This window comes from Herbidospora sakaeratensis (assembly GCF_001570525.1).
In the GTDB taxonomy this organism is placed as follows: domain Bacteria; phylum Actinomycetota; class Actinomycetes; order Streptosporangiales; family Streptosporangiaceae; genus Herbidospora; species Herbidospora sakaeratensis.
On record NZ_BBXC01000023.1, the window covers coordinates 80,703 to 138,373 of the forward strand.

Genomic DNA, 57,671 nt, shown 5'->3' on the forward strand with positions numbered 1-57,671 from the left:
CTCCGACAAGCTCCTCGGGGTGGCGCGGCTGTTCGCCGACGGGCACGCGCTGTTCGTCGGCGACCCGGGGCAGCTCGACCCGTTCAGCGTGGTCGACAGCGAGCGGTGGACCGGCCTGAAGTGGGATCCGCTGCAGAGCGCCGTCGCGGTGACCCAGCGGCTCAACGGGCTGCGCACCCACCGGCTGCCGGTGTCGTGGCGGCTGCCCGCCAGCGCCGCGCCGATGGTGGCCGAGGCGTTCTACCCGGCGGGCGGCTTCACGGCCGGCACCGAGGAGGGCGTCCGCCGGCTGGAGCTGACCGTGCCGGGCATGCGCTCGTCGTTCGACCGGACGGTCGAGATGGCCGCCGCCACCGGGTGGGCGCTGTACGAGCTGCCGAACCGGCACACCGTGCGCACCGACCCGGAGGCCGCGCAGGCGTGCGCCGAGATCGCCCGGCGGATGGTCCAGCGCGGCGCGGTCGCCCACGACGAGCACGGCTCCCACCCGGTGACCCCCGACCGGATCGCGATCGGCTGCGCCCACAACGACCAGGTCGCCGCGGTGAAGCTGGCCGGGCCGCCCGAGGGCGTCACCGTCGACACGGCCAACCGGCTCCAGGGCCGCGAGTACGACGTCACGATCGTGCTCCACCCGCTGTCGGGCCGACGCGACGCGACCGCGTTCCACCTGGAGTCGGGGCGGCTCTGCGTGCTGACCTCGCGGCACCGGCACGCCTGCGTCGTGGTGGCCCGCGCGGGCATCGCCGACCTGCTCGACCACCATCCGATGAGCCCCCGGGTGCAGCTCAACGTGCCGATCAAGTTCCCCGACGGGTGGGCCGCGAACCACGCGGTCCTGGCCCACCTGGAGAACTACCGGGCCTGAGCCAGCACGTCGCCGACCAGGGTCTCGGTCAGTCTGATCTTGTACGCCGTCTCGGCGAACGCCGGCGTCCAGTCGAGGCGGGCCGCCCGCGCGAACAGCTCCTCCGACGGCGCGTGGCCGGTGAGGGCCGCCTCGACCTCGGGCAGCCGCAGCGGCACCGCCGCCACTCCCCCGACCGCCACCCCGGCCCGCACGACGACGCCGTCGCGCACGGTCAGGTGGGCGACCGCCTCGGCCAGCGGCCACTCGGCCGAGGCGCGGCCGATGGCGCGCTTGTACCCGGCCCGCTCGCCCTCGGCCGGCGGCGGCAGGGTGACCGCGGTGAGCAGGTCGGACGGGTCGAGCAGGTGGTCGCGGGCCCCGTCGCCGTAGAGGTCGGCCACCGGCTTGGACGGCCGGTCTTCGATCTCGGCGACGGCGTCGTAGGTGAGCAGCGCCATCGCCACCGACGACGGGTGGGGCGCGACGCACGGCCCGAGGTCGAGCACTACGGCGCGCTCCCCCGGGTTGCCGCGCGCCGGGCAACCCTCGCCGCCGGTCTTCAGGCACTCGTAGTGCTCGTTGCGGTAGTAGCGGCAGCGGGTGCGCTGGAGCAGCACCCCGCCGAGCGTGGCGGCCCGCCTGATCTGCGGTGTCGCCAGCGCCCCGGCGGTGAGCGCGAGGGCGGGGTAGGCGGCGGTGAGGGCGGGGTCGGTCGCCAGGGTGTCGACGGTGACCATCGCGCCGATGCGGAAGCCGCCGTCGCCGGTGGTCTCGATCGACCGGAGGCCCCGGTCGTACAGGTCGATGATCGGGCCGGTCGAGCGGCCCGACAGGCGGCGTTCCATCAGGTCGGTGCCGCCCGCCAGATATTCGGTCATCGGGGCATCCCTTCGAGCAGCCGGTCGGGGCGGATGGGCAGGTCGAGCGGGCGGAATCCGGTCGCGTTGAAGACCGCGTTGCCCACCGAGGCGGCGACCGAGACGGTGCACACCTCGCCGAGCCCGATGCCGCCGCCCGGGACGTGGTCCCAGCCGTCCTCGTGGAAGTGGATGGTCATCTCGGGGGTGTCCTTGACGCCCGGCAGGCGGTAGTCCTCCAGGTTCGCCGACAGGACCACGCCCGTGCGCGGGTCGGTGACCCGCTCCTCGTAGAGGGCGTAGCCGATGCCCTGCACGATGCCGCCCTCGCACTGGTTGCGCGCGGCGGCCCGGTTGTAGATCGCGCCGACGGCGACGCCGCCCCACACCCGGGTGACCCGCGTGTGGCCGAGCAGGGTGTCGACCTCGACTTCGGTGACGTGGACGGCTCCCGCCAGCCCCCGGCCGATGCGCAGGTGGTCCATCGACACCGGGACCGCCGAACCGCGCCGGTCCTTGGGCCGTTCGCCCAGGATGGTCACGCCCTCGGCCTCGGCGACCGGCTTGCCGCCCAGGCGCGCGGCGAGTTTCCCGGCCGCGTCGCGGGCGGCCGGGCCGACCGAGGCGGTCGACCGGCTGCCGCCCGCCACCGGGCCGTGGGGCGCGTCGGAGTGGCCGAGCTCGACGACGATGTCGGCGTCGGGGAAGACCTCCCTGACGGCGTTGCGGATGACGGTCCGGACGCCGGTGCCGATGTCCTGGGTGGCGGTGCGGGCGACGATCCGGCCGTCGCGCACGGTGAGCTCGACCTTGGTGTCGAGGTCGGCGGTGTAGATCCAGTTGGCCGCCGCCGCCCCGACCCCGCGCCGGTAGCGGCCGGTCTGGGGCGCGGCGGGCCGGTCGCGCCACAGCGGGAGCTCGCCGGCGATCTCGTAGAGGGCGCGGCGGCGGCGGTTGCCGTCCCAGGTGCGCCGGAGCTTGAGCGGGTCGGCGCCCAGGCGGTGGGCGATCGCGTCGACGCCCTGCTCGACCGCCCACGCGAACGGCGGCCCGCCCGGCCCCCGGAACGGGCTGGCCGGGGGCGCGTTGCCGATCACGTCGCGGTCGCGGACGTGGCGGGGGCCGAAGCCGTACATGAGCAGGCCCAGGGTGGCGACCATGGAGCCGGTCGAGACCCCGCCGTGGCCCGAGACGTCGAGCGAGATCGCGGCCAGCCCGCCGGTCGGGGTGCCGAGCATGCGCAGCTCCGACCGGGTGCCGGGCCGGTAGCCGGTGTCGGTGAGCTCCTCGGCGCGCGACATCGCGACCCTGACAGGGCGGCCCAGCTTCCTCGACAGCTCGACGGCGGCGACCACGTCGGTGCTGAGACCGAGCTTCGAGCCGAACCCGCCGCCGACGTGATGGGCGACGACCTCGACCTTCGGCGGGTTCCAGCGTTTGGCGGCGGCGGCCTTGACGTGCGGGAGCGCCTGGGTGGAGACGTAGAGCGTCAGCCCGTCGGGCCGCCAGTCGGCGACCGAGGCGTGCGGTTCAAGCGCGGTGTGCGACTGGCCGGAGGTGGTGAACGTGGCGGCGAAGTAGCCGGGCGCGTTCCGCTCCTCGGCGGCGTCGAGCCGCCGCCGGGCGGCGCGTCCGCGCCAGGCGGAGGCGTAACCCGACCGGACGTTGCCCCGCCACCGGCCCGGGAACCCGGCGCCTTCGGCGCTGGAGGGCGCGTTCTTCTGGTCGGCGGCGTCAGCGAAGATCACTGGTGCGCCGTCACGCCGGGCCTCCTCGGGGTCGACGACGGAGGGCAGCGCCTCGTAGCCGACCGCGACCCGCTCGGCCAGCTCCCTGGCGAGGGCGGGCGTCTCTGCGGCCACGGCCGCGATCGGCTGACCGGTGTAGCGGACGACGTCGCCCCGCAGAAGGCGGACCGCGCCCTCGGGCAGGTCGACGGTGACCCGTGCGTGAGGAAGCCGCGAACGCACGATCGCCCCGTGGAGCATGCCCGGCAGGGTCACGTCGACCGTGTACTCGGCCGCGCCCGTCACCTTGGCGGGGGCCTCGACGCGGGCGGCCACCGGCTCGCGGTCGTCGAACGCGCCCGCGCAGGCCTTCTGGACGGCGGTGAGGATGTTCTCGTAGGCCCCGCACCGGCACAGGTGCCCGGTCAGCGCGTCGGCGACCTCCTCGCGGGAGGGCACTCCCTCGCGGTCCTTGCGCCACCGGTCGTGGAAGGCGACCGCCTCGGTCACGAAGCCCGGCGTGCAGAAGCCGCACTGGAGCGCGTCGCACTCGACGAAGGCCCGCTGGACGGGATGGTCACCACCCACCCCCTCGACGGTGGTGACCTCGGTCCCGTCGAGCCGGACGGCGGGCAGCAGGCAGGACACCCTCGGTTCGCCGTCGACGAGGATCGTGCAGGCCCCGCAGACCCCGGCGCCGCAGGAGACCTTGGTGCCGGTGGCCCCGAACACCGTCCGGATCACGTCGGCGGCGGTGTCGTCGGGGCCGGGGTCGTGCTCGCGGGGACTGCCGTTGAACGTCAGGCGCATCGGAGGATTCCCTTCGGCTCGCATCCGGAGTGAATGTTCACTCCGCTTAGGAGCGTATGTCAAGCAGCGCCCACGTGGCCGCCTCCGCCGCCGCCAGGTCGTCGTCGGTCAGCCGCAGCCCCGAGCGCCGCGCCTTCACCAGCCCGACCAGCGCGCCGTAGACGAGCGCGACCAGCATGTTCGGCTCGCCGGGCCGGATCTCCCCCGCCTTCTGCCCCTGGGAGACGAACTCCACCGCCATCCCGTCGACCGACGCCGAGGCGGTGCGGCTGTCGACGTTGAGGTAGCTCTCGTGCTGCTGGAGTTCGAGGAAGGCGAACGCCTCAGGATGGTCGGCGGCGAACCCGACGAACGCGTGGAAGATCGCCGCGAAGGTGGCCGCGTAGGAGGCGTCGGCCGGGCGCGCGGCCGCGATCCGCTCGGCCAGCCGCTCCTTCCAGAGCCGGTAGACGGCGTTCCCGAGCGCCTCTTTGCTCGGGAAGTACCGGTAGAGGGTGCCCACCGACACCCCCGCCCGGTCGGCCACCACGGCCACCGGGGTGTCGCCATAGGTACGCTCGTCGAACACCGCGAGCGCTGCGTCGAGCAGCGCCGCACGCGTACCTCCCGCTCGTGTCATTCCGGCAGTCTACGGTGGGCCTCGTGGGGATGACCTGGGACGAACCGGCCACAGTCGCCGAGGCGGAGGCGATCCAGACGCGGCTGCGCCCGCTGGCCGACCTGACCTCAGAAGGACCTGCCGAGATCGGCCTCACGGCCGGGCTCGACGTCGGCTACGCGGCCGACGGCACGGTCACCGGAGCCGTCGTGGTGCTCGACGCCGACCTGAACGTCGTCGACCAGGCGGTGGCCCGGGAGAAGGCCCGGTTCCCCTACGTGCCGGGGCTGTTCGCGTTCCGCGAGATCCCGCCCCTGCTGACGGCGCTGTCCCGGCTGTCGGTCACCCCCGGCCTGCTGGTCTGCGACGGCTACGGGGTGGCCCACCCGCGCCGGTTCGGGCTGGCCTGCCATCTGGGCGTGCTGACCGGCCTGCCCGCGATCGGGGTGGCGAAGACGGCGTTCGTCGGCACCCACGAGGTGCCCGCCGACGAGCGCGGGTCGTGGACGCCGATCGTCCTCGACGGCGAGACGGTCGGCCGGGCGCTGCGGACCCGGAGTGGGGTGAAGCCGGTCTACGTGTCGCAGGGGCATCGCATGAGCCTGGACAACGCGTGCGCCCAGGTGCTGCGGCTGGCCCCGGCGTTCCGGCTGCCCGAGCCGATCAGGCTGGCCGACCGGCTCTCTCGTACCTGACCGACAGGTCGGGCTTCCAGACGCCCTCCTCCTGCGCGAGCTCCCAGCCGCCCTCGATGACGTCGCCGTCGAGGGTGGCGGTGTAGCGCTGGGCGAACCCGGGCTGGTCGCGCCACATCCGCCAGACGCCGTCGTCGACGGTGCACTGGTAGACGCGGTGGACGCCCCGGCCGTCGGAGTAGAGCTGGGTGAACCTCCCGGTGTCGCCGTCGACGCCGTAGACGCAGACGGCGGGGAACAACTCGGGCATGCCCTGGTCGCCGGGGAAGACGTCGGTGTGCTGGACGACGAACCGGTCGTCGAGCCACGCGAACACCGACCTGACGCGGCCGAGCACCTGACCGCCGGGGAGCGCGGTCGTGACGGCCCACTCGCCGATGAGAGGCTTCAATCGCTGCATTCCGCATGCCTAGCAGAAGGCGGCGGGTGCGGGCACCGCCTTCTCGGCGGCGCGGCTGACCTCCTCCCAGGCCGCCCAGGTCTCCATCCGCGTGCGGGAGACGTCGAAGGCGAGGTCGTAGACGAGGCTGCCCAGCAGCAGCCGCAGCGGCGGGTCGTCGCTGTCGACGAGCGTCATGACGGCGTGGGCGGCGAGCTCCGGCAGGCTGTCGACCGACCCCTCGGCGAACCGTTTCTCCAGCTCGGCCCGGAGCGGCGCGTAGACGTCCAGGGGCTCGGTCGTGACCAGCCCGGTGGTGTAGAGGCCGGTCCAGTAGCCGCCGGGCTCGACGATGGTGACCTTGACGCCGAACGCCTCGGCCTCGGCCGCCAGCGCCTCGCTCATGCCTTCGAGGGCGAACTTGCTCGCGCTGTACATCCCCGTGAGGGGGAAGCCGCCCAGCGCGCCGATGCTGGAGATCTGCAGGATGTGGCCGCTCCCCTGGTCGCGCAGGTGCGGCAGCACGGCCTGGGCGACCCAGAGGGGGCCGAAGAAGTTCGTGTCCATCTGGGCACGGGCCTCGGCCTCGCCGAACTCCTCCAGCATGCCCATGGCGAGGTAGCCGGCGTTGTTGACGACGACGTCGAGGCGGCCCATCCGCCGCACCGCCTCGTCGACGGCGGCCCGGACGGCCGCGCGGTCGGTGACGTCCAGGGGAAGGGCGAGGAAGCGGTCGCCGTGTTCGGCGGCGAGCGCCTCCAGCGGGGCGATGCCGCGGGCCGCCCCGACGACGCGGTCGCCCGCGGCGAGCGCGGCCTTCGCGAAGGCCAGGCCGAGGCCCCGGCTCGCACCGGTGACGAACCACACACGATCAACGGTCATGTCAGATCTCCTGAGAGGTTTTGGCGAGACGAACCGTCTCGGCTCGCCATGACTGTAATACGAGACGGTCCGTCTCGTCTACACTTCTCCCATGACGACGCAGCGAAAGGCGCCCGACGCGGCCCGGCGCAACGAGGCCGCCCGCCGGGCGATCCTCACCGCCGCACTCGACCTGGCCGGCGAGGTCGGTTACGCCCGCCTGAGCATCGAGGCCATCGCCGCCCGCGCCGGGGCGGGCAAGCAGACGATCTACCGGTGGTGGCCGTCGAAGGGGGCGGTGCTGTTCGACGCGCTGCTCATGCTCGCCGAGGGCCCGCCGGACCAGCCCGCCGACCTGCCGGACACGGGTGACCTGGAAGCCGACCTGAAGATGGTGCTCCGCGCCACCGTCGCCGAGCTGACCGAGCCGCGCTACAGCGAGCCGATGCGCGCCCTGGCGATCGAGATCCTGCTCGACCCGGCCCTCGCCGCCGACTACGCCGAGCGCCTCGACGAACCGATGAGGGAGCTCAAGCGGCGCCGGCTCCGCAAGGCCCAGGAGGCCGGGCAACTCGGGCCCGGCGTCGACCTCGACGTGGCCGTCGACCTGCTCTGGGGCCCGCTGAAGAACCGCTGGCTGCACCGCGAGGGCCCGCTGACGGCCGAGTTCGCCGACGCCGTCGTGGAGACCGCGCTCAACGGGCTCCGGCAGGGCCGCTGAGTAGCCCCCTACTCTCCCCTGGACCGTTCCGGGCGGCCATGGTGGACTTCCGACATTCCTTCCGAAGGCCACCAGGAGCCAGATATGGACGCAAAGGCCGTCTTAACCGCCGCCGCCGCGGATCCGCAGCCCGAAGCCGCCGCTCCGCAGCCCGTCTGGACGATCGTCCCCGGCACCCTGGCCGACTTCCTGGCCACGGCCGGCACGCTCACCCTCGACCAGCGGCGGCTGATCGTCCGGCAGGCCCTCGTGGTGTTCGAGCAGAACTTCGCGCACCTGCCGCTCAAGGTCGCCATGCACGGCGTCAACCCGGTCCAGCGGCTCCGGCTGCTCCAGGCGCGGCTCAGCCGGCAGCAGACCCCCGACCCCGAATGGGCCTTCCACTTCGAGCTCCAGTCGATCTTCCACTCGGTGCGCGACCTGCACACCGGCTACCAGTTGCCCAGGCCGTTCGCCGACGCGGCGGCGTTCCTGCCGTTCCGCATCGAGCAGGCGGGCGACCGCTACGTCGTCACCCAGGTCAACGCCGGCCTGCTGCCCGTGGGCGGCGACCTCAAGGTCGGCGTCACCGTCACGCACTGGAACGGCATGCCCATCGGCCGGGCCGCCGACGTCAACGGCGAACGCTACGCGGGGAGCAACCTGGCCGCCCGGCACGCGCGCGGGCTGGAGTCGCTGACCCAGCGGTCACTCGCCGGTCACCTGCCGCCCGACGAGGAGTGGGTCGTCGTCTCGTACGTCGACCTCGACGGCAAGCCCCAGGAGCTGCGCCTGCCGTGGCTGGTGCTGCGCCGGACCGTGCCCCCGGCCCCGGTCGGCGGCGACGCGCCGCGCGGCGTGGACATCGAGGGCGAGCAGCTGGCCTCGATCAGGAGCTTCCTGTTCCAGGGCGCCGGCCCGTCGAACTACACCGCGACCGGCATCTTCCTCTGGCGGGCCGTCGAGACGACGTCCGGCACGTTCGGGCACGTCCGCATCACCGGCTTCAGCCTGGGCGAGTTCACCTCGCAGGAGCAGTTCGTGGCGGCGCTGCAGGCGCACGTCGAGGCGTTCGCGCAGATCGTCACGTCGTTGCCGGAGGACGGGCTGATCATCGACATCCGGAGCAACCCGGGCGGCCACATCCTGGCCGGGGAGATCCTGCTCCAGTTCCTCACCCACCGCCGCATCCAGCCCGAACCGGCCCAGATGGTGAGCTCGCCGCTGAACCTGCTGCTGGCCACGCACACCCGCGACTACGCGCGCTGGCGCCGGTCGCTGGAGTTGTCGGTCGAGACGGGCGCGGTCTACTCCGACGCCTTCCCGCTCAGCTCGGAGGAGATCGTCAACGCGTTCGGGCAGTTCTACCACGGCCCGGTCGTGCTGATCACCGACGCGCGCTGCTACTCGACGTCGGACATCTTCGCCGCCGGCTTCGCCGACCACACGATCGGCACGATCATCGGCGTCGACGACAACACCGGCGCGGGCGGCGCCAACGTGGTCGGCCAGGCCGACCTGCTCGACGACCTGCGCGACGTGCCCGGCAGCCCCTACGAGCCGCTGCCGGCGGGCGCCGCGATCAGCGTCGCGATCAGGCGCACCCTGCGGGTGGGCGACTCGGCCGGCACCCCGCTGGAGGACCTCGGCGTGGTCCCGCCGGTCCGCCACCGGCTCACCGTCGCCGACCTGCTGGAGGGCAACCCCGACCTGATGGAGACGGCCGGGCGCGAACTGACCCGGTTGCCGAAGCGGCGGCTCCGGCTGAGCGTGGTCCCGGGCGACGACGCGCTCGTCACCCACTTCGACACCCTCGGCCTCGACCGGGTCGACGTGTACGTCGACGGACGCCCCCGTGGCTCAGTCGACGTCGCCCCCGGGGCCGGCAGCCTCACCCTGCCGGGCACCGGTGAACAGGTCAGGGCCGAGGGATTCCTCGGCGGGGAACTCGTGGCGGTCGCCACGGCCTTCCCCGAGGCGGGTTAGCGGCGGGCCGCGGCCGACCGGCGGACCTTCTTGTCGAGCCAGGTCGGCCCGCTGGAGCGGATCGTGACCGGCGCGTCGAGCTCCTGGGCGACGAGCCCGGCCCACGACTCGGGCGCGGCCGACAGGATCGGGCGGGCGGTGAGCAGGCGCTCGGACTCCCGGGCGCGGTGCTCCAGCCCGCCGCCGGGCACCAGGGTCAGGCCGTCGGCGTACTCACGGCAGACCTTGAGCTCGGGGTGCTCCTCGGCCACGTCGAGGTGGGTCACCGCGATCTCGTCGACGCCGCCGCAGACGCGGGCGGCGTAGCGGAGCGCGACGAGGTCGAGGTGGCCGGTGCGGAACGGGCCCTGCCACTCGCCGGTCATGTTGTGGCGCTCGGGCAGGTGGAGGGTCGGGTCTTCGGTCACGAACGGGCCGTTGCCGTGCCGGGTCATGTACGTCCGGACCACGCCCAGCCGCTTCGCGTCGTCCATGCCGACCTCGCCGAGCAGCTCGAACGCGTTGGTGAACGTGGTGGTCGACCAGGTCGTGTAGGGGTGGAAGCCGTGCCACTCGTCGAGCAGCACGCCCTGCGCGCCCTCGAAGATCAGCGGCCCGCCCGAGGGCAGCCGGCCGGTGTGGACGGTCGCGCCGAACTGGCGGTAGGCCTCGGCGACGTCGTCGACCGACGGCATCCGGATCGGCTGCCCGATCTCGGCGGAGGCCCAGTCGCGCAGCCGCCGCAGCAGCGGACGCAGCGTGCGGGGGTTGCCGCAGTCGGCGACCCGGATGGCGGAGCCCGGGTTGTCGATCGCGTAGGACGCCGTCTCGCCGACGCCCATGCCGCACGAACCGTGGCGGCGCTCGCCCCGGGAACGTTCCCGGAACTGGTTGACACGCATGTGGAAGGGCGTGGTGACCAGCGCCTCGGGGTCGACGGTCAGCAGGTCGAACGGCCGGTGCACGCCCAGGGAGCGCAGGTGGTTGGCCTCGGCGGCCAGCCGCATCGGGTCGACCATCATGAACTTCGACAGGAAGGTCGGCACGCCCCAGAAGGTGCCCGCGCCGAACTGGGCGAAGGTGTGGTGGCGGCCGTCGGGGGTGACGACGTTGTGGCCGGCCTGGCCGCCGCCGTTGTAACGGACGACCGCTCTGACGTTGGCGTGCCGGGAGCACAGGTAGTCGACGATGGTGCCCTTGCCCGCGTCGCCGTATCCGAGGTCGGCGACGATCACGTGGTCTTCCATGGTGGCCTCCACTCTCGCTAGTGGGCCTTCTGGGACATGACGCGGTCGACCACGGTGAGCGCGATCGTGTCGCAGATCGACGAGATGTCGTCGAGCTCGATCACGCGGTCGCCGAGAAGCGTGCGCCACAGGCCGCTGACCTGCTGGTCGCCCGCGTGGGAGGTGCCGCCCGGGATGATCATGTTGATGTCCCAGAGGCGGGAAGCCTCCTTGATCACGGTCTCGGTGCGCACGTCCTTGACCATGGACTCGCCGAACAGCGCGGCCACCTCGTGGCCGGCCACCGTCGGATAGGGCATCTCGTCGCCGATGACGAAGGCGACCCCCTTCACGCCGCGCTTCTCGTGGCAGTCGAGCGCGGTGTGCCGGGCCAGGAAGTAGAGAGCCAGTTCGTAGCTCTCCCGCATGCCGCCGCCCCCGCCGCCCTCCAGGAGGATGCGGCGCAGGTCCTCGTCCATGCGGTTGTCGGACTCGAACTGGCCGATCTGGAGGGGCGCGCGGTCGGAGGTCGCGTCGCCGACGGCGCCGAAGAGGATCTGGGCGTCGGGGACGAGCGCGGTGACCGTGGAGAGCAGGTTCGGCAGGCGTTCCTGTAACTCCCGGGGGACCCGCTGCATCGAACCGGTGACGTCGAAGAAGACCGCGACGGCGACGCTCTCGGGGTGTTGCTGGGAGTCGCGCGCCTCCCGGACCCTCACGTTGTAGGGGTCGAGCGCCTGGTGCACCCGCCAGGTGTGGCGGGGCTGGTCGCGCATCGCCTCGGAGTGGCCGAAGGCGGCCAGGCCGCGCTGCTCGCGGTAGGTCCGCGCGGCCTGGAATTCATCGTCGGACCAGTGGCCCCATCCCATGTGCGGTGACTCCTCATCGGTGGCTTCGAGTGTTTCGGTGGCTTCAGGTTTCTGACGGACGCAGTAACGCCGGATGGAGCTGGGTCGCGCCGCCCCACCGGTAGAGCCGCGCACGGGGGCCCCCACGTTCTCCCCCGCGCTCGGTGGTGCGGCCGGTCTCCTCGACGTAGCCGTCGACCGACATCACCTTCCGGTGGAAGTTGCCCGGGTGGAGCTGCTCGCCCCAGACGACCTCGTAGACGTTGCGCAGCTCGGAGATGGTGAACTCGCGCCCCACGAACGACGTGGCGAGCGAGCTGTACTCCAGCTTGTTGCGGGCCCTTTCGACGCCCTCGGCCAGGATCGCGGCGTGGTCGAAGGCGAGCTTCATGTCCCTGGTGGCAGCCAGGGACATCCACGCGGCGTTCTTGGCGTCGGTGCCGGCGACGGGCTCGGGCACCTGGGGCGCGAAGGCCAGGTAGGCCACCGTGAACACGCGCAGGGGGCGCGGGTCGCGGCCGGGCTTGCCGAAGGTCTTCAGCTGGTCCAGGTAGACACGGTCGAGATCGGTCTGCTTGAGGCCGGTCTCCTCTCTCAGTTCACGGGCGGCGGCCTCGGGCAGGTCCTCGTCAGGCAGCACGAACCCGCCCGGGAGCGCCCACTCGCCCTTGAACGGCGGCTCGCCGCGTTCGATGAGCAGGACGTGGAGCTCCTTGTCGCGGATCGTCAGGATGACGAGGTCGACCGTCACACCCACAGGCGGGTAGGCATGCGGCTCATAGTTCTCCAGCCATTCCGCATCCGCCTCTTTCATCGCACCGTCTTTCTCATACTGAGTATTTCTGTGATTGAGCATAACCCCGTGCCGATGTGTGCACAAGGAGCCCTGTCTTTTCGGCAGATTCCGGACGCAAGCCACGGCCGGCCTTCGGCCGTCCGCGTCTCGCTTTGAACGTTTCACCACGCTCCGTACGCCGTCCCACGTCGGTTGACCTCGGGTGGTCACGTTGCCGAAACACCCTGTACGCCGAACGGAAACGCGCCCACATTGAGATCCGCCCACCCCCCCTGGAGATGACCTGCTATGAGACCCCCACCCAGACTCCGGCCTCGGTCGTGGCGTTTCCGCGCCACGGCCGTCTTCGCCGCGGTGGCGGCGGCCGTCGCGCTCGCCACCTTCCCGACCCTCCCCGCCAGCGCCGCCATCGCGTGCCAGGTGACCTACGCCAAGCAGTGGGACAACGGTTCCGGCTTCGGCGCCAACATCTCCATCCAGAACCTCGGCGACGCGGTCAGCCCCTGGCGGCTGACCTACACGTGGCCCGGCAACCAGACCGTGCAGCAGGGCTGGAACGGCACCTGGTCGCAGTCGGGCGCGAACGTGACGGTCGTCGCGCCGTCGTGGGCGCAGAACCTCGGCAGCGGCGCGAACGTCGGGATCGGCTTCAACGGCCAGTACAGCGGCACCAACACCAACCCGGCCTCGTTCTCGCTGAACGGCACGGTCTGCAACGGGCCGAACCCCTCGCCCTCCCCGTCTCCTTCGCCGACCCCGCAGGCGCTCGTCGTGACGCCGACGACGGTGAACGTGCCCGAGGGCGGCACCGCCACCTACTCGGTGCGACTCCAGGCGCAGCCCTCGTCGAACGTCACGGTGACCTCGACGGCCGGTTCGGGTGACACGAACCTGACCGTGAGCTCGGGAGCCAGCCTGACGTTCACGTCGTCGAACTGGGCCACCGCCCAGACCGTGACACTGGCCGCCGCGCAGGACTCCGACAGCACCAACGGCTCCCGCACGATCGCCGTCGCCTCCAGCGGCCTGACCAGCGTGAGCGTCACCGCGAACGAGGTCGACGACGACCCGGGCACCACCCAGTCGCTGGTCGTCTCGCCGACCGCGGTGACCGTCCCCGAGGGCAACACCGCCATCTTCGGCGTACGCCTGGCGATCGCGCCCACCTCGAACGTCACCGTGACCACCACGGCCGGCTCGGGCGACGCCGACCTGACCGCGACCGCCGGCACCTCGCTGACGTTCACGCCGTCGAACTACGCGACCGCGCAGAACGTGACGCTGAGCGCCGCGCAGGACAGCGACAGCACGAACGGCTCGCGCACCTTCACCGTGGCGTCCACCGGCCTGTCCTCGGTGGCCGTCACGGCGACGGAGGCCGACGACGAGAACACGAGCAACGCGTACATCACCGAGTTCCAGACGCAGTACAACAAGCTGAAGTCGAGCGCCTCGGGCTACCTGTCACCCGAGGGCATCCCCTACCACTCGGTGGAGACGCTGCTCGTCGAGGCGCCCGACCACGGGCACGAGACCACGTCGGAGGCGTTCTCCTACCTGATCTGGCTGGAGGCGCAGTACGGCCGCGTCACCCGCAACTGGGCGCCGTTCAACGCCTCGTGGGCGCTGATGGAGCAGTACATCATCCCGTCGACGGCGGGGCAGCCGGGCGGGCAGACGGCGTACAACCCCAGTGACCCGGCCGACTACGCGCCCGAGTTCAACCAGCCGAACCAGTACCCGTCGCCGCTCTCGACGAGCGTCGTCGCGGGTCAGGACCCGCTGGCCGCCGAGCTCCAGTCGACCTACGGCAACCGCACCATGTACGCCATGCACTGGCTGATCGACGTCGACGACGTCTACGGCTTCGGCACCGGCCGCGGCAGCAGCCTGAGCGAGTGCGGCGACAACACCAAGCGGGTCACCTACATCAACACCTACCAGCGCGGCCCGCAGGAGTCGGTCTTCGAGACCATCCCGCACCCGTCGTGCGAGACCCAGCGGTACGGCCAGACCGGCGGCGGCTTCCAGCCGCTGTTCATCCAGGGCACCGCGGCCCCGCAGTGGCGCTACACCAACGCCCCCGACGCCGACGCCCGCGCCGTCCAGGCCGCCTACTGGGCGCTGATCTGGGCGACCGAGCAGGGCAACCAGTCGCAGATCTCGGCCACCCTCACCAAGGCCGGCAAGCTCGGCGACTACCTGCGCTACGCGATGTACGACAAGTACTTCAAGAACCCCGGCTGCGCGTCGCCGACGTGCACCGCCGGTTCGGGCAAGAGCAGCTCGGCGTACCTGCTGAACTGGTACTTCGCCTGGGGCGGCGCCATGGACGGCACGTGGGCGTGGCGGATCGGCTCCAGCCACAACCACGGCGGATACCAGAACCCGCTCGCGGCCTGGGTGCTCAGCTCGAGCGGCCCGACCGCGCTGCGCCCGCAGTCGCCGACGGCCGCGACCGACTGGACCACCTCGCTCACCCGCCAGGTGCAGTTCTACAAGTGGCTCCAGTCCGCCGAGGGCGGCATCGCGGGCGGCGCGACCAACTCGTGGGACGGCGCCTACGCCTCCCGGCCGAGCAACCTGCCGCAGTTCTTCGGCCAGACCTACGACGTCGACCCCGTCTACCACGACCCGCCCTCCAACCAGTGGTTCGGCTTCCAGGCGTGGGGCATGCAGCGCCTCGCGGAGCTCTACTACGTGACCGGCAACACGATGGCCAAGTCGGTGCTCGACAAGTGGGTCCCGTGGGCCGTCGCGAACACCACCCTGGGCAGCGGCGCGACCTTCGCCATCCCGAACGAGATGGACTGGTCGGGCGCGCCGGTGGCCAACTTCAACTGCTCGACCTGCACCCCGGCCGACAACCCCGGCCTGCACGTGTCCATCCGCAACACCGGCACCGACGTCGGCGTCGCGGCCTCCCTGGCCCGGACGCTGATCTGGTACGCCGCCAAGGAGAACGGCTCGACCCTGGGCAACCAGGCGAAGGCCACGGCCAAGGGGCTGATCGACCGCCTGCTGCTGTCGAAGACCAGCAAGGGCATCGCGATCCCCGAGCCGCGCGCCGACTACCAGCGCTTCGACGACGTCTACAACGCGTCGACGGGCCAGGGGGTCTACATCCCCTCCGGCTACAGCGGCGTCATGCCCAACGGCGACACGATCGTCCCGGGCAAGTCGTTCCTCGGCATCCGGTCCTTCTACCTGCAGGACCCGGAATGGCCCAAGGTTCAGGCATACCTGAACGGCGGCGCCGTGCCGACGTTCACCTATCACCGGTTCTGGGCCCAGGCGGACATCGCCATGGCCCTGGCCGACTACGGCACGCTGTTCCCGGCGGGCTGACCATCCGACCGGCGCGGGCTCGCACGAGCCCGCGCCGGCTGTTCTGGAGTACGCAGTGAGAGCACAGTTCGCGGGGGGTCGCGAAGGGAAGGCCCGGCTGGCCTGGGGGCAGCGCGCCATCTGGGACGCCGTCCAGCAGGCCGGAGCGGCCAACGCCCACTTCTTCAACATCGGCCGGCTGATCCCCTTCGCCCGGGGCCGGGGCCCCTTCCCGCTCGACGACGTGGTCGCCGGGATCGCCGCGCTGACCCTCCGGCACGAGGCCCTCCGGGCCCGCACCCACGTCGACGCGGACGGCGAGCCCTTCCAGGTCGTCCACGGCGAGGGCGCGCTGCCGATCCGGCTGGCCGAGTGCGCCGACGAGGAGGCCGACGAGGTCGCCGAGGTGCTGCTGGCCGACCTCGGCCGCACGGCGTTCGCGCCCGGCGACGAGTGGCCGGCGCGGTTCGGCCTGGTCGTCGTCGACGGCATGGTCCGGCACGTGGTGTTCGTGCTGTGCCACCTGGCCGCCGACGACTACGCCGCCGACCTGGTCGCCCGCGAGCTGCGCAACCTGCTGCTGCGCGGCGGGTTCCCGGTGCCGCCGTCGCAGCAGTTGCTCGACCTGGTGACCGAGGAGGAGTCGGGCGTCGGCCGCTACCGCTCGGAGGCCGCGCTGGCCCACTGGGAGAAGGGCTACCGGCGCATCCCGCCCGCCATGTTCCCCGCCGTGGTCGGCCCGCCGGCCGAGCCGCGCTGGAGCCGGGGCGTGCTGACCTCGCACGCCCTGGAGGACGCGGTCGCGGTGGTGGCCACCCGCCATCACGTCAGCACCGCGACGGTGCTGATGACCGCGGTGTCGGTGCTGCTCGGCCCGCTGCTGGGGCACGACGTCTGCGCGATCACCCCGATCGTGCACAACCGCTACCGGCCGGCCACTCGCAACCTGGTGGCCACGCTCACCCAGCTCGGCCTGTTCACCCTGCGCCACGACCCCCAGGCCCCGCTGGCCAAGACCCTGGAGCAGTCCCACTCCGACGCCATGCGCTCCTACCGGCACGCCCAGTACGACCAGCGCGCCTGGGACGCGATGGTGGAGAAGGTGAGCGCCGACCGCGACGTGCGCGTCTACCCGTCGTGCTGCTTCAACGACGTCCGGCCGGTCGAGCAGCGGACGGCCGCCCAGGGGGTGCCGACCGACGGCCCGTGCCCGGCCGAGGTGGAGTGGCTGCCGGGCGTGGAGCACTTCAACTGCGACTTCTGCTTCGTGGTGACCCGGCAGGCCGGGACGCTGGCGATCGGGCTGACGGCCGACACGTGCCGGTTCCCGCGCGACCGGATGGTGACGCTGATGCGCGGGGTCGAGGAACTGGTCGTCGAGTCGGCGTACCGGGACACGCGGCCGGTGGACCTTCGGGCGTTGCGGTGACGTTACGGCGGACGGGCGGTGAACTGGGGCTTATGTCCGACTTGTCCCCAGCGCGTTCCCACGAAGACGGGGCGCCTCGGTAGTCAAAGCCTGATATTTCACGATTTTGTCAGCGATGTGAGAGTCCTCCTTGACAAGGTTCACAACCCCTCAAGGAGCTCCCGTGCGGCGTGCCCTGTCCTTAGGCGTGGCCTCGATCGCCACCCTCGCCCTGCTCGCCACCCCCGCCTCCGCCACCCCTCCCGGTGTGCCCTCCTACTCCACCGCCGTGAGCCAGCTCAACGCGCTGACCGTGGCGGCCGAGGCCAACGCCGGCTCCTACAACCGGGACCTGTTCCCGCACTGGAGCACCGTCTCCGGGGCGTGCAACACCCGGGAGCAGGTGCTCAAGCGCGACGGCAGCGGCGTCGTCGTGAACTCCTCCTGCGCCGCGACCTCCGGTAGCTGGTACTCCCCGTACGACGGCGCCACCTGGACCAACGCGGCCGACGTCGACATCGACCACATGGTGCCGCTGTCGGAGGCGTGGAAGTCGGGCGCGAACGCCTGGACCACCAGCCGCCGCGAGCAGTTCGCCAACGACCTGTCGAGCCCGCAGCTCTGGGCCGTGACCGACAACGTCAACCAGTCGAAGGGCGACAAGGACCCGGCGGCGTGGAAGCCGTCCAGGACCGCCTTCTACTGCACCTACGCCAAGTCGTGGATCGCCGTGAAGTACAAGTACTCCCTGAAGCTCCAGTCGTCGGAGAAGACGGCCCTGAACTCGATGCTCGGCTACTGCTGACCCCTGGCCGTCGCGAGGGGGCCGGTCCGTCCGGCCCCCTTCAGCATCTCCTGGCCGATGAGGTCGTCGGGGAGCGCGTCGGGGATCTGCTCGTCGAAGTGCCAGAGCACCTTGATGAACCGGCTCACCAGCACGGCCGTCGCCATGACGAGCGCGAACAGCACGTACATGAGCGCGATCCCGCGGCCGTCGCCGGTGCCGATGAGCACGCCGACCGACCCGGCCAGCAGGCCGCCCTCGGCCATCAGCGGTTCGAGCAGGGCGGTGCCGTAGGGCGCGACCAGGCCGTAACCGAGGGGCAGGGTGGAGAAGGCGACCAGCTGGTTGAGCGCGAACACCCGGCCGTGGAACCGCTGCGGGACCTTGACCTGGATGATCGTGTTGTAGATGCCGTTCAGCACGGTCAGCGAGAAGAACATGCCGAAGACCCCGGCGGCGATCACGACGAGGTTCTCCTGCGCGCCCACCACGACCGCGCCCGCCGACAACGCCACCGTCGACCAGAGCTGTCCCCGCAGGCGGCGCCGGCGCGGGCCGCCCCAGATCGTCATGAGCAGGCCGCCGACGAACACGCCCAGGCCGCCGGCGAAGGTGACCCGGCCGACGTCCTGGAGGTCGCCGAAGCTCAGCACCAGCGGCGAGACCAGCAGGAACAGCGGCGACATGAACAGGTTCACCACGGCGAAGAACAGCAGCATGCTGCGGATGCCGCGGTTGCCCCAGGTGAACTTCAGGCCGTTGACCAGCTCGGTGAGCAGCGGCTCGCGACGCCGCCAGCCCATCGTCTTCGGGAACCGGACCAGCAGCACGGTGACGATCGCGACGGTGTAGCTGACGACGTCGATGACGAGGATGCCGCCGAGCCCGACGACCGACATGAGCCCGGCCGCCGCCAGCGGCGGCACCAGGTTGGCCAGGCCGCCGACCATGCCCATGAGCCCGTTGGCGTGCCCGAGGAACCGTTTCGGCACGATCTGCGGGATCGCGGCGGCGTACGCGACCCGCTGGAAGGTGAGCGCCAGCGAGAGCAGCACCAGCAGCGGGTACACGTGCCAGACCATCAGGTTGCCGGTCCACACGAGCACGCCGAGGGCGAGCTGGGTGCCGCCCGCGGCGACGTCGCTGGCCAGGATGACCTTCCGCCGGTCGAACCGGTCGACGACGGCGCCCGCGAGCGGCGCGGCGAGCATGCCGGGCACCAGCGCCAGCACCGAGAACAGCGCGAAGTTCACCAGCGAGCCGGTGGTCATGTAGATCCACAGCGGCAGCGCGAACTCGGTCAGCGCCGACCCGGTGATGGAGACGAGCTGCCCGGCCGCCAGCGCGGTGAAGCGCCGCATGCTCGGCTTGGGGCCGACGTGGACGTCGGGGCGCGGCTCCCCGTCAGCGGTCGCGCCGGCCGTCGACAGGCCCTCCAGCCACCAGGTCTCCTCGCCCGTCCGCTTGGTGAGGGTGTCGGCCGCGCCGTCCTCGATGGCCCGGTGGGTGTGGGTGACGATCGTGGCCAGCTCTTCGTTGCGGTACTTCACGAAGTAGTGGGCCGCCTCGTCGAGCACGACGCAGGCGGTGGTCTCGGCCACGCAGTGCCATTCGCGGAACCGTTCCTGGTAGTACTCCATCGCGGGGTCGCGCTCCCCCACCACCGCGATGACCGGCGCCGACAGCGGCGGCAGCTCCTTCTCGAAGACCTCGGTGAAGTACTCCTCGGCCTCCCGCGTGCCCGACCGGCGGTTGGCCACGATGAGCTTGAGCTCCTCCTGGTCGAACTCCGCGACGTCGAGACCGGCGGCCGACAACGCGTTGATGCGGCCCTGGTCGCCGCCCAGTTCCTCCAGCCAGGTGCCGATCCGGGCGAACGGGCCCTTCGGGCGGGCGAAGGGGAAGGCGCCGCCCAGGTAGACGGCCTCGGGGGCGCGCCCGGCGGCCTCCAGGTGGCGGGCCGCCTCGATGCTGATCATGCCGCCGAGGCCGCAGTGGCCGTACAGCACGATCGGGCCGGTGACCTTGGCGAGGATCTCGTCGGCGTACTCCCTGGCGACCTCGTGCATCGGGCGCGGCTCTTCGCCGAGTTCGTTGCCCGGTACGGCCAGGGAGAACAGGGCCCAGTCGTCGGGCAGGGCGTCGGCCAGCGGTTTGTAGATGATCGCGCTGCCGCCGCCATAAGGGGCGCAGACGACCGTGGCGCGGGCCGGCCGCGACGGGGTCAGGCGGTGCAGCAGGCCGCCCGCCGCCTTCTCGGTCGACGGGTCGAGCAGCCGGGCCAGGTCGCGGACGGTCGGGTGCTTGAACAGGTCGAGCAGGGTCGCGACGTGCCCGGCCTTGCGCAGCCGGGCGACGACCTGCATGGCCAGCAGCGAGTGGCCGCCGAGGTCGAAGAAGTCGTCGGTGACGCTGACCCGTTCCAGGTTCAGCACGGCGGCCCAGATCCCGGCGACGAGCTCTTCGAGTGCGGTCTCCGGGTCGGTGAACTCGCCGGCCGGCTCGGCCACCGCCGCCGGGTCGGGCAGCGCGGCCCGGTCGACCTTGCCGTGCGACTTCAGCGGGAGGCGGTCGAGCCAGACGTACCGGGCCGGGACCATGTAGTCGGGCAGGCGGTCCTTCAGCCAGGCGCGCAGCGCGGCGGTGTCGCCGACCCCGGCCAGGTAGGCCACGAGGCGCTGGTCGCGGAGTTCGACCACCGCCTGGGCGACGCCCTCGTAGGCGCCGAGCAGGGTCTCGATCTCGCCGAGTTCGACGCGGTAGCCGCGCACCTTGACCTGGAGGTCGCGGCGGCCGAGGAACTGCAGCTCGCCCGACTCCAGCCACCTCCCCAGGTCGCCGGTCTTGTAGAGGCGGGCGCCGGGAGGGCCGTACGGATCGGGCGTGAACTTCTCGGCGGTCAGCGCGGGGCGCCCGAGGTAGCCCCGGGCCAGCCGCGCGCCGCCGAGGTGGATCTCCCCCGGCATGCCGATGGGCACCGGCCGGCCGTGGGCGTCGAGCAGCCGCACCGTCGCGCCCGGCAGCGGGCGGCCGATGGGCAGCAGCCCCTTCTCCGTGCCGACCTCGTGGGTGGTCACGCCGACCGTGGCCTCGGTGGGGCCGTAGTGGTTGACGACCCGGACATGCCGGGTCAGCCCGGCCGCCCATTCGGCCGGGGCCGCCTCGCCGCCCAGGACGAGCAGCTTTCGGGGCAGCAGCTCGGCCGGGTCGGCCTCGGCCAGCAGCGCGGCCAGGTGGGAGGGGGTGATCTTGAGGTAGTCGGGCGGATAGAGCCGGAAGTACGCGGCCAGGTCGGGCGCGGCGGTCTTCGGGGGCAGCAGGTGCAGGCAGCCGCCCGTCATCAGCGACAGGTAGAAGACGGTGATGCCGAAGTCGAAGGCGAGCGACTGGAGCAGCGCGAACTCCGAGCCGGGCTCGACCTCGAACCGCTCGTGCACCCCGGCCAGGTAGACCAGCACCTCCCGGTGCTGCACCGCCACGCCCTTGGGCCGCCCGGTCGTCCCGGACGTGTAGATGACGTAGGCCAGGTCGTCGGGCGTCACCGTGGTCGGCGGCGCGGCGTCGGCTCCCCCGCCGTCGAGGTAGATCCCGGCGACCCCGTCGGGCCGCAGCTCGGGGGTGGTCACCGCGAGGGCGATCCCGGCGTCCTCGATCATGTACGCCATCCGCGCGGCCGGCAGCTCGGGGTCGACCGGCACATAGGCCGCCCCCGACTTCAGCACGCCCAGGATCGCCACGGCGATCTCGGCCGACTGCTCCAGGCAGACCGCGACCCGGTCGCCGGGCCGCACCCCGTGCTCGACGAGCCGCCGGGCCAGGTGGTTGGCCTGCCGGTCGAGCTCCCGGTAGGTGAGCGTGTCGTCGCCGAACACCACGGCCGGGGCGTCGGAGATCCGCACCGTGTGGTGCAGCAGCGTGGCGTCGAGGGGCCGCGGCTCGGCCGACTCGCCGAACGCCAGGGTCGCCGACGCCTCGTGGGCGGGCAGCAGGTCGAGCGTGGAGATCGCGGCCGACGGGTCGGCCGCGATCGAGCGCAGCAGCGTCTCGAACGACTCGGCCAGCCTCCGCACCGTCGACGGCGTGAACAGGTCGGTGCAGTAGATGAACGAGGCGCCGGTGCCCTCCAGGCCCTCGTACAGGTAGAGCGCCAGGTCGAACCGGGCGGCGGTCACGTCGGCCGAGAAGCCGCTGACCCCGATGCCCTCCGCGCCGCCCGATCCGGTCTGGTAGTTCTGCAGCGCGAACAGCACCTGGAAGATGGGCGTGCGGCTGACGTCGCGTTCGACGTTGAGCTCGTTGACGAGCTGGTCGAACGGGAGCTCCTGGTGGGAGAAGGCGTCGAGCGCGCCGTCCTTCACCCGGTCGAGCAGGCCGGTGAAGGACGGGTCGCCGTCGAGGTCGGCCCGCATCGCCAGGGTGTTGACGAACATGCCGACCAGCCCGTCGAGCTCGGGCTGGCCGCGCCCGCTGACGGGGGTGCCGACGGCGAAGTCGTCCTGCCCCGACCAGCGGCCGAGGAGGACCTGCAGCGCCGCCAGGAAGGTCATGTACGGCGTCGCCCCGCGCGCGTTCCCCAGCTCGGTCAGCGCGGCCACGAGCTCCCCGTCGAGGTGGAACTGGTGCTCGGCCCCCTTGGCGCTCTGCTCCGGCGGCCGGGGCAGGTCGGCGGGCAGGTCGAGCGGCGGCAGGTGGGCCAGCCGGTCGCGCCAGTAGTCGACGTCCGACTGGAAGACCCGGCCGCGCTGCCAGAGGGCGTAGTCGCCGTACTGCACCGGCAGCGGCGGCAGTTCCTTGCCCGCGAGCAGGGTCAGGATGTCGCCCAGCAGCACGTCGCCCGACCAGCCGTCGGTGACGGCGTGGTGGGCGGCCAGCTGGAGCACGTGCTGGCGTTCGGAGATCCGGACCAGCGTGGCCCGCAGCAGCGGCCCGGCGGCCAGATCGAACGGCCGGGCCACCTCGGCCGAGATCAGCCGCCGGGCCTCGTCGGCGTCGGCGGCCTCGTACACGGTCAGGTCGACCGGGGTCGCGTCGTCGATGACGAGTTCCGGCAGGCCGTCGTCGGTGGTGGTGAACCGGGTGCGCAGCGTCTCGTGCCGGGCGGTCACCTGGGCCAGTGCGTCGCGCAGGGCGTCGGCGGACAGCTCGCCCTCCAGCCAGGCCGAGAACGGGACCGTGTAGGCGGTGGTGCCCGGACGGTACTGCTCCAGGAACCACAACCGTTCCTGCGCGTGCGACAGCGGCGGGACCACCCCCGGTTCGCGGGGGGCGATGACGGCCTTGGCCGTGCGGCGGCGCAGCCGCTGCTGGATGAGGGCCCGCTTGGCGGCGGAGAGGTCCTGGGTCATGACTCCTCCAGCAGGGCGAGCGCCTCTTCGTCGGACAGGTCGCCGAGTTCGGCCAGCAGCAGGTCCTCGACCGCCTGGCCGAGGGTCTCGACGGTGGTGTGCGTGAACAGGGTCCTGATCGGCACCGAGACGCCGACCGTGCTCTCCATACGGGCCGCGACCCGCACGGCGAGCAGCGAGTGCCCGCCGAGCTGGAAGAAGTCGTCGAACGCGCCGATGCCCTCGACGCCCAGCAGCTCGCTCCAGACGTCGGCGACCAGCGCCTCGGCGTCGGAGCGGGGCGCGACGAACGTCTCCTGCCGGAGCGGTTCGGGTTCGGGCAGCGCGAGCCGGTCGAGCTTGCCGTTCGGGGTCAGCGGCAGCGCGTCGAGCGGCACGAACACGTTCGGCACGTAACCGGCCGGCAGCCGCTCGATCAGCCGCTCCCGCAGGTTCGCCGTGCTCCCCACGACGTAGGCGACCAGCACGTCGCCCTTGACCGCCACGGCGGCCCTGGCGACGCCGTCGAGCGCCTCCAGCGCCGACTCGACCTCGCCGAGCTCGATGCGGTGCCCGCGCAGCTTGACCTGGTCGTCGTTGCGGCCCAGGAACTCCAGCGTGCCGTCCCAGTTCCAGCGCACCAGGTCGCCGGTGCGGTAGACGCCGCCGGCGAACCGCTCGGCCGTCAGCTCCGGCCGCCGCAGGTAGCCGTCGGCCACCCCGAGCCCGCCGATGACGAGCTCACCCGGCGCCCTCGGGGGGACGGGGTTCAGCCCGGCGTCGACGACGGCGACGGTCGTGTTGCCGATGGGCCGCCCGATCGATGTCTCTCCCGGATCGTCGGGCACCTCCCAGGCGGTCGACCAGATGGTGGTCTCGGTCGGGCCGTAGACGTTCACCAGCCTGCCCGTCCTGGCCTTCAGCTCCCTGGCCAGCCCGGAGGGCAGCGCCTCCCCGCCGACCAGGGCGGTCACCCGGGGCAGGTCGCCCTCCATCAGCACTCGCCAGCCGGACGGGGTGGCCTGAACGTGGGTCACCCCGCCGTCGGAGATCCGCCGCGCGAGCGCGTGCCCGTCGAGGGCGATCTCAGGATCGGCGATCACCACCCGCCCGCCGGTGACCAGCGGCAGGTAGAGCTCCAGCCCGGAGATGTCGAACGACAAGGAGGTGAGCGCCAGCCAGACGTCATCGGGCGTGGACCCCAGGAGTTCCCGCATGGAGACGAGGAAGTTGAGCAATGCCCGGTGGGGAACCACAACCCCCTTCGGCTTCCCGGTCGAACCGGAGGTGTAGAGCACATAGGCGGGGTCTTCGGGCAACGGCCCACCGACATGCCCACCATGGTTCGCGCCGCCCGATATTTCCGGACCTGGCGGCAAGAGCACATCGGGCGCGGCGACATGCCCGCTATCGTTCGCGCCACCCGAAATCTCGTGACCTGGCGGCAGGGGCACGCCGGGCCCGCCGACATGCCCACCATGGTTCGCGCCACCCGAAATTTCGGCATCTGGGGTGTCTAGGCGGATGACGGGAAGGTCTCCGCTCCCCCTCGGCTCACGGTCGGCGAGGAGGGCCTTGGGCTGGGCGTCGGCCAGGACGAAGGCGATGCGGGCCTCGGGGTAGGCGGGGTCGAGGGGCAAATAGGCCGCGCCCGCCTTCATGACCGCGAGCATCCCGGCCAGCGCCCGGGAGGATCGTTCGGCGAGGATGGCCACCACGTCGCCGCGGCCCACGCCGAGGGCCCTCAGTTCGGCGGCCAGGGTGTCGGCCACCCTGAGCAGGTCGCGGTAGGTGAGGTCGTCCACGGCGACGCGGTCGCTCGGGGCGATCAGGTCGAGCAGCGTCCCCGAAGGGAGCGGGAGGGCGGGGCCCGCCCCCCACTCCGCCAGGGCGGCCTCGTCCTCCGGGGTGCGCATCGTGAGGGCCGACAGCGGCGCGGTCGGGTCGGCGGCGATCTCGTGCAGGCAGGCCAGGAAACGCGCCGCGAAACGTTCGATCGTCGAGGTGTCGAAGAGGGCCAGGTCGTAGTCGAAGACGAGGGTCAGGCCCCCTTCGACCGGCCAGACCGTCAGGGTCAGGTCGAAGGGGGTCTTGATGGCCCCGGCGTCGTAGGGCTCGTGGCGCAGCCCGCCGAAGGTCTCCGGGAGGTTGCCCTCCGAGGTGTGGCTGTGCAGGATCAGCATGGTCTGGAAGAGGGCCGCCTGGCCGAGGTCGCGGCGCACGCCGAGCACCGACTTGATGCGCTCGACCGGCACGTCCTGGTGGGCCAGGGCGTCGACGAGGGTCGCCCACGTCCGGCGGAGCAGTTCGTCGAAGCCGGGGTCGCCGCTCAGGTCGGCCCGCAGCACCAGCGTGTGCGCCAGGTAGCCGATCACCGACTCCAGTTCGACGCGTTCGCGGGCGGCCGTCGGGGAGCCGACCGCGAAGTCGTGCTGGCCGGTGTGCCGTGACAGGACCGCCTGGTAGGCGGCCAGCAGCACCATGAACAACGTGGTGCCGCTGTCGCGGCCGATCGCCTCCAGCCGCGCGACCAGGTCGGCGGGAGCCCGCAGGCTCAGCTCCCCGCCGATCCGCGCGCCGTCGAGGGGGCGCGGGTGGTCGAGGGGCAGTTCCAGGGCCGGTACGCCGGCCAGCCGCTCCTTCCAGTGCGCCAGCGCCGCCGCGCCCTCGTCGAGGGCCTCCCGCCGGAGTTGCCACAGGGACACGTCTCCGGCCTGGACGGGCAGCGGGGGGAGGTCGGCGCCGTCGTACAGGGCGGCCAGTTCGGTGATCATCACGTTGACCGAGTAGCCGTCGGCGATGATGTGGTTCATCGCGACGCAGAGCACGTGGTCGTCGGGGCTGATCTGCACCAGCGTCGCCCTGACGGGGGGAGCCGCCGCCAGGTCGAACGGGGTGGTGACGAGTTCGGCGCAGAAGTCGGCGACGGCGTCCTCGGGCAGGGCGATCCACTCGATCGTGCCGCCGCCGGGCGGGTCGATGACGAGCGTGGGGCGGCCGTCGTCGGCGGGGAAGCGGGTGCGCAGCGACTCGTGCCGGTCGACCAGGGCGCGGTAGGCGTCGGCGAACCGGGCCAGGTCGAGGGGGCCGTGGAGGCGGCGGGCCAGATACATGTTGCTGGAGGCGTCGCCGGGGGTGAAGTGGTCCATGAACCACAGGCGCTCCTGCGCCGCCGACAGCGGCACGGGGGTGCCGGGCTCGCGGGGTTCCAGCGGCACCACGCCGGGGTCGGCGCCGATGGCGGCGGCCAGGCCGGCGACGGTCGGGTGGGCGAACAGCGCCCGAACCGGGACCGGCACGCCGAACGCCTTCGACAACAACGCCGCCGCCCGGGGAGCCAGCAGCGACCGGCCGCCGAGGGCGAAGAAGTCGTCGTCGGCCCCGACGTCGCCGACGCCGACGACCTCGCCGAAGACCCGCGCGATGCGGCGTTCGGCGGGCGTCTCGGGGGCCCGGTGGGTGCGGGTGACCGGCGTGGCCTCGACCCGCGGCGCGGCCGCCAGCCCCTCGGCCCGCCAGGCCGCCCCGCCGAGGGTGACGCCGGGGAACAGCAGCTCGGACAGCGGCCGATCGGGCGTCTCGGCGACGGCCGCCAGCAGGGTGGTCAACCGGGCGGCCAGCGCCTCGACGCGGGCCGCGTCGAACAGGGCCGAGTCGTACGTGAAATCGAGGGCGAGGGTGTCGCCGGACCGCCAGGCGTCGACCGTGAGGTCGTAGCGGGCCGGCACGTGGTCGAGCGGGAACACCTCGCCGAGCGTCTCGGGCAGGGTGTCGAGGTTGAGCACGGTCTGGAAGAGCGGCGCCTGGCCGAGGTCGCGGCCGAGGTCGAGCTCGGCGAGCAGCCGTTCGACCGGCACCTCTTCGTCGGCCATCGCGGCCAGCACGGTCGCCCGCGCCCGCGCGAGCAGCCCGGCGAACGCCGGGTCGCCCGAGAGGTCGGCGCGCAGCACCAGCGTGTTGCCGAGGCGGCCGAACACCGGCTCCAGCTCGACCCGGCCGCGCCCGGCGGTCGGCGCGCCGACGGCGAAGTCGTGCAGGCCGGTCTCCGCCGACAACACGGCCTGGTAGGCGGCCAGCAGCACGGTGAACAGGGTGGTGCCCTGGTGCTGGGCGAGCGCTTCGAGCGGGGGGATCGGGAGCTCGGCACGTACCCGCGCGCCTCTTCTGGCCGCGACGGCGGGGCGGGGGCGGTCGGCGGGCAGGTTGAGCACCGGCAGGCCGGCCAGCCGCTCACGCCAGCGGGCCAGCGCGTCGGCGCCGATCCCGGCCGCCTCCCGGCCGCGCAGCCAGGCCACCACGTCGCCGTGCTGGATGCGCACGGGCTCACGGTCGGCTGCCAGGTCTTCGGCGAGGACGTCGAGCGACCACTCGTCCCCGGCGATGCCGTGGAAGACCACGCAGAGCACGTGCTCGCCGCCGACCCGCACCAGCGCGGCCCGCACGGGCGGCGCGGCGGCGAGGTCGAACGGCGCGTTGACCCGCGCCGACAGCAGCGCTCTGGCCTCCTCCTCGGTCGCGGCGGTCAGCCGTTCGAGCGCGAGCGGGAACCGCTCCTCGACCACGGCGACGGGCCGCCCGTCGGCGTCGGGGAAGCGGGTGCGCAGCGCCTCGTGCCGGTCGACGGCCCGCTGGAGGGCACGTTCGAGCGCGTCGGGGTCGAGGGGGCCGCGCAGGCGGCGGGTCAGGTGGAGGTTCCACGACGCGTCGCCGGGGTCGAAGCGGTGCAGGAACCAGAGCCTTTCCTGCGCGGGCGACAGCAGCACCGGCGACCCGGCGGGCCGGGGCTCCAGCGGCACCGACACCGTGTCGAGGCCGTCGAGCACCGCCGCCAGCGCCTCGACCGTCGGCGCCCCGAACAACTCCCGGACGGGGATCTCCACCCCGAGCCGCCGCGTCAGCCGCGCGGTGACCTTGGTGGCCAGCAGGGAGTGCCCGCCGACCGCGAAGAAGTCGGCCTCCGCGCCGACCCGGTCGAGCCCGAGCACCTCGGCGAACGCCTCGGCGACGACGCGTTCGGTGGCGGTACGGGGCACGATCTCCCCCGCACTCCTGGCGGGCGCCGGGAGGGCGAGCCGGTCGACCTTGCCGTTGGGGGTGAGCGGCAACGCGTCGAGCGGGATCACGACCGACGGGATCATGTACGCCGGCAAACGCTCTCTGAGCGCGCTCAAAAGATCGCCGTGGTCACCGACCACGTACGCCACCAGGACCTCGTCGTGGACGGCCACCACCGCCTGGGCGACGCCGTCGAGCTCCTCCAGCACGGTCTCGATCTCGCCCAGCTCGATGCGGTGGCCGCGGAGTTTGACCTGGGTGTCGGCGCGGCCGAGGAAGTCGAGGCCGCCGTCGGCGCGGCGGCGGACCAGGTCGCCGGTCCGGTAGAGGCGCTCGCCCCCGGCGGTCGGCAGGAACCGCTCGGCCGTCAGCGCGGGCCGGTGCAGGTAGCCGTCGGCGACGCCGAGCCCGCCGATGTAAAGCTCGCCCTCCTCCACCGGCCGCCCGTCGTCGTCGAGCACGTGGACGGTCGTGTTCAGGATCGGCGTGCCGATGCTGACGGACGAGGGGTTCTTCGGCACGTCCCACGCGGTCGACCAGATGGTCGTCTCGGTCGGCCCGTAGACGTTCACCAGCCGGGCGCAGCGGGCGGCGAGCCGCCGGGCCAGCCCGAGCGGCAGGGCCTCGCCGCCGACCAGGCCGGTGACGTTCCCGGCGAACCCGGCGTCGAGCAGCACCCGCCAGCCCGAGGGGGTCGCCTGGACGTGCGTGACGCCCTCCCGCTCGACGAGGTCGCGCAGCCGCGCGCCGTCGCGGGCGGTCTCGGCGTCGGCGATCACCATCCGGCCGCCGGTCACCAGGGGCAGGTAGAGCTCCAGGCCGGAGATGTCGAACGAGAGCGACGTGAGGGCCAGCCACACGTCGTCGGGCCCGGCGCCGAGGAGTTCGCGCATGCCGGTCAGGAAGTTGAGCAGGGCCCGGTGCGAGATGACGACGCCCTTGGGGCGGCCGGTCGAGCCGGAGGTGTAGAGGACGTAGGCGCGGGCGTCCCGGCGTCCGCCGAGGTCGCCGCCCGCGCCGTCGACGTCGACGACCGGCCCCCGGAAGCCGGGGAGGCTGTCGCGGAGATGCGGCCTGGTCAAGGCGGCCGCAGCCCCGGAGTCCTCCAGGATCATCGCGATCCGGGCGGCGGGGTAGCCCGGATCGAGGGGTAAGTAGGCCGCGCCGGCTTTCAGGACGCCGAGTAACGCGGCGACCATCTCCGCCGATCTGTCGACGTAGAGGGCGACGAGGTCGCCGGGCCCGACTCCGGCGTCGGCGAGGCGGCGGGCCACCCCGCGGGCGGCGGCGTCGAGGTCGCCGTAGGTCAGCGTGCGGTCCCCGCACACCACCGCGACCCGGCCGGGCGACGCTTCCGCGTGGGCCTCGAAGAGGTCCAGGAAGGCCGGGACGTTCGTCAGGGTGGTTTCGATCATGCAGCCATCTCCCAGGGATGAAACAGGACTTCTCCGCGATCAAGGACTTCGGCGACAATCGCGGGATGACAGTGCCCGAACAGGCCGACAAGCGCCGCGCTCTCGTAGCCAAGCTGCTGGCGCGCAAGGCCGCCCCGCAGGGGGTCACCCCGGTTCCGCGGGACGGCGGCCCGCTCCCGTGCTCCCACGAGCAGCGCCGCATCTGGCTCGCCCAGCAGTCCGACCCGGCCGCCGCCCCCAACGTCACGCTGGGCGTGGCCCTCTCCGGGCGGCTCGACCTCGCCCGGCTGGCCGGGGCGTTCGCGGCGCTGATCAGACGGCACGAGGTGTTCCGGACGACGTACACCGAGACCCCGGAGCAGGTCGTCCACGGCGCGCTGCCGGCGCCGTTGGAGTGGCTCGACGTCAGCGACCTGCCCCATCCGGAACAGGCGGCCCTCGACCTGGCGCTGGCGCGGAGCGGCGAGCGTTTCCCGGTCGGGCAGGGCCCGCTGCTGCGGCTGACCGTGTTCCACGTCGGCCCCGGCGAGCACCGGCTGTTCCTGGTCTGCCACCACATCGCCGCCGACGGCGGCTCGCTGGGCGTGGTCGCCGACGACCTCGCCGCGCTCTATTCGGGCCTGCCGCGCCCCGGCCTGCCGATCCAGTACGCCGACTACGCCGCCTGGTCGGTGCAGCGCGCCGAGACGAGGATCGACGCCCGCCTCCCCTACTGGCGCGACCTGCTCGGCGGCGCGCCCGGCCCGCTCTTCGAGGGAACGGCCGCCGTCCAGGGCGGCCGGGCCGGGGCGACCGCCGCGATCCGGGTGGGCAGGGAGACCGTCGACCGGCTGCGGCGGCTGGGCGACGGCCCGACGACGCCGTTCGTGGCGCTCTGCGCCGCCTATCTGACGCTGCTCCAGCGGATGACCGGCCGGCGTGACCTGGTGACCGGGATCGTCTCGGCCTCGCGCACCCGCAGAGAGCTCGAACCGGTCGTCGGCACGTTCGTGAACATGGTGCCGCTGCGCGTCGCGCTGCCCGCCGGGCAGGCGTTCCCCGCGCTGCTCACCAAGGTCAGGGAGGCCGCGGCGGGGGCGCTGGCCAACGAGATCCCCTTCGACACCCTGGTCTCGCGGGCGGGCGTGGCCCGGATCCCGGGCGTGCATCCGGTGTTCCAGACGTCGTTCATCCACCGCGACGACCCGAAGCCCCCGCCCATCTGGGAGGGCCTGGAGGCGCGCGTCTGGGACCACGAGGTCGACGACGCCGCGCTCGACCTGATGCTGACCGCGACCCCTCGCGGGGACGAGTACGAGCTCGCCTTCACGGGCAGACTTGACCGATTCTCCGCAGGTCAGGTCAAGGAGCTGCCGGTCGTCTTCCGGGAGTTGCTGGAAGAACTTCGATGACGGGCCCGGCACCCGCGCATTGGATCACGCCGGGCGGGGGCGGCGGTAGCGCCGTCTCACTTACCGGCACAGTCTTCAAAGCCTGAATGGCGTGTGGGGGCCGGTGGGAATGGCGCACCGGCCCCCACGCCGTCGCCCGGGGCCAGGGTGACGCCGGCGCGCGCCGCCCATGTCGCCCTGCCGTCCGGGACGGGGGCGCGGGGGCCGGTGGTCAGGTCACCGGCGCCCCGCGTGGTCCTACTTCTCCTGGTGCTCGGCGCGGTCGCCGCTCCAGTCGGTGTGGTAGACCCCTTCGCGGTCCACCCGGTTGTAGGTGTGGGCGCCGAAGTAGTCGCGCAGGCCCTGGATCAGGGCCGCCGGCAGGCGGTCGCGGCGCAGGCCGTCGTAGTAGGCCAGCGCCGAGGAGAACCCGGGCGTCGGCACGCCGATCGAGGCGGCCGTGGAGACGACCCGGCGCCAGGCGCCCTGCGCCTCGGCCAGCGCCTCGCTGAAGGACGGCGAGGCCAGCAGCGTCGGCAGCCCCGGGTCCTTGGCGTAGGCGTCGCGGATCCGGTCGAGGAACCGGGCCCGGATGATGCAGCCGCCGCGCCAGATCGTGGCCATGTCGCCGAGGTTGATGTTCCAGCCGAACTCCTTGGAGGCGGCGGCCATCTGGTCGAAGCCCTGGGCGTACGCCACGATCTTCGAGGCGAGCAGGGCCTGCCGGACGTCGTCCACGAGGGAGTAGTTCGGCGCCGACCCGATCGGGCCTTCGAGGTCGCGGGCGGCCTGGCGGCGGGTCACGTCGCCCGACAGGCCGCGCGCGAACACCGCCTCGGCGATGCCGGTGACCGGCACGCCGAGTTCGAGGGCGTTCTGGACCGTCCAGCGGCCGGTGCCCTTCTGCTCGGCGCGGTCGGCGACGACGTCGACGAACGGACGGCCCGTCTTGGCGTCGACGTGGCCGAGCACCTCGGCGGTGATCTCGATCAGGTAGGACTCGAGGTCGCCCCGGTTCCACTCGGTGAAGATCTCCGCCAGCTCGCCCGGGGAGCGGCCGAGGGCCTGCCGGAGCAGGTCGTACGCCTCCGCGATGAGCTGCATGTCGGAGTACTCGATGCCGTTGTGGACCATCTTCACGAAGTGGCCCGCGCCGTCGGCGCCGACGTGGGTGCAGCAGGGCACCCCGTCGACCTTGGCCGAGATGTCCTCCAGGATCGGCCCGAGGGACTTGTACGCCTCCGGCGAGCCGCCCGGCATGATGCTGGGCCCGTTGAGGGCGCCTTCCTCACCACCGGAGATGCCGGTGCCGACGAACAGGATGCCGCGCTCCTTGAGCGCCGCCTCGCGCCGCCGGGTGTCGGTGAACAGGGCGTTCCCACCGTCGACGATCATGTCGCCGGGCTCCATGTGGGCCGCCAGGTCCTCGATCACGGCGTCGGTCGACGGACCGGCCTTCACCATGATGATCGCCTTGCGGGGTTTCGTGAGCGACGCCACGAACTCCGCCGTCGTGCCCGTCGCGACGAACGCGCCCTCTCCGGCGTGGTTCTCGACGAGCTCCTGGGTCTTGCTCTCGGTGCGGTTGTGCACCGCGACGACGTATCCGTGGTGGGCCAGGTTCCTCGCCAGGTTCCGGCCCATAACCGCAAGGCCGGTCACCCCGATGTCAGCCGTGCCCAAAACGTTCTTGTCCATGCGCCGCTCCTATCCTTCCGGGCAGCTCAGTAACCGTAATTGCCGCCCGCTGACGACGTCGGCGTGGTGGCCGCCGACGGCTTGGGCGTCGCCGGCGCAGACGCCGAAGGCGCCGGCGTCGACACCGCGCCGGGCAGCGGCCCGGCGTCCGACGGCCTCAACACGCCCAGGAGGCCGTGCTGCGCCTTGTCGATACCCGCCGCGAACCATACAGAGTTCTCTCCGCCGTTCGCCGCAGTGCCCGGCTCCAGATCCCACAGACCCTCGAGCTGGATCGCCTGACCGTTGGTCTGGCGCAGCGGCCCGAGGTAACGCCCGGTGCGGGCGTTGTAGGCGTTGACCAGCCCATCTCCGAAGTTACCCACCAGAACGGCCCCGGCCAAGGCGCCGAATCCGCGCGGCGCCCGGATCATCGCCCACGGGGCGTTGAGCGCTCCGCGATTGGCGAAGCGGCCGAGGAAGCGCCCGTTGGCGGAGAAGCGGGAGACGAAGCCGTTGCCGCGGCCGGGCACGGCCTTGCCGGTGGTGGCGTCGCGCTTGGCGTACGCGACCATGATCACGTTGCCGACGACCTCGACGTTGAACGGCGCGTAGTCGGCGGGCATGCGCGGGTCGCGGAACTGCGAGCGGGACAGCCGCACCCGGTCGAACTCCGAGTCGTACACGTGGATCTTGCCGTGCGAGAATGAGGGGGCCAGCAGGAAGGCGCCCCGGTTGGTGTTCATCACCGCCAGGCCCTTGTAGTCGGCGTTCTTCGTGAACGCCGCGATGATCGCGTTCTTCGGGTTGACCTCGGCGTTCCACGCCGTGATCGCGCCCGAGGGGCTGGCGAAGATGAAGGTCGCGGGCTTGTCCTTGATCAGGAATTCGTCCTGCGACATGTTGACGACCTGTCCGGTCGGCGTGCCGCCCGGAATGGCGACCTCGGTCTGCTCCTTCTTGGCGTTGCCGGAGTAGACGGTCGCGACACCGGTGCCGGCGCCCGAGACCCACAACGTCTTGCCCATCGCCAGACCCCAGGGGTTGACCAGCTTGGGGTCGGTGACGGGGGCCTTGCCCGGCACGTCGGAAACCAGGTTGACCTGGGCGAACCGGTTGGTCGACGTGGTCGTCTTGCTAACCTTGACGGTGGCGGGCTTGGCCTGTGGGGCCGTCTGGGCGCTGGCGGGAATGCTCAGGGGGGTGCTCAGAACGAGCGTCCCGGCGGTGAGCACGGCGACGCGTGAACGCATCTGGTGGTCTCCTTCGAGGGCCTTCTCGGTAATGACCTGAGGTGCGGAGGTTCGCGAAGCTCCCTTACGGGCGGAGATACGCGGCGCTTCCCGAGAGGGTTCAGCGGAATATCACCGGCCTATAAACCTAGTAAAAGGGTAGGGTTTGCCGAGTCAATGAGCAGGCAAAGCCCCTTTGACCCGTCCACCTGGCTGTCTATCGTCGACGTGTGATCCTTGGAGACTCCGGAATGTTCCTCCCCCAGCCTCAGCGCTCCGTCGTGGCGATCCCCCCGCCGGGAGACGGCCCCGGTTTCTGGGCCGGCGCGCCGAGCGCCGTGGTGACGCCCGACGGCACGATCTACCTGGCCTACCGTCTCCGCCGCCCGATCGGCGAGGGCCGGGGCTACGCGATCCAGATCGCCCGCTCCGACGACGGCGAGCGCTACGAGCCGGTGCTCACGATCACCAAGGACCAGATGCGGACCGAGTCGCTGGAGCGCCCGACGCTCGTGCTGACCCAAGAGGGCGACTGGCGTCTCTACCTGAGCTGCGCGACCTACGGCACCAAGCACTGGCGGGTGGAACTGCTCGAGGCGTCCCGTCCCGAGGACCTCGACCCGGCGACCGCCCGCGTGGTGCTGCCCGGCGACCTCAAGACCGGCGTGAAGGACCCGGTGATCGTCCACCACGGCGGCCAGTGGCACCTGTGGGCGTCCTGCCACCCGCTGGAGGTGCCCGAAGAGGCCGACCAGATGGTCACCGACTACGCGACCAGCCCCGACGGGCGCGACTGGTCCTGGCACGGCACCGCCCTCGACCGCCGCCCCGGCTCCTGGGACTCCCGCGGCGTGCGCATCTCGGCGGTCCGCTTCACCGACGACGGCGTGCTGGCCTACTACGACGGCCGGGCCAGCGCCGCCGAGAACTACGAGGAGCGCACCGGCGTCGCGACCGGCCCCGACCCCTCGACCCTGACGGCGGTGGGCGTCCACCCGCACGCCCAGTCGCCCCACGGCGGCCTGCGCTACCTCGACATCCTCGACCTGCCGGGCGGCGGCCGGCGCATCTTCTACGAGTGGACCCGCCCCGACGGCGCCCACGACCTGCGCACCGAACTCGTCTGACGGAACCCGCGCCATCGGCGCGGGTCAAAACTCTTTCTCCGTTACGGCTCCGCCCGCCCCGGCACCGACGCCCGCCCCGCCCGGGCGCCGCACCCGGCGCCGGTCACCGCTCCGCCGGCCCGCCGCGACGAGTCATCTGGGGCGGCCGTTGCGCGCCTGGCCCTGGCCCTCGGGGCGGTGGCCGACCTGGCCGCCCGAGCGGTCGCGCGGGCCGATCCAGTCGGAGAAGTCCTCCCCCGTCACCTCTTCGAGCAGCTTGATGTCGTCGGTGAAGTAGGGGATGAGCTCCTGCCGCTGCTCCCACGTCAGGGGCCGCCGGGCCTTGCCGTCACGCTGGAGCACCCGCGCGAGCGGCGCGGTCAGCACCTGCCCGCCGAGCCGGTCGCCCACCCGCACCACCTGTGACAACACCTGGTGCAGCACCGTCTCCTGGGGATGCACGGTCACGTTCTCCCGGGGCACCTCCGAGATGAGCCCGGTCCGCACGCCGAGATGCCCGCAGATGCGGTCGAGGGTCTCCCCCGGGCGGTCGAGCAGGTCGCGGTAGCGGAAGACGAGCACCTGCTCCTCGGTGAACAGGTCGTAGAGGTCGCGCAGCTGCTCGCCGTACCTGCCCAGCCCGACGTAGTGCCAGAAGGGGGCCCACCCGGCCCTGATCCGCTCGGGCTCCCGCGCGCACGCCTCCACGACGTCGCCGACGGGCTCCAGGCCGGCCGACCACAGGTGGGTCCAGTTCGAGTGGGCCCGTTCGACCGGGTCGCGGACGACCACGATGAGCCGGACCTCGGGGATGAGCGCCTTGATGCGCCGGTGGGCCTCGCGGTCGTACAGGTAGAACGGGGTCGACTCGCCGTTCAGGTAACCGGGCCGGAACAGGGCCTCGTAGTCGTCACGCCGCCAGACGTGCTCACGGTAGGTCTCGGCGTCGCCGGGCCCGCCCTTCTCGGGCGGCGGGCCGTCCGAGAGGAAGAATTTCGGCTCCTTCACCGCGGACAGGTGCAGGTCCGGGTGGGCGTTGAGCGCGGCGTGCAGGGCGGTCGTGGCGGCCTTGGGGGCCCCGATGACCAGGAAGCCGGGCAGAGTCACACTAACCTCCACTTTTCCTACTAACTTAGTCTGGAATTGATCCTCCTTCAACGTCCCGGCCTCTTCCACAGTACGGCGGCCCCAAAAGAGGCCAGATCACAGGGGTCGCGCCACGGTCTCCGCGTAACGCCGGACACTCCCGGAGTCCCCACCCCGGCGCGGAGCGTTCGTGAGCCGGGGATCCGAACCCTCCGCCGGCCAGAAGCTCACCCTCCAGCGCTCCACCCCGACAGGGGGCCTCTCCTCGTCGGGCCACTCCCATCCGGGACCGGGGCGAACCTCGGCCCTGACCAGCCATTCGGCGGCGTCCCTGCGCAGATCCAGCGGGCGGGGCGGCGGATCTCCGCCGTAGAGCGGGCACGCATAGACCAGCCCCGAGGTGGCGAAGAACGGAGCCACCCGGCTCCGCGGCCATTCCGGGCCGCCTTCCGGCGGCCGGCCGTCCCACAACTCCAGCTCGACCTCGACGTCATGCCATTCGGCTTCACTGAGGAACACCGCCCAGTTCACGGTCGCCTCGAACCACGAGCCACCCTCCTGCGGCGACAACCGCCCCGCGACCTCCGCCGGAGTGGGCCACCCGGCCGGGTCGTCGGAGTCACCATCGTGATCCTTGAGCGCGAACTGGGCCCGCTCGACCGTGATCACGCTACTGAGCCGGTCGACGATTCTCGACGTCATTCGCGCCGTGATCCTTTCTCTCGCGAACCCGGGCGGCTGGAGACCAGATCTGCGCCAAGGTATTCACAATAAGTAATCAAGCGATTACTCTTGGTAGTAACAGCAGGTCACAAGCCTGCCAAGTACGTAAGGAGTGAGATCATGGATCTCGTCAAGCCCGCCGCCCTCGCCACCGCGACCGTACTCTGCCTGGCCCTCCCGGCCGGCGCGAGCACCGCCGCGACCTCCGCCGCGTCCTCCGGCGTGGCGGTGACCTCCGCCCCCTCCACCGTCCACGCCGGGCAGACCGTCCGGCTCCGCACCAGGGCGTGCCCCAACCGGCCCGGCTACGCCTACTCGCCGGCCTGGGGCCGCAGCGTCACGCTGCTGCCCAACGGCGTGCGGGCCACCGGCACGGCCACCGTCTGGTCGGGCGCCAAGCCGGGCACCTACTCGATCTCCGTCGCCTGCCAGGGCCAGACCTACCCGAGCGCGTTCGGCTACCTCACGGTCGTGGCGGCCGGGACCACGGTGAAGTACCGGGTCCAGCACGTCCGCAAGGGCAGCCACCTCAACGTCCGGTCGGGGCCGGGCCTGGGCCATCGGGTGGTCGGCAAGCTGAAGTGGAAGGCGACCGTCCAGGGTTCCCCCGTCCGTGAGAAGGGCTGGGTCAAGGTCACCACGAAGCGCGGCACGACCGGCTGGTCGTACGGCTACTACCTGCGCCGCGCCTAACCGGTCACCAGGTCGTGGGCCCGTTCGGGTACGTCCCCGGCCGAACGGGCCCGCCCCCTGCAGGTCAGCGCGGCCAGTGCCGTCGTGACCGGCACCGCCGCGACCAGCCCGATCGTGCCCACGATGCTCCTGACCAGCTCCTGGGCCACCACCGGCCCGGCCAGCACCTCGCCCAGGGGCTCGTTCCCGACGCTGATGAGCAGCAGCAGCGGGAGCGACGCGCCGGCGTACGCGAGCACGATCGTGTTGATGACCGAGGCGATGTGCGCCCGCCCGACCCGGGAGGCGGCCCGGTAGAGCTGCCGGGCCGTGTATCCCGGGTTGGCGTGGGCGAGCTCGGCGACCGTGGCGGCCTGGGTGACCGTGACGTCGTCGAGCACGCCGAGCGAGCCGATGATGATGCTGGCCAGCAGCAGGCCCTGGGTGTTGAGCTGGAGGCTGGTGCCGAGCAGGAAACTGGTGTCGTCGGTCACGCCGGTCAGGTGGGCCCAGTCGATGGCCGCCAGCGCGAGCAGGCCGGTGAGGCCGAGGCTGACCAGGGTGCCGATCACGGCGACCGAGGTGGGCACGGTGACGCCGTGGGTGACGTACAGGACGATGAGCATGATCGCCGCCGAGCCCACGACGGCGATCAGCAACGGCGGTCGCCCGGCCAGGATGGCCGGGAGCACGAACGTGAGCAGCAGCCCGAACGTGATCGCCAGCCCGGCCAGCGCGGTGAGCCCCTTCCACCGCCCGAAGGCGATCACCGCCAGCGCGAACGCCGCCCCGAACACCCACAACGGCGTCGAGCGGTCGTGGTCGGAGACGGCGTAGGTGCCGTCCTGGAGGTCGAGCACGACCACCTTGTCGCCCACGGCGAAGGTCGCCGACCCGGGCGCGGTCGGCACCATCGCGGTGACCCGGTCGAACGCCGAGAACTCGACGGTCGCCGACTCCCCCGAGACCGCGCTGATCGTGCCGACGGTCTCGGGGAGCTGCGGCTCCTGCGCCCCCTTCTTCACGTCACCCGGCCACAGGACGACGAGCGCGACGAGCGTGGCGACCGCGAGCGGCACGATGACGGCCAGCATGGCCCAGACGGTTCGGCGGTCGGCGGGGGCGACCGGCCCGTGCGAGTGACCCATGGTCGGGAACAGTAGCTCAGGCCGACATGATGGCGATCCCCAGGCACATCTCGTCGGCGGTGCCCTCGCCCCACACCACGTAGCGGGCCGGTTCCTTCTCCAGCTGCGGCAGCATGCTCCGCAGTTTCGCGTCGTGCGTGCAGGTCACCCGCACCACGTCGCCCTCGCCGACCTTCACCGGCGCGGGCAGCGGGCGCAGCGCCTGGTCGTCGAAGTCGTATTCGGGGACGTCGAGCAACGTCCGCGCACCGGGCGTGCCCGGGTTGAGCTCGATCTTGATCGACCGGCCGAGCAGGTGCATGTGCCCGGCCAGGGCGTGCAGCAGGCCCTCCTGCGGCACGGGGATGTCGCAGTGCTGGGTCGGTCCCGGCCTGGCCGGGCCGCACAACTCGGTCAGCGAGCCGGGCGTGCGCGCCGACTCCTCCCCGAACCGGCGGCCGATGTCCGCGACGGCGGCCTCCCGCTCGCAGAGCGGCCCCGACTCCCCGGCGGCGCAGGGCAGTTCGACGGCCGCCGGGAACAGGGCGGTGCCGAGAGGCTGAAGCTGCTTGTCGCTGACCCGCAGCCGGATGGCCGACTGGTCGGCCCCGTCGCCCGCGCGGGTGTTGTAGTGGACCTGCATGACGAGCTGGCTCCCCGGCGGGATCGGGTGGCCGTACCTGGGGTCGAGCAGCGTCTCGCGGTCGCCCGGCGCCCAGTGGGCCACCCAGCCGGCCTCCCTGACCCCGGCGTCGGCGAAGCAGGTCCAGCCCTGGCCGGGGGCGGCGGCGTCCATCTTCTTCGCCTCGGCGACCTGTTCCGGGGCCAGCCGGAAGAAGATCGCGTGGTGCACGATGGCCAGGTTGAGCGGCTGGAACTGGGCCCCGGTCAGGAATCCGGCGCCCTGCGTGCCGGGGTCGATGAGGAAGCACCGGTAGTCGTCGGACCCGCCGTTGGGTCCTTTGGGGGTGTAGGGCTCCGGCATCGTCAGCGTGACGAACCGCTCCCCGTCGCGCAGCGGCTGCGCCGGCGCCTTGGTGGCCGCGTGGCCGTGCTTGGGTGTGGCGGCGGGCGCCGGCGCCGCCGTCTCCTGCGTTCCACAGGCCGCCGTCACCACTAAGACCAGGAGCGCGGCCAGGCTTCCCCGAAGTCCATTCATGTGTTCAACGCTGATACACCGGGCGTTACCCGGCCATCCTCCTTTGGGAGGGAGGGGTCGTTCCTTCGGATGGGCCCCTATGTCGACTCTCGTATGACGAGTTCGGCGGGCAGCACGATCGAGGCGAGCGGCCCGCCGCCCATCCGGTCGACCAGCAGCCGGGTCATCGCGCCGACCTGTTCGGCCACCGGGTGCCGGACGGTCGTGAGCGGCGGATGCGTGAACCGGGCCGCCTCGAAGTCGTCGTAGCCGGCCACCGCGACGTCGTCGGGCACCCGCCGGCCGGCCCGGCGCAGCGTCTGGAGCGCGCCGATGGCCATCAGGTCGTTGGCCGCGAAGACGGCGTCGACGTCGGGCTCGGCCGCGAGCAGGCGGGCCATCGCCTCGGCGCCCGACTGCCGGGTGAAGTCGCCGTGGACGACGTGCGCCCGATGCCCGGCGTCGCCGACCGCGCCGAGGTAACCGGCCAGCCGGTCCTGCCCGGCGATCATGTCGGGCGGCCCGGCGATCGTGGCGACCGTCCGGCGGCCCCGGTTGAGCAGGTGGTTCACCGCCAGCCGCGCCCCGGAGGGGTTGTCGCTGTCGGCGAACCCGATCGGCACGGAGGGCGCGGGCCGCCCGTACGACACGACCGGCACCCCGATGCGGTCGATGGCCCCCGGAAGGGGGTCGGCGGCGTGCATCGACACGAGCATCACGCCGTCGACGTGGCCTCCCGCGACGTAGCGCTCGATGCGCGCCGAGCTCCCCGGGCCGGTGCCGAGCATCAGCACGAGCTGCCGGTCGACGTCGCCGAGCTCCCGGCTGACCGACCGGCTCACGAGCGCGAACAGCGGGTCTTCGGAGAACACCCGAGACAACGGTTCACCCACCACCAGCGCCACGGACCCAGCCACGCCGGCCACCCTTCCCGAGAAGTGCAAGAGAGCGATTTCCTGCACAGGCTGGTCCTTTCCGCAGAACACGTCAAGACCCAAAGTTTTCCGAGAGAGCGCTCTCAATTTTCGCACCGGACCTATTGACCACTGTGAGACGAGCGGAGCACAGTGTCGGGCAGACCGATCCGCCGTCGCGGCGTCATCCCCACCCCGCCAGGGGCCGTCTCCAGCGGCCCCTCCGCGAGGCTGCCCGGGAACCGTCACCGGCGCCGCCTGGGAGCGGATCGGAGAGAGGGTCCATCATGCTCACTCGAGTCACCCGATTAGCGGCGGCGGCCGTCGTCGCGGCCACGGCGCTGGTCGGCGTCCCGGCCGCCGCGTCGGTCCCGTCGACGCCGTCGGGCTGGTCGCTGGTCTGGGCCGACGACTTCACCGGCTCGGCCAACACGCTGCCGTCGTCGTCCAACTGGATCGTCGACACCGGCTACGGCTACTCCGGCGGCCCGTCCAACTGGGGCACCGGCGAGATCCAGCAGTACACGGCCAACACCCAGAACCTGAGCCTCGACGGCAGCGGCAACCTGCGCATCACCCCGATCAAGGCGAGCAACGGCTCGTGGACGTCGGGCCGCATCGAGACCCGCCGCGCCGACTTCAAGCCCTCGGCGGGCGGCGTGCTGCGCATCGAGGGCCGGATCCAGATGCCCAACGTGACCGGCGCCTCGGCGATGGGCTACTGGCCGGCCTTCTGGTCGCTGGGCGCGCCCTACCGGGGCAACTACTGGAACTGGCCGGGCATCGGCGAGCTCGACATCATGGAGAACGTCAACGGCGTCAACGCGGTCTGGGGAACGCTCCACTGCGGCGTCAACCCGGGCGGCCCGTGCAACGAGACCAACGGCCTGGGCGCCAGCCGGGCGTGCCCCAACTCCAGCTGCCAGTCGGCCTTCCACACCTACCGCCTCGAATGGGACCGCAGCGTCTCCCCCAACCAGATCCGCTGGTACGTCGACGGCATCCAATTCTTCAGCGTCAACCAGGCCCAGTTCGACTCGACGACCTGGTCGAACATGACGAACCACAACGGCTACTTCCTGCTGCTGAACGTGGCGATCGGCGGGGCCTTCCCCAACGGCGTGGCCGGCTACTCGACGCCGACGTCCTCGACGGTCTCCGGGAAGCCGATGCTGGTCGACTACGTGGCCGTCTGGCACAGCGGCGGCGGCACCACCAACCCCAGCCCGACGCCGACGCCCTCCCCGACCGGGGGCGGCGGCGGGGTGAACGCCCGCTCCACCATCCAGGCCGAGGCCTACCAGGCGCAGAGCGGCACCCAGCTGGAGACGACCACCGACGGCGGCGGCGGCCAGAACGTCGCCTACCTCTCCAACGGCGACTACCTGCGCTTCGACAACGTGCAGTTCGGCACGTCGGCGGCCACCCAGTTCCGGGCCCGGGTGGCGTCGGGCGCGACCGGCGGGGTGAGCGGCCTGATCCAGGTGCGCCTGGGCAGCCCGACCGCCACCCCGATCGGCAGCCTGTCGGTGGGCAACACCGGCGGCTGGCAGACCTGGCAGACGATCCCGGCCAACATCGGCGGGGTCACCGGAACGCAGACGGTCTACCTGACCTTCAGCAGCGGCCAACCGGCCGACTTCGTCAACCTGAACTGGTTCACCTTCGGCTCGTGACCCCCTGAGCGCCCCGGCCGATGCGGCGCCATCGGCCGGGGTCAGCCGTCGCCGGACAGCTCCTTCAGCTGGGGCACCTCGACCGTCGCGAGGTAGTTGATCTCGACCCCGCCCATCTGGGTGCAGGCCCCCGGTCCGGCTGCGGGCAGCAGCCGGATACGCCTCATGGCGGTTGCGCGGGCCCCGGAAACGAATACGGCCCCCGCGCGGGCGGGGGCCGTACCGGACAGAAAGAACGGGGTCAGAGAGCCGCCACCGGCTCCTCCTTGCTGAGCTCCTCGGGGCCGCCCCGGAGCGGGATCTCCTTGATGAAGGCCGCCAGGATCGGAACGGCGACCGCGAAGACGATCGCCCAGAGGAACACGCCGCTGATCGCGCCGGCCAGCGACTCCAGGAAGCCGGTCTTGATCTGCGGCGGGAGCTGGGCCAGGGCCGCGGGGCTCATCTGGCCGCCCGAGGCGACCATGTCGGCCGACTGCTCGCCGAACTTCTCGCGCAGGCTGTCGGCCAGGTGGTTGTTGAACACCGCGCCGAACAGGGCCACGCCGAACGAGCCGCCGATCGACCGGAAGAAGGTCGAGGCGCTGGAGGCCACGCCCAGGTCCTTCTGCTCCACGCTGTTCTGCGCGATCAGCATGGTGGTCTGCATCAGGAAGCCCATGCCGAGGCCGAGCACGGCGATGAACACGCCGGTCTGCCACAGCGGGGTGTTGACGTCCATCAGCGTGAGCAGGCCCATGCCGACGGCCATGACGACGCCGCCGATGACCGGGAACGCCTTGTACTTGCCGGTCGTGGTGATGCGCTTGCCGACGTAGAGGGAGACGACCATCGAGGCGGCCATCATCGGCAGCAGGAGCAGGCCGGAGTTGGTCGCCGAGGCGCCCTGGACCAGCTGCTGGAACAGCGGCAGGAACGAGATCGCGCCGAACATGGCGAAGCCGAGCAGGAAGCCGATCCACGAGATCAGGTTGAAGTTGCGGTCCTTGAAGACGTGCAGCGGCATGATCGGCTCGGCGGCGCGCCGCTCGACCGGGATGAACGCCGCGAACGACACGACCGCGAGCACGGCCAGGCCGATGATCTGCCACGATCCCCACGGGTAGCCGTGACTCTGGCCCCCCCATGAGGTGATCAGGACCAAAGCGGTGATCCCGACCGTGAGGACGATCGCGCCGAACCAGTCGATGCGGTGCTCGGTGCGCTTCTTGGGCAGGTCGAGCTTGAGCCACAACCACACCAGCGAGATCCCGCCGAGCGGCAGGTTCACGTAGAAGGCCCAGCGCCAGTCGAGGTGGTCGGTGATGAAGCCGCCGGCGAGGGGACCGGCGATCATCGCGACCGACATGATGGCGGCCATGATGCCCTGGTACTGACCGCGCTCGCGCGGCGGGACCAGGTCGCCGATGATGGCCATCACGCCGACGATGAGGCCGCCGGCGCCGAGGCCCTGGATCGCGCGGAAGGCGATCAGCTCGGTCATGCCGTTGTCGACGCCGCCGAGGAACTCCGAGCCGGCCATGCCGCACAGGGCCGAACCGACCAGGAAGATGACGATCGAGGTGAGGAAGACGGTCTTGCGGCCGTAGAGGTCGCCCAGCTTGCCCCAGATGGGCGTGGACACCGTGGTGCCCAGGATGTAGGCGGTGGTGACCCAGGTGAAGTATTCGAGACCGTTCAGCTCGCCGACGATGCGGGGCATCGCGGTGCCGACGATCATGTTGTCGAGGAAGGCGAGCATCATCGCCAGGAGCAACCCCGGCAAGATGATCATGACTTCTCTGGACCGCGCCGGAGGAGGACTGGCGGCGGTTTCCGACATTGCGGGGCCCCCTTGTTAACCCATGAACTTACTTGCCGACCGGCAAGTGGCCGGAGTTAAGGTAAGGTCCGTCTAAGCCGCCCGTCAAGTTGAATTAAAAGGACGACCAAACGCCATGAGCGAACGCGCGTTCGCCCCTCGGGAGACCCGAGACAAGACCCGCGACACCCGTGCGCGCATCCAGGAGATCGCGCTCGAACTGTTCACCGAGCAGGGCTACGAGGCGACCTCGCTGCGCGAGATCGCCGAGGCGCTGGGGGTGACCAAGGCGGCCCTCTACTACCACTTCAAGACGAAGGAGGACATCGTCGCGGGCATGGTCCTCGACCGCATCGCGACGCTCGACGTGATCATCGACGAACTGCGCGCCCACGACACGGTCACGCCCGAGGTCCGCCGCGCCGCCGTCGTCCGCTATGCCGAGGGCGCCTACGAGGGCCGCGCGATCACCCGCTTCATGGAGCGCAACCCGACCGCGATGAAGCACCACCCGGTGATGTTGCGCATGCGTGAGAAGGTGATGGAGCTCAGCGAGCTCCTGATCGACCACGACCAGCCGCTGACCCGCCGCCTCAAGCACGGCCTGGCCCTGTTCGCCATCCACGCGGTCGGTTTCATGCTGCCCGACCCGAAGATCGACGAGAACGAGAAGTACGAGGCCTCGCTGAAGGTTGCCCTGGAATTGATCGAGGCGACCGGGAGTTGATCCGCCCGAAAGGGTAGGTGACTCCACATGCTTTACGGTAAGGAACACGTCGAGCGTTACCAGGCCACCGACGGCGCCGAGGGTCACGACTGGCAGGGCACGACGGCCGCCCTGCTGACCACGACGGGCCGCCGCTCCGGCACGAAGCACACGACACCGCTGATCTACCAGAAGTACGGCGACGACTATCTGCTGGTCGCCTCGAAGGGCGGCGCGGACGCCCCGCCCGAGTGGTATCTGAACCTCCAGGCCAACCCCGAGGTGGAGTTCCAGGTCTTGGGCGACAAGTTCCGCGCCCACGCCCGGACCGCCACCCCGGAGGAGAAGCCCGGCATGTGGCAGGTGATGGCCGCCGCCTGGCCCGACTACGACGAGTACACGAAGAAGACCGACCGCGAGATCCCGGTCGTCGTCATCGAACGCGCCTAGCTACCACGCGACCACGCCCTCCTCGTTGACGAACGTGCCCGTCGGGCCGTCGTCGCCGAGCAGGGCCATCGCCACCGACACGGCCGCGCCCTGGGCGGCCGTCCGGGTGCCCTGGAAGCCGTTGAGGTCGGTGGCGCAGTAGCCCGGTGAGATCGCGTTCACCTTGATCGGGGTGTCGGCCAGCTCCTTGGCGTACAGGGCGGTGACCATGTTGAGGGCCGTCTTGGACGACTGGTAGGCCAGGCTGTTCAGGTCGCCCCACGGGTTGGCCGGGTCGGTCGTGACCGTGAGGCTGCCGACCTCGCTCGAGACCATGACGATCCGGCCGGCGGGCGACTTGAGCAGCAGCGGCACCATCGTGTTGGTGACCGCGACGACGCCGAAGACGTTCACCTCGTAGAGCCCCCGCATCAGGTCGAGCGGGGTCTCGGTGGGCGGGCCGCCCTGCGCGATGCCGGCGTTGTTGACCAGGACGTCCAGGGAGCCGAACCGGTCCGCCAGGTACGCGGCGGCCGCGCTGACGGTGGCGGGAGAGGTCACGTCGAGTTCGACGGAGGCGACGCCGAGGCGCGCGGCCGCCGCCGCTCCCCTGCCCGGGTCCCGGGCGCCGATCACCACGTCCACGCCCCGCTCCGCCAGGAGGCGGGCGGTCTCGAAGCCGATTCCCTTGTTCGCGCCGGTGACGAGTGCTGTTGTCATGGCGTCCAGCGTGGGCGGGGCCGGACCGGGGCACGAGAGACCGCCCGAGGCTGGGATCGGCGGTACCACCCACGCGCCCCCGGCCAGGGGGAGAATCGGGACATGGACAGGAACGGGCTGGCCGACTTCCTCCGCACCCGCCGCGCCCGGCGCAAGCCCCGCGACGTCGGGCTGCCCGACGGCGCGCGGCGGCGGACGGCGGGGCTGCGGCGGCAGGAGGTCGCCGAGCTGGCGGGGATGTCGGTCGACTACTACATACGGCTGGAGCAGGCGCGCGGCCCCCGTCCGTCGCGGCAGATCCTCAACGCGCTGGCCCGCGCCCTGATGCTCAACGCCGACGAGCGGGCCCACCTCTACAACCTGGCCGGAGAGGCCCCCGCCCAGGTCAGCGTGGCGGCGACGCCGCCGCAGGGCGTGCTGGAGCTGCTGGCGACGCTCACCGACGTGCCGGCCTACGTGCTCGACGACGGGTTCGACGTGCTGGCCGCCAACCCGATGGCCCTGCACCTGATCCCCTACCTGCAGGTCGGCGGGAACGAGATGCGCGGCATCTTCGCCGGTCCGGTGCACCGCGAGGTCTGCCGGCACGCCGAGTCGTTCGCCGCGGCGGCGGTCCGCGAACTGAGGGCGGCCTCGGCCACCCGGCCCGAGCTGGCCGGCCTGGTCGCCGAACTGGCCGCGCGCAGCCCCCTGTTCACCGACCTCTGGGCCGCCCACGACGTGGAGATCCGTCGTGAGCTGCGCAAACAGCTGCTGCACGAGGTCGTCGGCGCGATCGACGTCCGGAGGCAGATCCTGGCCATCCCCGACTCGGGCCAACGCCTGATCATGTACGTCCCGGTCCCCGGCACCGGCGCGCAGGAGGCCCTCAGGAGGGTTCGGGAGCTGCTCGACCGACCGGGATACGCGCGGTCAGGGTGAACCCGTCGGCCGACGCGCCCGCCTGGAGGGTGCCGCCGACCAGCATGATCCGCTCCCGCAGGCCCGCCAGCCCGTAGCCCGACTCGCCGAAGACCCCACCGCGCGGCGGCCCGGCGGCGTTGTGGATGACGATGACGAGCTGGTCGCCGGAGACGCGCCCGGTCACGGTGACCGCGGCCCCGGGCGCGTGCTTGCGGGCGTTGTTCAGCCCTTCCTGGACGACCCGGTAGGCGGCGTGCTCGACGCTGCGCGACAGGCCGGTCCCGTCGACGGCGAAGTCGAGGTCGACCCGCTGCCCGGTCGTGTTGCTGTCGGCCACCAGGCGCGGGATCGCGTCGATGCCCTGGGCCGATTCGGGCAGGTCCCCCGCCCGCAACACGGTGAGCAGCTCGCGGAGTTCCGTGAGGGCGCGTACACCCTGGTCTTCGATGTCCCGGGCCAGGGCGGGGTCGTCCTCCTGGTCGGTGTCCTCCTGGATCATCCCGGCCTTGAGCACCATCACGGTCACGGCGTGCGTCACGGTGTCGTGCAATTCGGCCGCGATCCGCCTGCGCTCGCGCGCGGCGGCGTTCTCCTCCCTGATGTGGACGTCGTCCGTCAGCTTCTGGATCATGTCGCGGTAGCCGCGCACCCAGGTGCCGACGACGGCGGCCACGTACACGGTCGTGATCGCCCGCACCACGTCGATGCCGATGTTGGTGCTCATGTTGGGCTGGTAGTGGTAGCCGACCGCGAACCCGACGGTCAGCACGGCCGCCACGGCCTGCCACCACCGCACGGTCCGGTGCGCCGTCATCGAGTAGGCGGCGATCGACACCGCGATCGACTGCCCGGTGAACAGGTAGCACACCAGCGAGAACACCAGCGAGGGCCCAGCCCACCGGCGCCGGACCAGCATGGTCAGCGCCGCGACGATCCCGCTCGCGGTGGCCACCCAGACCGGCACCACGATCGAGGAGTCGTTGCGCTCGACCAGCGCCGGCGGGAGGGTGTAGACGAGCAGCGTGACGACGAGGAGGAGGTCGACGATCCTGGCCCGCCGTTCGGGGTCGAGGGATTCCCAGCGCTCCCGCCACCGGTCGATCGTCTCCCGCATCCCGCCAATGTCGGCTCCGCGCGGGCCCCGCGGGCCCTCTGACACGCGGACTTTCCCGATCTTGTACGAACACGCGTTTCCGCTCCACCGCCGCTTCGGGGCAGGATAGAGCGGTGAGCCTGATCGAGCGCCTGCCGCAGACCCCCGACCCGGATTCCCTCTTCGAGGCGTTCGCCGCCTGGAACGCGGAGCGTGGGCTGACGCTCTATCCGGCGCAGGAGGAGGCGCTGATGGAGGTGGTGACGGGCAGCAACCTGATCCTGTCGACCCCCACCGGCTCGGGCAAGTCCCTCGTCGCGGCCGGCGCCCACTTCGCCGCGCTCGCGGGCGACCAGGTCTCGTTCTACACCGCGCCGATCAAGGCGCTGGTCTCGGAGAAGTTCTTCGACCTGTGCGCGATCTTCGGCACCGAGAACGTCGGCATGATGACCGGCGACGCCTCGGTCAACGCCGACGCCCCGATCATCTGCTGCACCGCCGAGATCCTCGCCCAGGTCGCGCTGGCCGAGGGCCGCCAGGCCGACGTCGGCATGGTGATCATGGACGAGTTCCACTTCTACGCCGAACCCGACCGGGGCTGGGCCTGGCAGGTCCCGCTGCTGGAGCTGCCGCAGGCCCAGTTCGTCTTGATGTCGGCGACCCTGGGCGACGTCACCCGCTTCGAGAAGGACCTCACGCGGCGCACCGGCCGTCCGACGGCCGTGGTCAAGCACTCCGAGCGCCCGGTGCCGCTGGTCTACTCGTACCGGATGACCCCGCTCCACGAGACGCTGGAGGAGTTCCTGTCGACCGGGCAGGCCCCCGTCTACGTCGTCCACTTCACCCAGGCCGCCGCGATGGAGCGCGCGCAGGCGCTGATGAGCATCAACATGTGCAGCAAGGCCGAGAAGGAGGCCATCGCGGCCCTGATCGGCAACTTCCGCTTCACCACCAAGTTCGGCCGCGCCCTCTCCCGGCTGGTGCGCCACGGCATCGGCGTCCACCACGCGGGCATGCTGCCCAAATACCGCCGGCTCGTCGAGAAGCTCGCCCAGGCCGGCCTCCTGAAGGTCATCTGCGGCACCGACACCCTCGGCGTGGGCGTCAACGTCCCGATCCGCACGGTCCTGTTCACCGCCCTCACCAAGTACGACGGCAACCGCGTGCGCCGCCTGCGCGCCCGCGAGTTCCACCAGATCGCCGGCCGCGCCGGCCGGGCCGGCTTCGACACCATCGGCTACGTCTCCTGCCAGGCCCCCGACCACGTGATCGAGAACGAACGCGCCCTGGCCAAGATCGGCGACGACCCCAAGCGCAGAAGGGGCTACGCCCGCAAGAAGCCGCCGGAGGGTTTCGTCAACTGGAACGAGGAGACCTTCGAGAAGCTCCAGACGGCCGAGCCCGAGCCGCTGACCAGCCGGTTCAAGGTCTCCAACGCGATGCTGCTGGCGGTCATCAACCGCCCCGGCAACTGCTTCCAGGCGATGAAGAGCCTGCTGACCGACAACCACGAGGAGCGCAAGAACCAGCGCCGCCACATCAGCCACGCCATCGCGATCTACCGCTCGCTGCTGGCCGGCGGCATCGTCGAGACCCTGAAGGAGCCCGACGACCAGGGCCGCTACGCCCGCCTGACGGTCGACCTCCAGCAGGACTTCGCCCTCAACCAGGCCCTGTCGACCTTCGCCCTGGCCACCTTCGAGCTGCTGGCCCCCGACAGCCCCACCTACGCCCTCGACGTGGTCAGCGTCGTCGAGTCGACCCTCGACGACCCCCGCCAGATCCTGCACGCCCAGCTCAACAAGGCCCGCGGCGAGGCGGTCGCCCAGATGAAGGCCGACGGCATCGAATACGAGGAGCGCATGGAGCTCCTCCAGGAGGTCACCTACCCGATGCCGCTGGAGGCGCTGCTCTTCGGCGCCTACGAGACCTACCGCCAGGGCCACCCCTGGGTCGGCGACCACACGGTCAGCCCGAAGGCCATCATCCGCGACATGTACGAACGCGCGATGACCTTCACCGACTACATCCAGTTCTACGAACTGGCCAGGTCGGAGGGCACCGTCCTGCGCTACCTGGCCGACGCCTACCGCGCCCTGTCGCGCACCGTGCCCGAACACATGAAGACCGACGACCTGATCGACCTGATCGAGTGGCTCGGCGAACTGATCCGCCAGGTCGACTCCAGCCTGATCGACGAGTGGGAGAAGCTCGCCAACCCGTCGGAGGCCCTGGAACACCGCGACGAACTCGAGTCGAAGCTGCGCCCGGTCACCGCGAACACCCGCGCGTTCCGCGTCCTGGTGCGCAACGCGATGTTCCGCATGGTCGAACTGGCCGCCCTCGACCAGCAGGAGGAGCTGGAGGAGATGTACCCCGACGTCGACTGGGCGGCCGGGCTCGACGCCTACTACGACGAGCACGACACGATCGGCACCGGGCCCTCCGCGCGCGGGCCGGCGTTCCTGCGGATCGAGGAGGAGGCGGGGGTCTGGCGGGTGCGCCAGGTCATCGAAGACCCGGCGGGCGACGGCGACTGGGGGGTGTCGGCCGACGTCGACCTGGCGGCGTCCGACGAGGAGGGGTACGCGGTGCTCCACGTGGTGGGCATCAACCGCCTCTAACCACCGACAAGTTTGCTCGCGGCTGCGTTCACACACTTCACCGCCCGCGTCGACTGACCATGGTCAGTCGATGCGGCAGAAGGTAAGAATGGGCCATGCGCCGTACCCGCGTCGCGCTTTCCGTCCTCTTCATCGCGCTGCTCGGAGTCGCGACGAATGTGGCGACCGGAGTTCTGCCGGCGTCCTGGAAGCACCATCTCTGGGTGGCGTGGCCCCTCATGCTGGTGCTGGTCATCGCCACGGTGACCGTCGAAGTGGTCGTCCGGAAGGACGACGAACCGACCGACTTACCATCCACCCAGGCCAGGGAGGAACTCATCCGCCGCGTCCGGCGATACTGGGTGACCGGTGTGCTGGAGCAGTCGTTGTACAACGAGGCCCGGATTCAGCTTGACCTGGTAGTCAGCGAGGCGAACGACCATCCATGGGACATCGCCGTCACCTGGACGAACGGCATGAGAGAGCCGCTTCCTCCTGGCATGCAGATGGCGGAAGCGTTCACGTTGATGGACCATCGGCTCGTCATCTTGGGTGCGCCCGGAGCAGGAAAGACCACGATGCTGCTGGAGCTCGCCAAGAGTCTTCTTCTGGCAGCCGAGAATGAGAGCAGGCCGGTTCCGGTCGTCCTCCCACTGGCTTCATGGGCGCGGCAGCGTAAGACGATCGCCGAATGGATCGTCGACGAGCTCGTCGAAAGCTACGGAATGCCTCGGCGACTTTCCAGCGCATGGCTGCGAAACCACCATATCCTCACCCTCTTCGACGGCCTCGACGAAGTGGCGGCGGAGTACCGCTCCGCGTGTGTCTCGGAATTGAACAAATATCTTCAGGCCAACCCCACCAGTAGCGCCATCTGCTGCCGCGAAGCGGAATACATGCTACTCAAAGAGCAGGTGAGGCTACATGGAATCGTAACGATTCAGCCGATGAGAGCAGAACAGACCAGGCGTTTTCTCGACGAGGCAGGACCTGGGTTACATGGATTGAGAGTTGCCCTGGTCGCAGACCCCGAGCTTTGGCAACTGGCCTCCTCACCACTTCTGCTGAGCATCATGGCGCTTGCCTATCGAGACGGCCCCGAAGCCCCGGTGGAGGCACGGCAGGCCGGCCCGCGTCACCGTCTTTACGCGCAATACTTGAGAACGATGCTGCGATGGAGAAAGAATCATCGCTATCCTCCGGAGATTTCGAGCCGATACCTCCACGTGCTCGCGGACCGACTCCACCTGGAGCGACAGACCGTTTTCACGCTTGATCTACTGGGTCCCAGCTGGCTCCCGGAAGGCCGCCTGATAAGAATCTCCGACTATGCCAAACCGTTCGCGGTGGCACTGTCATGCGGGCTCATGTTCGTCGTCTCATGGCCGTTGACAGGTGCATCGACGGCCGCAGCCGCAGCCGTCGTCTTAGGGATCAGCTTGATCACCCAGCTGGCCAGTCATGATCACAGCGATACGACGCAGATCACCTGGAGGAGCCGACAGGACACCCGGGAATTCAAAAGCGTCGGGCCACCGAGAGAGCAGTCGCTGAAGGGCGACGCCACGTCGTATCCGATCATCAAATCTCTGGTCCTAGCACCCAGGGGCTTCATGGCGCATGGCCTCGGAGACAAACTCGCCGGATCGGCGCTGGCACTTGTCGTCGGCGCCGCTCTCAGCTTTCAGGAATTCACCATCGCGGGTCCCGTCTACTCGATCACCCTGCTGATCTCATATCTTCTGGTGTCAGGGTTGATAGATGGATTCATCGAGGAGCTGGCGTCGTCAGGCCGCACCATCATGCGGAGTCGCGAAGTGCCGAGTCCCGCCTTACGCCCGCGGGTCTACCTCGCCATACGCGTCGGCTTCGTCTGGAGCGTAATCATCGGCCTTTTGGTCGCCTTCGTCACGCGCCTCGCCCCGTCAGCCGTGCTTCCTCCTCACGACTACGCCCTTCTCATCGGCTTCGCATCATTCGTCCTGACGTTCGCCTCAATAGCGGGCGAACCACTTCTCGAGCAGGTCATGATCCGACAGGAGCTGGCCCGCTTTACTCTCTTCCCTCGGCCCTGCCTACCATTTTTCGACTTCATGGCAGAGTGTCTAATACTCCGGAAAGTGGGGAACGGCTACATATTCGTCCATCGCGAGCTCCTCGACTTCCTGGCAGACCCCACCACCGGGTCGGAGCTGCAACTTGGTCCAGCGGGCTCTCATCTATGAACGACATCCGGTTCGGCGTAATCCAGGTCTCCGCCTCTAGAAACCGGCCTTGGCCAGGTCGACGATCACCAGTTTCCCGTCCTGCTGGTAACTCAGCAGGCGGTCGTCGGAGGCGGGCACCGGGATCGCGATCCCGCCCGCCTGCACCCCCCGCGCCGGCAGCGGCTTGACGCCCAGGTCGGCCACCTGCCCCGACACCAGGTCGTAGAGCCCCGCCCAGATCTCCCCCGGCCCGGCCAGGGTGCTGGAGGTGACAAAGCGGTCGCGGGCGGGCCGCGACACCGGCGGGTCGGTCAGCTTGGTCGCGCGCAGCCCGGCGCCCGACCGCGCCGAGGCCAGCCGGTCGGCCGACACGCACAGGTTCACCCCGCACGACGACCCGGGAAGGCTCTCCCGGCGCTCGCCGGTCTCGGCGTTGACGGCCGTGGTGAAGGCGCGGGCGGGCGAGCCCACCCACGGCCACCTCAGCACGTGCTGCCCCTGCGTGCCGGGCACCTCGGTAGGGCGGCCGCCCGCGTAGGGCACCCGCCACACGCCCCCGGCGTCGGTCGACCACACGACGCCCTGGGCGGTCAGTTCGAGGCCGGTGACCGTGCCGGTCAGCGCGAAGGCGGCGACGGCGACCGGGTCGCCGCCCGTGAGGGGCACCGTCCAGATCTCGCCGACGCGGCCCGCGCCGTCGCGGCGGGCCGTCCACCAGGCGATGTGGCCCGACCCGGCGGCCACGTCCGAGGGGTGGACGACGGTCCGAGGGGGCACGGCGAGTTCGGCCAGCTCGGTGGTCTCCCCGTCACTCAGTTTGTACGACACCAGCGCCTCCGACCGCTCGAAGCCCTTGGCCGCGGTGGCGAGCACGGTGTCGTCGTCGAGGAACAGGCGCGGGGTGAGGGTGCGGCCGTCGGGCAGCACGGCCGGGACGACGTGGACGGCCCTCGGCCAGAGGTCCTGCACGAGCGGGGGGCGGTCGGCGAGGGCGGCGCCGTTCAGGGTGCCGGTGAGCGCGAGGGCGGCGAGCAGGACACGCACGGTCAGCCCCCCACCGGGCCGCAGTCGGACACGAACGAGCCCAGCAGGCGGCAGGTCTGGAGGGTGACGTCGGGGGCGTTCAGGTAGTGCCTGACGACGGTCCCGGCGCCGCCGGTGTTCTCGTCGTACCCCTGGCCGACGCCGCCGACCCCGACGTAGGTGCGGACCGCCTGGCCGTCGGCCTCGGTGTCCCACACGTCGAGCACGCCCCGCTCATGGGTCGCCCGGCCGCCGCCCGGGGTCAGGGTGGTCACCGGGCCGCCCGCCGCCGCGCTCGCGGGCGCGGCCAGCAGGGCCGCCGTGGCGAGGGCGGCGACAGCCGATCTGCGACGCATGCAAGCACGATAAGTCACGAATCCATAAAGTGACCATCAACCGCCGGAAAGCGCGTCTTCGACCTCGGGCACGGCGTAGTCGTCGGGGTCGTCGAGCCAGCCGTGCGGCAGCGCCACCTTCTGCCGTTCGCCGCTCTTGCCGCGCGGGCCGTCGGCGGCCTCGCCGGGCCACGGCTGGTCGGGGTCGAGGCCCGACAGCCGTTCGCGCAGCTCGTCGATCGAGGCGGCCTGGGCGGTCAGCCGCCGGGTCTCCGCGCCGACCGGGAACGCCTTCAGATACCACCCGACGTGCTTGCGGAAGTCGGAGACGCCGTGCTTCTCGTCGCCCATCACCTCGACCAGGAGCTCGGCGTGGCGCAGCAACATGGTGACCACCTCGCCGAGGCGCGGCTCGGCGCGCTCGGGCGAGCCGTTGAACGCGTTCTCCAGGTCGCGGAAGAGCCAGGGGCGGCCGAGGCAGCCGCGCCCGATCACCACGCCGTCGCAGCCGGTCTGGGCGACCATGCGCAGGGCGTCGTCGGCGGTCCAGATGTCGCCGTTGCCGAGCACCGGCACGTGGCCGGGCACGGCGTCGCGCAGGCGGGCGACGGCGTCCCAGTCGGCGAAGCCGCCGTAGTGCTGGATGGCGGTGCGGGCGTGCAGGGCCACGGCCTGGACGCCCTCCTCGGCGGCGATCTGCCCGGCGTCGAGGTAGGTCAGGTGGTCGTCGTCGATGCCCTTGCGCATCTTCACGGTCACCGGCAGGGGGCCCGCGCCGGCCACCACCTCGCGGATGATCGCGCGCAGCAGCCGCCGCTTGTAGGGCACCGCCGCGCCGCCGCCCCGGCGGGTCACCTTGGGCACCGGGCAGCCGAAGTTGAGGTCGATGTGGTCGGCCAGGTCCTCGTCCACGATGATCTTGGCGGCGCGGCCCATGACCACCGGGTCGACGCCGTAGAGCTGGATGCTGCGCGGCGACTCGGTGGGACCGAAGCGGATCATCTCGTAGGTCAGCGGATTGCGTTCGACCAGCGCCCGCGAGGTGATCATCTCGCACACGAACAACCCGCCGCCCTGTTCGCGGCAGAGCGTGCGGTAGGCGCGGTTGGTGATGCCGGCCATCGGGGCGAGCACCACGGGGGGCCAGACGTCGAGCGACCCGATTTTCATCTGCTCATTGTCGTCCACGGCCGGGAGTGACCGGTGCACTAGCCTGGTCGCATGCTGCTGCGGTTGCGGATCGCGCTGCCCGACCGTCCCGGCGCCCTGGGCGCCGTCACGCAGGCCCTCGGCGTCGCGGGGGCCGACATCATCCAGGTCGTCGTGCTCGACCGGGGCGACGAACGCGCGGTCGACGACTTCACCGTCTCGTGGCCCGACGCCGCGCCGCGCGAGCACCTGCTCCGGGCCCTCGACGAGCTCCCCGACATCAAGGTCGAGGGCGTGTGGGCGACCCGGGAGGCGCCCGGCACCTTCCCCGAGCTGGAGGTGCTCAAGTTCCTGACCACCGCCGGCGACCGGGCGCTGGCCACCCTGGTCGACGCGATGCCGGTGATCTTCAGCGCCGACTGGGCGGCCTGCGCGGCCGACGGCAGCCACGACGTGGTCTGCGCCAGCTGGCGGGCGCCCGAGTCGGTCAGGTTCCCCGAGCTCGTCCCGGCCCGGCCGGTGGCCGCGACGCTCGAGTCGGGCGTCCACGTCGTCAACGCGCCGCTGCCGCCGCTCGCGCTGACGCTGGTGCTGGCCCGGGTCGAGGGGCCCGCCTTCCACCGCATCGAGGTGTCCAGGCTGGCCCGGATCCTCGACATCTTCCTGCTGCTGCCGGCGATCGAGGCGGGCGCCGAACGCGCCTTCCGGTCGGCCTCTCAGCCCACGTGATCGCGCCAGGAGTGCCGGGGGTCGTAGCCGAGCACCTTCCTGGCCTTGTCGATCGACAGCAGCGTGCCGAACTCGCCCACGTCGTGGGTGAGCTCGACGCCCGGGAACTCCTCGCGGAGCAGGTCGGCCGAGGGGCGGTTCATGATCGTGTCGGCGGCCGCGATCACGAAGCTCTCGGCCCCGGTGACCTCGGCGGTCAGGCCCAGGCGGCAACTCTGGGCGACGTCGCGCACGTCGACGTAGCCCCACAGGTTCCAGCGCCGCGAGGCGGCGTCGGCCCAGTATGACGGGACGTTCGCGTAGTCCTCGGGCAGGTGGATGTTCGACAGGCGCAGGGCCACGAACGGGATGCCCGACCAGGCCGCGACGTGCTCGGCGGTGGTCTCGGTGACGACCTTCGACAGCGCGTAGGTCGAGGTCGGCACCGGGTAGTGGGCCTCGTCGACGGGCGCGTAGCGGGGGGCGTCGTCGAAGGGCAGGCCCAGGGTGGTCTCGCTGGAGGCCCAGACGACGCGGCGCAGCTTCAGGGTCGCCGCCGCCAGGAACACGTTGGCGTTCATGGTCACGTTGCGCTGGAAGGTGACGGCCGGGGTGGCCAGGCCGGGGGCGGGGATGTTGGCCAGGTGGACGACCGCCGAGCAGCCCTCGAGGACCTCGACCGCCTGCCCGTGGTCGGTCAGGTCGGCGGCCAGCACGCCGGGGCCGGCGAGGTCGGTGGCGACCACGTCGTAGCCGTGTTCGCGCAGGTCGGCCACGACCGCCCGGCCGGCCTTGCCGGCGGCGCCGGTGACACAGATGCGTTCCATGGCTCGGAAGCCTTTCACATCCGGGCGAGCCGGTTGATACCGGTCGCATACAGGATTTTCGGGGCTTTTGCTCCGCGAGCCAGGGCGAGCATGGCCCGGCCGATCGCCTCGGTGCTGGTCACCAGCCGGGGGAACAACCGCGAGAGCACCGGCCAGATCGGCAGGCCGATCATGTAGAGCACCCGGTAGGACCGGGTCTTGCTGGTCGCGCCGTGCAGGGCCCTGATCACGCCGGGGCGCATCGCGAAGGCCCGGTCGAACCGCTCGAACAGCGTGTTCTCGGTCTCGGCCTTCACCCGGGCCCACATCCGGCGCCCCTCGGCGTCGGCGCCCTGGGCCGAGACGTACACGAACGTCACGTCGCGCCGCAGCGTGCGGGCCACGTCGGTGGTCAGCGTGTACGTCACCTGCCGGTAGTCGGCCTCCGACATCCCGGCCGAGCTGACCCCGACGCAGAAGAAGCAGGCGTCGAAGCCCTGCAGAAACGTCGCGTACCCGGCTGGCTGCGCGACGTCGGAGATGACTTCGGTGAGTTTGGGATCGGTGACGCCGGTGGGCGTGCGCCCGACGACGAGCACCTCGGACACGTCGGGGGCGAGCAGGCACTCCCGCAGGACCCCCTGGCCGACCATTCCGGTCGCTCCGAACACGATCACGCGCACATAACCGACATTACGCCTGGACGACCACGGAGGTGACGAGGAGCCCGCCCTCGGCCGCCCAACGGCCCTCGAACACCGGTAACGGCGAGTCGACCAGGATCCGGGCGCTGAACACACCGTCCCCGAAGGTCACATGGGCGTCCTCGAACCCCAGCCAGC

At 71.4% G+C, this 57,671-nt stretch carries 44 protein-coding genes (2 of these 44 cut by a window edge); 17 read left to right on the forward strand and 27 right to left on the reverse strand.

Features of this window, described 5'->3' with window-relative positions:
- Positions 1–868, forward strand: the 3' portion of a protein-coding gene (locus tag AW271_RS33380; protein ID WP_245653325.1) for an AAA domain-containing protein. 425 nt of this gene lie to the left of the window's left edge; the window shows 868 of its 1,293 coding nt (coding positions 426–1,293); the start codon falls outside the window, past its left edge; its stop codon occupies positions 866–868.
- Here the strand turns inward: AW271_RS33380 and AW271_RS33385 are convergent.
- Genes AW271_RS33385 through AW271_RS33395 form a run of 3 tightly spaced genes read right to left on the reverse strand, consistent with a single transcriptional unit; the run spans position 856 to position 4,863 of the window.
- Positions 856–1,728 (reverse strand): FAD binding domain-containing protein, encoded by an 873-nt coding sequence (locus AW271_RS33385; protein ID WP_062341603.1) that lies wholly within the window; start codon positions 1,726–1,728, stop codon positions 856–858. The two genes, AW271_RS33380 and AW271_RS33385, sit on opposite strands and share 13 nt — an antisense overlap.
- Entirely contained in the window at positions 1,725–4,244 is a 2,520-nt protein-coding gene (locus AW271_RS33390; protein ID WP_062341604.1) for a molybdopterin-dependent oxidoreductase, read from the reverse strand. The genes AW271_RS33385 and AW271_RS33390 overlap by 4 nt, the downstream gene beginning before the upstream one ends.
- Before the next feature lie 46 nt (positions 4,245–4,290).
- Positions 4,291–4,863 (reverse strand): TetR/AcrR family transcriptional regulator, encoded by a 573-nt coding sequence (locus AW271_RS33395; protein WP_063818198.1) that lies wholly within the window; start codon positions 4,861–4,863, stop codon positions 4,291–4,293.
- A gap of 29 nt (positions 4,864–4,892) precedes the next feature.
- On the opposite strand from AW271_RS33395, the gene AW271_RS33400 reads away from it, so the two are divergent.
- Complete coding sequence (locus tag AW271_RS33400) at positions 4,893–5,537, forward strand: endonuclease V (RefSeq protein ID WP_062341606.1); 645 nt, start codon at positions 4,893–4,895, stop codon at positions 5,535–5,537.
- Here AW271_RS33400 and AW271_RS33405 read toward each other — a convergent pair.
- On the reverse strand, positions 5,506–5,937 hold the full coding sequence (locus AW271_RS33405) for a hypothetical protein (protein ID WP_157554897.1): 432 nt from the start codon (positions 5,935–5,937) through the stop codon (positions 5,506–5,508). The genes AW271_RS33400 and AW271_RS33405 overlap by 32 nt on opposite strands.
- A gap of 9 nt (positions 5,938–5,946) precedes the next feature.
- The gene (locus AW271_RS33410) at positions 5,947–6,798 is read right to left on the reverse strand and encodes an SDR family NAD(P)-dependent oxidoreductase (RefSeq protein WP_062341608.1); all 852 of its coding nucleotides are present in this window, start codon (positions 6,796–6,798) and stop codon (positions 5,947–5,949) included.
- A gap of 91 nt (positions 6,799–6,889) precedes the next feature.
- Between AW271_RS33410 and AW271_RS33415 the strand changes: the two genes are divergently transcribed.
- Together AW271_RS33415 and AW271_RS33420 are read left to right on the forward strand one after the other, a co-directional pair.
- Positions 6,890–7,498, forward strand: a complete 609-nt coding sequence (locus tag AW271_RS33415) for a TetR/AcrR family transcriptional regulator (RefSeq protein ID WP_062341609.1) — start codon at positions 6,890–6,892, stop codon at positions 7,496–7,498.
- An 84-nt stretch (positions 7,499–7,582) separates the two neighbouring features.
- Positions 7,583–9,463 carry a S41 family peptidase gene (locus AW271_RS33420; RefSeq protein WP_062341610.1) on the forward strand — a complete coding sequence of 627 codons (1,881 nt, stop codon included), beginning with the start codon at positions 7,583–7,585 and terminating at the stop codon, positions 9,461–9,463.
- Here AW271_RS33420 and AW271_RS33425 read toward each other — a convergent pair.
- From AW271_RS33425 to AW271_RS33435, 3 genes are read right to left on the reverse strand one after another with little or no spacing between them, the layout of a single operon-like run.
- On the reverse strand, positions 9,460–10,689 hold the full coding sequence (locus tag AW271_RS33425) for an adenylosuccinate synthetase (RefSeq protein WP_062341673.1): 1,230 nt from the start codon (positions 10,687–10,689) through the stop codon (positions 9,460–9,462). The genes AW271_RS33420 and AW271_RS33425 overlap by 4 nt on opposite strands.
- 17 nt (positions 10,690–10,706) lie before the next feature.
- Positions 10,707–11,537, reverse strand: a complete 831-nt coding sequence (locus tag AW271_RS33430; protein WP_062341611.1) for a hypothetical protein — start codon at positions 11,535–11,537, stop codon at positions 10,707–10,709.
- Between the two features lie 43 nt (positions 11,538–11,580).
- Positions 11,581–12,330, reverse strand: a complete 750-nt coding sequence (locus AW271_RS33435) for an NUDIX hydrolase (RefSeq protein ID WP_062341612.1) — start codon at positions 12,328–12,330, stop codon at positions 11,581–11,583.
- A gap of 270 nt (positions 12,331–12,600) precedes the next feature.
- On the opposite strand from AW271_RS33435, the gene AW271_RS33440 reads away from it, so the two are divergent.
- The 3 genes from AW271_RS33440 (at position 12,601) to AW271_RS33450 (ending at position 17,852) form a co-directional block, all read left to right on the forward strand.
- Positions 12,601–15,660, forward strand: coding sequence for a glycoside hydrolase family 48 protein (locus tag AW271_RS33440; RefSeq protein ID WP_062341613.1), 3,060 nt, complete (start codon positions 12,601–12,603; stop codon positions 15,658–15,660).
- Between the two features lie 55 nt (positions 15,661–15,715).
- A complete protein-coding gene (locus AW271_RS33445) occupies positions 15,716–17,068 on the forward strand; it encodes a condensation domain-containing protein (RefSeq protein WP_062341614.1) in 1,353 nt (450 codons plus the stop codon).
- A gap of 163 nt (positions 17,069–17,231) precedes the next feature.
- A complete protein-coding gene (locus AW271_RS33450; RefSeq protein ID WP_174553134.1) occupies positions 17,232–17,852 on the forward strand; it encodes an HNH endonuclease family protein in 621 nt (206 codons plus the stop codon).
- On the opposite strand, the gene AW271_RS33455 is transcribed toward AW271_RS33450, so the two are convergent.
- Both AW271_RS33455 and AW271_RS39095 read right to left on the reverse strand, forming a co-directional pair.
- The gene (locus AW271_RS33455; RefSeq protein WP_062341616.1) at positions 17,843–23,176 is read right to left on the reverse strand and encodes a non-ribosomal peptide synthetase/MFS transporter; all 5,334 of its coding nucleotides are present in this window, start codon (positions 23,174–23,176) and stop codon (positions 17,843–17,845) included. The genes AW271_RS33450 and AW271_RS33455 overlap by 10 nt on opposite strands.
- The gene (locus AW271_RS39095; RefSeq protein ID WP_083977606.1) at positions 23,173–29,625 is read right to left on the reverse strand and encodes a non-ribosomal peptide synthetase; all 6,453 of its coding nucleotides are present in this window, start codon (positions 29,623–29,625) and stop codon (positions 23,173–23,175) included. Before AW271_RS39095 ends, AW271_RS33455 begins: the two co-directional genes overlap by 4 nt.
- A 65-nt stretch (positions 29,626–29,690) precedes the next feature.
- Here AW271_RS39095 and AW271_RS33465 point away from each other — a divergent pair, with 65 nt between their 5' ends.
- Positions 29,691–31,016: a condensation domain-containing protein gene (locus AW271_RS33465; protein ID WP_169806434.1), complete on the forward strand. Its 1,326-nt coding sequence runs from the start codon at positions 29,691–29,693 to the stop codon at positions 31,014–31,016.
- Between the two features lie 237 nt (positions 31,017–31,253).
- Here AW271_RS33465 and gnd read toward each other — a convergent pair whose 3' ends face one another.
- A complete protein-coding gene (gene gnd / locus AW271_RS33470; RefSeq protein ID WP_062341618.1) occupies positions 31,254–32,693 on the reverse strand; it encodes an NADP-dependent phosphogluconate dehydrogenase in 1,440 nt (479 codons plus the stop codon).
- Between the two features lie 26 nt (positions 32,694–32,719).
- The gene (locus tag AW271_RS33475) at positions 32,720–33,925 is read right to left on the reverse strand and encodes a TIGR03118 family protein (protein WP_062341619.1); all 1,206 of its coding nucleotides are present in this window, start codon (positions 33,923–33,925) and stop codon (positions 32,720–32,722) included.
- Positions 33,926–34,134: 209 nt separating this feature from the next.
- On the opposite strand from AW271_RS33475, the gene AW271_RS33480 reads away from it, so the two are divergent.
- Positions 34,135–35,031, forward strand: a complete 897-nt coding sequence (locus AW271_RS33480) for a glycoside hydrolase family protein (RefSeq protein WP_245653326.1) — start codon at positions 34,135–34,137, stop codon at positions 35,029–35,031.
- 132 nt (positions 35,032–35,163) lie between these two features.
- Here the strand turns inward: AW271_RS33480 and AW271_RS33485 are convergent, their stop codons facing one another.
- Both AW271_RS33485 and AW271_RS33490 read right to left on the reverse strand, forming a co-directional pair.
- A complete protein-coding gene (locus tag AW271_RS33485; RefSeq protein WP_062341621.1) occupies positions 35,164–36,117 on the reverse strand; it encodes a sulfotransferase in 954 nt (317 codons plus the stop codon).
- Between the two features lie 96 nt (positions 36,118–36,213).
- Positions 36,214–36,798, reverse strand: coding sequence for a hypothetical protein (locus AW271_RS33490; RefSeq protein WP_062341622.1), 585 nt, complete (start codon positions 36,796–36,798; stop codon positions 36,214–36,216).
- Between the two features lie 141 nt (positions 36,799–36,939).
- Between AW271_RS33490 and AW271_RS33495 the strand changes: the two genes are divergently transcribed.
- Positions 36,940–37,512, forward strand: a complete 573-nt coding sequence (locus AW271_RS33495) for an SH3 domain-containing protein (protein ID WP_062341623.1) — start codon at positions 36,940–36,942, stop codon at positions 37,510–37,512.
- On the opposite strand, the gene AW271_RS33500 is transcribed toward AW271_RS33495, so the two are convergent.
- The 3 genes from AW271_RS33500 to AW271_RS33510 form a co-directional block, all read right to left on the reverse strand.
- Positions 37,509–38,639 (reverse strand): YibE/F family protein, encoded by a 1,131-nt coding sequence (locus AW271_RS33500; RefSeq protein WP_062341624.1) that lies wholly within the window; start codon positions 38,637–38,639, stop codon positions 37,509–37,511. The genes AW271_RS33495 and AW271_RS33500 overlap by 4 nt on opposite strands.
- Positions 38,640–38,655: 16 nt before the next feature.
- Complete coding sequence (locus AW271_RS33505; RefSeq protein ID WP_062341625.1) at positions 38,656–39,777, reverse strand: monooxygenase; 1,122 nt, start codon at positions 39,775–39,777, stop codon at positions 38,656–38,658.
- A 77-nt stretch (positions 39,778–39,854) separates the two neighbouring features.
- Positions 39,855–40,673, reverse strand: a complete 819-nt coding sequence (locus tag AW271_RS33510; RefSeq protein WP_245653327.1) for a LacI family DNA-binding transcriptional regulator — start codon at positions 40,671–40,673, stop codon at positions 39,855–39,857.
- 284 nt (positions 40,674–40,957) lie between these two features.
- Between AW271_RS33510 and AW271_RS33515 the strand changes: the two genes are divergently transcribed.
- Complete coding sequence (locus tag AW271_RS33515) at positions 40,958–42,346, forward strand: glycoside hydrolase family 16 protein (RefSeq protein WP_062341627.1); 1,389 nt, start codon at positions 40,958–40,960, stop codon at positions 42,344–42,346.
- A gap of 41 nt (positions 42,347–42,387) precedes the next feature.
- Here the strand turns inward: AW271_RS33515 and AW271_RS43000 are convergent, their stop codons facing one another.
- Entirely contained in the window at positions 42,388–42,513 is a 126-nt protein-coding gene (locus tag AW271_RS43000) for a hypothetical protein (protein ID WP_275935790.1), read from the reverse strand.
- A gap of 74 nt (positions 42,514–42,587) precedes the next feature.
- Positions 42,588–44,168, reverse strand: coding sequence for an MDR family MFS transporter (locus AW271_RS33520; RefSeq protein WP_062341628.1), 1,581 nt, complete (start codon positions 44,166–44,168; stop codon positions 42,588–42,590).
- A gap of 115 nt (positions 44,169–44,283) precedes the next feature.
- Here AW271_RS33520 and AW271_RS43005 point away from each other — a divergent pair, with 115 nt between their 5' ends.
- Positions 44,284–44,874 carry a TetR/AcrR family transcriptional regulator gene (locus AW271_RS43005; protein WP_062341629.1) on the forward strand — a complete coding sequence of 197 codons (591 nt, stop codon included), beginning with the start codon at positions 44,284–44,286 and terminating at the stop codon, positions 44,872–44,874.
- A gap of 27 nt (positions 44,875–44,901) precedes the next feature.
- A complete protein-coding gene (locus tag AW271_RS33530) occupies positions 44,902–45,303 on the forward strand; it encodes a nitroreductase family deazaflavin-dependent oxidoreductase (protein ID WP_062341630.1) in 402 nt (133 codons plus the stop codon).
- Here the strand turns inward: AW271_RS33530 and AW271_RS33535 are convergent, their stop codons facing one another.
- Positions 45,304–46,002 (reverse strand): SDR family NAD(P)-dependent oxidoreductase, encoded by a 699-nt coding sequence (locus AW271_RS33535; protein WP_062341631.1) that lies wholly within the window; start codon positions 46,000–46,002, stop codon positions 45,304–45,306.
- 102 nt (positions 46,003–46,104) lie between these two features.
- Here AW271_RS33535 and AW271_RS33540 point away from each other — a divergent pair, with 102 nt between their 5' ends.
- Positions 46,105–46,923 carry a helix-turn-helix transcriptional regulator gene (locus AW271_RS33540; RefSeq protein ID WP_062341632.1) on the forward strand — a complete coding sequence of 273 codons (819 nt, stop codon included), beginning with the start codon at positions 46,105–46,107 and terminating at the stop codon, positions 46,921–46,923.
- On the opposite strand, the gene AW271_RS33545 is transcribed toward AW271_RS33540, so the two are convergent.
- Positions 46,871–48,019 carry a sensor histidine kinase gene (locus tag AW271_RS33545; RefSeq protein ID WP_062341633.1) on the reverse strand — a complete coding sequence of 383 codons (1,149 nt, stop codon included), beginning with the start codon at positions 48,017–48,019 and terminating at the stop codon, positions 46,871–46,873. The two genes, AW271_RS33540 and AW271_RS33545, sit on opposite strands and share 53 nt — an antisense overlap.
- A 113-nt stretch (positions 48,020–48,132) precedes the next feature.
- Between AW271_RS33545 and AW271_RS33550 the strand changes: the two genes are divergently transcribed.
- Together AW271_RS33550 and AW271_RS33555 are read left to right on the forward strand one after the other, a co-directional pair.
- Positions 48,133–50,622 (forward strand): DEAD/DEAH box helicase, encoded by a 2,490-nt coding sequence (locus AW271_RS33550; protein ID WP_062341634.1) that lies wholly within the window; start codon positions 48,133–48,135, stop codon positions 50,620–50,622.
- Positions 50,623–50,717: 95 nt separating this feature from the next.
- Positions 50,718–52,826, forward strand: coding sequence for an NACHT domain-containing protein (locus tag AW271_RS33555; protein ID WP_062341635.1), 2,109 nt, complete (start codon positions 50,718–50,720; stop codon positions 52,824–52,826).
- Between the two features lie 36 nt (positions 52,827–52,862).
- Here the strand turns inward: AW271_RS33555 and AW271_RS33560 are convergent, their stop codons facing one another.
- The 3 genes from AW271_RS33560 to dusB are packed head-to-tail and all read right to left on the reverse strand — an operon-like array spanning position 52,863 to position 55,336.
- Positions 52,863–53,852: a hypothetical protein gene (locus AW271_RS33560; protein ID WP_062341636.1), complete on the reverse strand. Its 990-nt coding sequence runs from the start codon at positions 53,850–53,852 to the stop codon at positions 52,863–52,865.
- A gap of 2 nt (positions 53,853–53,854) precedes the next feature.
- A complete protein-coding gene (locus AW271_RS33565) occupies positions 53,855–54,187 on the reverse strand; it encodes a hypothetical protein (protein ID WP_062341637.1) in 333 nt (110 codons plus the stop codon).
- Positions 54,188–54,223: 36 nt separating this feature from the next.
- Positions 54,224–55,336 carry a tRNA dihydrouridine synthase DusB gene (gene dusB / locus AW271_RS33570; protein WP_062341638.1) on the reverse strand — a complete coding sequence of 371 codons (1,113 nt, stop codon included), beginning with the start codon at positions 55,334–55,336 and terminating at the stop codon, positions 54,224–54,226.
- Positions 55,337–55,387: 51 nt separating this feature from the next.
- Between dusB and AW271_RS33575 the strand changes: the two genes are divergently transcribed.
- Positions 55,388–56,044 carry an ACT domain-containing protein gene (locus tag AW271_RS33575; protein ID WP_062341639.1) on the forward strand — a complete coding sequence of 219 codons (657 nt, stop codon included), beginning with the start codon at positions 55,388–55,390 and terminating at the stop codon, positions 56,042–56,044.
- Here the strand turns inward: AW271_RS33575 and AW271_RS33580 are convergent.
- The 3 genes in view from AW271_RS33580 to AW271_RS33590 are tightly spaced (at most 14 nt apart) and all read right to left on the reverse strand, a layout consistent with a single transcriptional unit that may run on beyond the window.
- Positions 56,032–56,850 carry an NAD-dependent epimerase/dehydratase family protein gene (locus AW271_RS33580; RefSeq protein ID WP_062341640.1) on the reverse strand — a complete coding sequence of 273 codons (819 nt, stop codon included), beginning with the start codon at positions 56,848–56,850 and terminating at the stop codon, positions 56,032–56,034. The genes AW271_RS33575 and AW271_RS33580 overlap by 13 nt on opposite strands.
- 14 nt (positions 56,851–56,864) lie before the next feature.
- Complete coding sequence (locus AW271_RS33585; RefSeq protein WP_062341641.1) at positions 56,865–57,512, reverse strand: Rossmann-fold NAD(P)-binding domain-containing protein; 648 nt, start codon at positions 57,510–57,512, stop codon at positions 56,865–56,867.
- Between the two features lie 10 nt (positions 57,513–57,522).
- A protein-coding gene (locus AW271_RS33590) for a 4'-phosphopantetheinyl transferase family protein (protein WP_062341642.1) crosses the window boundary here: on the reverse strand, positions 57,523–57,671 show its 3' end. Its footprint extends 484 nt past the window's final position; the window shows 149 of its 633 coding nt (coding positions 485–633); the start codon falls outside the window, past its right edge; it ends in the stop codon at positions 57,523–57,525.

Bases quoted from the DNA above. Each gene is read 5' to 3' on its own strand.
- AW271_RS33385 (WP_062341603.1), bottom strand. From the start codon at position 1,728: ATGACCGAATATCTGGCGGGCGGCACCGACCTGATGGAACGCCGCCTG.
- AW271_RS33390 (WP_062341604.1), bottom strand. From the start codon at position 4,244: ATGCGCCTGACGTTCAACGGCAGTCCCCGCGAGCACGACCCCGGCCCC.
- AW271_RS33395 (WP_063818198.1), bottom strand. From the start codon at position 4,863: ATGACACGAGCGGGAGGTACGCGTGCGGCGCTGCTCGACGCAGCGCTC.
- AW271_RS33400 (WP_062341606.1), top strand. From the start codon at position 4,893: ATGACCTGGGACGAACCGGCCACAGTCGCCGAGGCGGAGGCGATCCAG.
- AW271_RS33405 (WP_157554897.1), bottom strand. From the start codon at position 5,937: ATGCAGCGATTGAAGCCTCTCATCGGCGAGTGGGCCGTCACGACCGCG.
- AW271_RS33410 (WP_062341608.1), bottom strand. From the start codon at position 6,798: ATGACCGTTGATCGTGTGTGGTTCGTCACCGGTGCGAGCCGGGGCCTC.
- AW271_RS33415 (WP_062341609.1), top strand. From the start codon at position 6,890: ATGACGACGCAGCGAAAGGCGCCCGACGCGGCCCGGCGCAACGAGGCC.
- AW271_RS33420 (WP_062341610.1), top strand. From the start codon at position 7,583: ATGGACGCAAAGGCCGTCTTAACCGCCGCCGCCGCGGATCCGCAGCCC.
- AW271_RS33425 (WP_062341673.1), bottom strand. From the start codon at position 10,689: ATGGAAGACCACGTGATCGTCGCCGACCTCGGATACGGCGACGCGGGC.
- AW271_RS33430 (WP_062341611.1), bottom strand. From the start codon at position 11,537: ATGGGATGGGGCCACTGGTCCGACGATGAATTCCAGGCCGCGCGGACC.
- AW271_RS33435 (WP_062341612.1), bottom strand. From the start codon at position 12,330: ATGAAAGAGGCGGATGCGGAATGGCTGGAGAACTATGAGCCGCATGCC.
- AW271_RS33440 (WP_062341613.1), top strand. From the start codon at position 12,601: ATGAGACCCCCACCCAGACTCCGGCCTCGGTCGTGGCGTTTCCGCGCC.
- AW271_RS33455 (WP_062341616.1), bottom strand. From the start codon at position 23,176: ATGACCCAGGACCTCTCCGCCGCCAAGCGGGCCCTCATCCAGCAGCGG.
- AW271_RS39095 (WP_083977606.1), bottom strand. From the start codon at position 29,625: ATGATCGAAACCACCCTGACGAACGTCCCGGCCTTCCTGGACCTCTTC.
- AW271_RS33465 (WP_169806434.1), top strand. From the start codon at position 29,691: ATGACAGTGCCCGAACAGGCCGACAAGCGCCGCGCTCTCGTAGCCAAG.
- gnd (WP_062341618.1), bottom strand. From the start codon at position 32,693: ATGGACAAGAACGTTTTGGGCACGGCTGACATCGGGGTGACCGGCCTT.
- AW271_RS33475 (WP_062341619.1), bottom strand. From the start codon at position 33,925: ATGCGTTCACGCGTCGCCGTGCTCACCGCCGGGACGCTCGTTCTGAGC.
- AW271_RS33490 (WP_062341622.1), bottom strand. From the start codon at position 36,798: ATGACGTCGAGAATCGTCGACCGGCTCAGTAGCGTGATCACGGTCGAG.
- AW271_RS33495 (WP_062341623.1), top strand. From the start codon at position 36,940: ATGGATCTCGTCAAGCCCGCCGCCCTCGCCACCGCGACCGTACTCTGC.
- AW271_RS33500 (WP_062341624.1), bottom strand. From the start codon at position 38,639: ATGGGTCACTCGCACGGGCCGGTCGCCCCCGCCGACCGCCGAACCGTC.
- AW271_RS33505 (WP_062341625.1), bottom strand. From the start codon at position 39,777: ATGAATGGACTTCGGGGAAGCCTGGCCGCGCTCCTGGTCTTAGTGGTG.
- AW271_RS33515 (WP_062341627.1), top strand. From the start codon at position 40,958: ATGCTCACTCGAGTCACCCGATTAGCGGCGGCGGCCGTCGTCGCGGCC.
- AW271_RS43000 (WP_275935790.1), bottom strand. From the start codon at position 42,513: ATGAGGCGTATCCGGCTGCTGCCCGCAGCCGGACCGGGGGCCTGCACC.
- AW271_RS33520 (WP_062341628.1), bottom strand. From the start codon at position 44,168: ATGTCGGAAACCGCCGCCAGTCCTCCTCCGGCGCGGTCCAGAGAAGTC.
- AW271_RS43005 (WP_062341629.1), top strand. From the start codon at position 44,284: ATGAGCGAACGCGCGTTCGCCCCTCGGGAGACCCGAGACAAGACCCGC.
- AW271_RS33530 (WP_062341630.1), top strand. From the start codon at position 44,902: ATGCTTTACGGTAAGGAACACGTCGAGCGTTACCAGGCCACCGACGGC.
- AW271_RS33535 (WP_062341631.1), bottom strand. From the start codon at position 46,002: ATGACAACAGCACTCGTCACCGGCGCGAACAAGGGAATCGGCTTCGAG.
- AW271_RS33540 (WP_062341632.1), top strand. From the start codon at position 46,105: ATGGACAGGAACGGGCTGGCCGACTTCCTCCGCACCCGCCGCGCCCGG.
- AW271_RS33545 (WP_062341633.1), bottom strand. From the start codon at position 48,019: ATGCGGGAGACGATCGACCGGTGGCGGGAGCGCTGGGAATCCCTCGAC.
- AW271_RS33555 (WP_062341635.1), top strand. From the start codon at position 50,718: ATGCGCCGTACCCGCGTCGCGCTTTCCGTCCTCTTCATCGCGCTGCTC.
- AW271_RS33565 (WP_062341637.1), bottom strand. From the start codon at position 54,187: ATGCGTCGCAGATCGGCTGTCGCCGCCCTCGCCACGGCGGCCCTGCTG.
- dusB (WP_062341638.1), bottom strand. From the start codon at position 55,336: ATGAAAATCGGGTCGCTCGACGTCTGGCCCCCCGTGGTGCTCGCCCCG.
- AW271_RS33575 (WP_062341639.1), top strand. From the start codon at position 55,388: ATGCTGCTGCGGTTGCGGATCGCGCTGCCCGACCGTCCCGGCGCCCTG.
- AW271_RS33580 (WP_062341640.1), bottom strand. From the start codon at position 56,850: ATGGAACGCATCTGTGTCACCGGCGCCGCCGGCAAGGCCGGCCGGGCG.